The organism is Cesiribacter andamanensis AMV16 (assembly GCF_000348925.1).
Taxonomy (GTDB): Bacteria; Bacteroidota; Bacteroidia; order Cytophagales; family Cyclobacteriaceae; genus Cesiribacter; species Cesiribacter andamanensis.
In genome coordinates this window covers 1-57,671 of the sequence record NZ_AODQ01000014.1, presented here as the reverse complement: position 1 = coordinate 57,671, position 57,671 = coordinate 1, and the positions used below count along the sequence as shown (strand labels likewise).

Sequence of the window (57,671 nt, the reverse complement as noted above, 5' to 3'; positions counted from 1 at the left end):
TATGCTGGCCGGGGCCTATCCGGCCATGGTGCTATCGGGCAGCAAGGTTATCGGCATCCTGAAAAAGGGCTTTACCTTTACCGGCCAGGCCGGGCTGCGCAAGGGGCTGATCGTTTTTCAGTTTGTGATCTCCATTTTCCTGCTCATAGCTACCGCTATTATCCTTCAGCAGCTTTCCTTTATCCAGAATAAAGCCCTTGGTTATAGCAAGGAGCATGTGCTGGAGCTGCCCATAGATGCAAAGATGTCCGAAAATTACGATGCGCTGCGGGATGCGCTGGAGAACCTGCCCGGCGTGCGCTCAGTGGCGGGGGCCTACGAAGCGCCCACCCACATTGGCTGGAGCGATGGCCTGACGGCGCTGGAAAGCGGCAAGCGCATTTCCATCAATGCCATGCCGGCTGATGAACACCTGGTTAAGACCCTGAACCTGTCCCTGCTGGCCGGGGAGGACTTTACCCAGCGTGATATACAACTGGCCGATCCGGCCCTGCAGGGCGACAACATCCAGTACACCTACATGCTGAACGAAGCCGCCGTGCGGGCGCTTGGCTGGACCCCGCAGCAAGCCATTGGCAAGCGGGTGGCCAAGGGCCGGGAGGGCATTGTACGGGCGGTGGTGCAGGATTTTCACTTCCGCTCCCTGCACGAGCCCATAGGCCCCCTGGCCATTTTTATGGACAAGCGCCTGGCAGGTTCCTTTTTTGTGAAGATTGATGGCCGTGATGTGCCTGCCACCCTTGCCCGCCTGCAGGGGGTGTGGGGAGCCCGCGTAGCCCACCGCCCCTTTGACTACAAGTTTCTGGACGATTCTTACACCGCCCTCTACAAAGCCGAGCAAAGCATCGCCGGCGTGTTTACCACCTTTGCCACGGTGGCCATTTTGCTGGCCTGCCTGGGCTTGTTTGCCCTTACAGCCTATGCCATGGTGCAGCGCACCAAAGAGATTGGCATCCGCAAGGTACTGGGCGCTACGGTAGCCGACATTCTGGCGCTGGTGTCCCTGGACTTTATCAAGCTGGTGTTGCTGGCCATTGCCATTGCCATACCCCTTGCCTATGGGGCCACCAGCAAATGGCTGGAAGGCTTTAGCTATAAGATTGGCCTTGCCTGGTGGGTGTTTGGGCTGGCGGGCCTTGTTACCCTGCTGATTGCTGTGCTCACCGTTTGTCTGCAGGCCCTAAAAACGGCCCGCGCTAATCCTGTTAAAAACCTAAGAAGCGAATAATGATTGCGTTACGGAACATTTACAAATGGTACCAGACCGGTATCAACCGCACCTTTATCCTCAAAGACATAGACCTGGATATAGCAGAGGGGGATTTTGTTTCCCTGATGGGTCCCTCGGGCTCGGGCAAATCTACCCTGCTCAACATCATTGGCATGCTGGATGAACCCTCGGAAGGGGAGTACCACTTCCTGGGGCAGCCGGTTTACCAGCTGAAGGAGCGGCAGCGCAAGGAACTTTACAAGCAGCACATTGGCATTGTGTTTCAGCAGTACCACCTCATTGATGAGCTTACCGTCTATGAAAACATTGAAGCGCCCCTGCTGTACCAGGGGGTAAAGGGCTCGGAGCGCAAATCCATGGTGGCCGATATGCTGGACCGCTTCAACATTGTAGGCAAGAAAGACCTTTTTCCCAACCAGCTTTCCGGCGGGCAGCAGCAGCTGGTAGGGGTGGTGCGGGCCCTCATTGCCAAGCCCAAACTGATTCTGGCCGACGAGCCCACCGGTAACCTCAATTCCGCCCAGGGGGAGGAGATCATGCAGCTCTTCAAACAGCTCAATAAGGAGGAGGGGGTCACCATTCTGCAGGCAACCCACTCCGAAAAAAATGCCGCCTGGGGCGATCGCACCCTGCACCTGCTGGACGGACAATTACGCGCTTAACCTTTTTCAGTCATGAAGTGCTCCCTTATTTTTCTCTATTTTTTTGGCCTTCTCCCCCTCTCCCTTTTTGCCCAGGAGGGTACCGGCAGCCTTAGCCTGGAGCAGGCCCTGCAAACTGCGCTAACCAACAACCTGCAGGTACGCCAGCGCCAGCTGAGTCTGCAGGGCAGCCAGGTAGACTATCGGCAGGCAAAGAGCAACCTGCTCCCTACCATTAATGCCAGCATAAGCCATGGCATTAACCAGGGACGCAGCATTGACCCCTTTACCAATACCTATGTGAACCAGGAGTTAAAGTATGGTAGTTATGGGGTAGGAGGAAGCCTGTTGCTGTTTGGAGGCCTTAGCCAGCAGAACGCCATACGCCAGACCAGTCTGGCAAGGGATGCTGCCGGGCAGGAGCTGCAGCAGGCCCGGGATAACCTGAGCCTGGAGGTAATGCTGGCCTACCTGCAGGTGCTTAGCAACGAAGATCTGGTAGAAGTTGCCGGCAATCAGGTGGCAGTAACCCAACAGCAGGTAGACCGCCTGCAGGTGTTGCTTAAACAAGGTGCCATTGGCCCGCCCCAGCTAGCCGAGATGTCGGGCCAGCTGAAAACCGAAGAGCTGGCCCTGCTCAATGCCCGCCAGACATTGGAGGTAAGCAAACTGGCCCTGGCCCAGCTTATGAATGTTCCCTATACCCCCTCCCTGCAGCTGGAGCGCATAGAAGTGAGCGAGCTGGTGATGCGGGAGTCTGCCGCTACCACGGCCGATGCTGTTTACGAAGCCTCCATGGGCCAGCTGGCCCTGGTAAAGGCTGCCCGGCTTCGGAGCCGAAGCGCCCAGGCCGGAGTGCGCAGCCTGTGGGGGAATTTCTCTCCGAGCCTGTTTCTCTTTGGTAACCTAAATACCAACTATTCCAGTGCTGCCACCATTAATGGGGAGCAGATCTATTATGATGCACAGCTGCGCAACAACCTGTTCTCTAATGTAGGCCTTTTGCTGCGCATACCCATTCTCAATGGCTTTGATTCGCACAACCAGCTGCGGCGGGCCAAACTGGAGCTGCAGGATGTGAACCTGCAGGAAGAAGGCGTACTGGTGCAGCTCCGGCAGGATGTGGAGCAGGCCCAACTCAATAGGGATAATGCCAGGGAGCGCTATCAGCTGCTGGAAGAGCAGCAGAGCGCCTTTGCGGAAGCCTTCCGGGCTGCAGAGATCCGTTTTAATGCCGGCGCCGGTACGCCCGTGGATTACCTGATTGCCAAGAACAATGCCGATCGTAGCCGCATCAACCTGCTGATGGCCAAATATGATTATGTGCTGCGGCAAAAGGTACTGGATTTTTATAGGGGTAAATAAGCCCTTAGGCAGGTGAGCCGGATGGTGCAGTGGCAGAGACCTGTGGTCCTTAAACGTATTGGTTGTTGTTGATAGAAAGAAGCCCGCTCAAACGGGCTTTTTTTTATGCTGGCTGATAGGGGTTTATGAGATAGGTAAACTCAGATAGTTCTTATTTATTCTCCGAAAGTTTCAAGCATACACGAATTGTACCTATATTTGGGGACCCTTTTGCCACTGCGCCCATTCCCTGTTGTCGGTATTTTGAGTGAGAAACGTGCAGGTGTCAGGAGCAGCCTCAGGCTCCGTAGCCGCATTGCTTGATAGCTCGGTGCAGCTGGTAAAAGGGATAAATGTACTCGTTATTTGCTGGGGCAGCCCGGCAGCTCACTTCCTCTGAACAATGAAAACAGCCTTAATTACCGGAATAACCGGACAGGACGGCGCCTATCTGGCCGAGTTTCTGCTTGGAAAGGGATACATGGTGCATGGCATCAAGCGCCGTACCTCCCTGTTCAATACCGATCGCATCGATCACCTCTACCAGGACCCCCACGAGCAGCAGGTGCGCCTGAAGCTTCACTATGGCGACCTGACCGATAGCACAAACCTGATCCGCATCATACAGGAAGTGCAGCCTGATGAGATCTATAACCTGGCCGCCATGAGCCATGTACAGGTTAGCTTTGAAACCCCGGAGTACACTGCCAATGCCGATGGCCTGGGCACCCTTCGGATTCTGGAAGCTGTGCGCATTCTGGGCCTCACCGGAAAGACCCGCATCTATCAGGCCTCTACCTCAGAGCTGTATGGCCTGGTGCAGGCTGTTCCGCAGTCGGAAAGTACCCCCTTCTATCCCCGTTCTCCCTATGCCGTAGCCAAACTCTATGCCTACTGGATCACGGTGAACTACCGGGAGGCTTACGGGATGTATGCCTGCAACGGCATTCTCTTTAACCATGAGTCGCCGCTGCGGGGCGAGACCTTTGTGACCCGCAAGATTACCCGCGCGGCCGCCCGCATTGCTCTGGGCATACAAGACAAGCTTTACCTGGGCAATCTGGATGCGCAGCGGGACTGGGGCCATGCCAAAGACTATGTAGAGGCCATGTACCTGATCCTGCAGCAGGAGAAGCCCGAAGATTTTGTGATTGCCACCGGCATTACCACCAGTGTACGGGATTTTGTGCGCATGGCCTTTGCCGAAGCGGGCATCCAGCTGGAGTTCAGAGGTGAGGGGGTAGCCGAAAAGGGCTACGTAAAAAGCTGCTCGGGTGCTTATCACGTGCCCGAGGGGCAGGAGGTGGTAAGTGTAGACCCGCGCTATTTCCGCCCCACCGAGGTAGATCTGCTCATTGGCGACCCCACCAAATCCAAAGAAGTCTTGGGCTGGGAGCCCAAGTACGACCTGCCTGCCCTGGTACAGGACATGATGCAGGCCGACCTTGTCCTCATGAAAAAGGATAAATACCTGGCCGCCTCGGGCTACAATACCTTGAACTATTACGAGTAAGCCTGCCCTAGCAACTTGAAAATATTAGAGAAGCAGCCGTTTGCCGATGAGGGTAGTCGGCTGCTTTCTTGTTAAGGGAGACCTTATTCAAGATAGCTTCTTGTAGATGCCCCGTTAGTGGGTTGTCGTATGGCCTTAGTCGGATAAGTAGGGTGCAGTCCAGCCCGTAGGCTGCTTCCAAGGCAGTTTTAAAATGTTTATTTGAGTATAGGCTGTTGTTGGTTAACTATTTTATGCCTAATTTTATCTCAGATAAGTTTTATTTGCAGTAGATCAATCCCTTTCCTGATGGGGTAAGTAGGCATAGGCTGGTTGATAAAGGAAAGATCGTCTGCACACCTTGTTGCCTCTGAGCCCCACACTTCATGCTCTTTCTGAAGTATATTGTAAAATCTGCTGTAACTGCACGATGCATCCTATTCAGGATAGCATTGGTAGTGGGCTGTGCCTTGACTCCAACGCTGGTTTCTGCACAGTTTGTTACCAGAGGCGATGCTGTGAAAGTATCTGAACGTTGCTTCAAAGTAACCGAAGATAAAGAAGGTAGATTTGGAGCAGTTTGGTGGGAAAGGCAGATTGATCTAAGAGAGCCAGTTGAGCTTGACTTTGTTATATATTTAGGAACTAGGGATGAGGATGGAGCAGATGGTATTGCATTTGTACTTCACAATGATGTAAGGGGGCTTAATGCAAAGGGAACTCCAGGAGGGGGACTTGGTTTTGCTTATCATCCTACCTACACAGATGATCAAACTTTAGTTAGAGTAATAAAACCATCGGTAGCCATTGAATTTGATACTTACTATAATCGGTCATTTGTTAACGAATTAGAAGCTGATCATACTACAATAGTATATGATGGTGATTTAGATCATATTATCCTACCTGCTCTACCCATTAATCCAGACAATCCTAATGTTGAAGACGGAGGATGTAACGATTACAAAATAAAGTGGAATCCGGCTAATTTTGAGTTAGAATTATATTTTAATGGAAAACTCCGCTTTAGAAATAGGGATGATATCGTTACAAAAGTTTTTGGAGGTAATCCTATAGTTTATTATGGGTTTACTGGATCAACAGGCGGATCTAAAAATGAGCAAACCATTTGCATCTTTGAAGCGGAAAGCAAGCCTGTTGCTATAGCAGATGTTGTCTCAACGGAGCATCAGGTACCGGTAACCATTGACGTTCTGGCCAATGATAGCCACACCACGGGTGATGCCCTCGGAATAGGAGCCATCATCAAACAGCCGCTACATGGCAGTGTACAGATAGTGAACAACAGCCTGGTATACACTCCGGCCTTTGGCTTTGTAGGCACAGATGTTTTTACGTATGAAGCCTGTGAAACAGGCTCGGATCTATGCTATTCCAAATGTGCCAGTGCCCAGGTAAGGGTAGAGGTTGTCTGCAGCCAGGTTCTCCCTACACCACAAGTAGCGGATGCATTCCGCTGTGGGCCTGGCGAGGTGCAGTTCACTGCACAGGCAGTAGAAGCTCCGGGCGGCACTTATCGATGGTATGCAAGTGCTAGCCATACTGTGCCTATATATGAAGCCGAAGGCACTTTGTTTATCACCCCGCTTTTACAGCGTACTACCACCTTCTGGGTTTCCTTTTTTGATGGCGCCTGCGAGGGTGATCGCACGTCCGTTACCGCAATAGTTCAACCATTGCCCGAGGTATATGCGGGAGAGGATACACGCCTTTACATAGGCGAAGAACTGCAGTTACAGGGGTATGGAGAAGGACAAATAAGTTGGTCGCCTTCAGAGGGTTTAAGTGACATGGGGATACTTACTCCAATCGCTAATCCACAAGCAACCACCACCTATACACTTACCATAACCGATGCCAGCGGGTGCATTGCTACGGATGAGATCACCATTACCGTTGTAGATGGCATCTTTGTTCCTAATGCCTTTTCTCCCAACGGAGACGGGTTAAATGACTACTGGGAAATTTTAAAGATCGCTAAATACCCTGCCTGTACCGTTTCGGTTTTTGACCGCTGGGGAGTAGTTGTATTTGAGTCTAAGGGGTATGCTGTGCCCTGGGACGGGATGTATAAGGGAAAGAAGTTGCCCCTTGGATCGTATGCCTATGTGATTGATCTGGGTGAGGGAGGAAAGCCCCAGAAGGGGATTGTTTCGCTGGTGCACTAGCCCCAGTCTGGGCTAGCTTCTGCTTTGTAGCTGCTTATATATTTGCCTGTTCTTAGCTGTTTTCTCAGCAATACTGCAAGATGCAGATGCCTGTACCCTTTCCGGAATAGGTCATTGTCTGCCGATGGAGCAGATACAATAACAGTTTAGTCAGAGATTCCCCTAGTCAGCATTCTACTCTTCCATGGAGGTGGCCTTTGCCAGTCAGCGGTTGACATTGAATGGGGAAAGTTCTCGAAAGGGAGAGGAAGCAGAGGATTGCTCTCAGTGATTGTCGGAACGCTCCCTCTACCTATTCCATCACCAGGGGCCTGGAGGCGGTGATCACATTTCCGGCAGTGTCGGTCGCATGCACATACACCCGGTAGCTTGATTTGGCAGCCGGGATCTTAAGCTCAACGTGTTTTAGGTCGTAGATGTCGTTTTGGATACTACCAACACTTTTCCAGCTGGCCTCATCCTGAATATCCCACTCAAAGGTTAAAGGACCGGCATAGCCATTGGTAACCGCTGCGGTGAGCCATACGGATCCACCGGGTTTTAAGGCATTCCAGGGCCCCACAATGGTGAGATCAGCAAAATCAGCCCTGCCCGCTTCCGTAACTGGCTTCTCTGCTGCTCCATACGCCTGCTGCAGGTAGTAGTAGGCCGGCTTGAGCCTTCCCTTATAATCGGTAATGCCAAACCAGGTGGAAGTGCCCTCATAGCGATCCCGCCAGCTAAAGGCAAAACCGCCCAGGTTGTGCCCCTTGTGGGGTTGGATGTAGGTCTGCCATTGGGTTTGGTACCAGCGGGCTTTGCTCAGGCTGGATACTTCTATAAGGTGATAGCCATCCCGAAAATCACCAAACTCATGGCTCCAGTAGCCTTTAGGACCAAATTCAGTGACAGCATAGGGGCGGCTGCCATCAAACTTCAGAAAGGTTTCCTGCAGGCGTTCAATGTTTGCTTTGTAGTAGGCATTAATGCCAATGATATCGACAGACGGCAGATGGGTGTACAGTTCATACACCGTACTGGGCAGCTGATAATGTTCCTGTTCTTCTGAGGCAAAGATGGGGCGATCCGGGTCAATCTCCCGAATCTTTTGGGCAAGCCCTTCCAGAAACTCCAGGTACGCCCGGCGGGTAAGGGTAAGGTATGGCCTGGCAAAATGCTTCTTCTGCAGCCCCCAGCTTTCATTACCGATGTTCCAGGCAATAATGGCGTTCCGATCTTTATATTTCTTCACATGCTTCAGCACTTTGGCCTCATAGGCGGCTTTGGCAGCGGTATTGGTATAATAATCAATGGCAGGGTCAAACCAGAACCCGTACACAATGGCCAGGTCCTGCTCTTCTGCTACATTGAACATGTTAATGTCATAGGGGCCGGGCTCATAGCGCCTGATCGTGTTGGCTCCCATAGCCTTTATTTTACTGAAATCCTGCTCCAGCTGCTTGCGGGTAAGGGGCAGAAATCCATCCCGCCAATCGTGTGCCGGGTTATAGCAGACCCCCTTAATGTAAAAGGGGGAGCCCTTTACCAGTAAGGAGTAATTGCCGCTATCGCCGGCTACCCGGGGCTTGGGTCGGGTAGCTGCACCCTCTTTTTTCTCAAAGGGAATAAGGGCAAGGGTTGAAAAGGAGTTAAGGGTGCTGCTTATCGTATTCAGAGGATAGGTCCAGTTAATACCCCCCTCTCCGGTAGCCGGTCGCCAGTCGGCCACCCAGTTCTGGTCCTGATCGCTGTAGAAGAGCACAGTAGCCCTGATCTCAGGATATGCCGTGCGAATCTTTCTAAGGGCATCCGCCACCCAGCTACCGGCCGCACCACCATAGCTGGTTGAGCCAAATTCAGCCAGCATTACCGGAAGTTCTATGCCATAGTGCTTTAATTTTTGCTGAAAGGGGGTGTACAGCTCTTCAAAGCGGTACCAGCGGCCATCCTGGTTGGCAGTGCCGTAGTTCAGGCAGGTAATGCCGATCCAGTCCACATACATATTTTCAGGATAGCGGGCCCCATTCGGAAAGTAGGCCTCGAAGGCAGAGGGCTTCAGCGGGTTCCAGACCCAGGTTACGTTTTGTACCCCCAGCGATTGAAAGCGGCCATGCACATACCGCCAGGCGGCAATAAACTCAGCAGGGGTATTGTCACCGGTGGCCGACCAGGGGTACATGGGATTGTCCATCTCATGGGCAAAGCGCAAAAAAACAGGATAGCCCAGCGAGCGGATGGCAATAGCGACCGAATCGATATACCCATCGAAATAACCTTCAGCTATGTAGTGAAACACTTTCTTGTTCTGGCCCAGCTCCGGATGGGTAGCATAGTGGGGAAACAGGTTGGTCCAGGGCTCCCAGCTGATCATGGGGATGGTGCCCTTCTCTGCCAGTGCCTGCCATTCCGCAACCGGCAGGGGATCGGCGCCCCAGGCCAGATAGGTAGAGGCTACAGAGAACTGGTGATTGGTTTCATTTTCTACCGCCGCCAGCTGCTGCAGCAAGCCCCTGTTGGAAGGGGGCAGGTAAATGCCGGTATAAAATCCGCCGATCTCGGTTTGTGTCTGCGGACCATGATCACTGTCCATGCTGATCTCCTGTTGCTTCTGGGATAAGAACCAGGGAATTGCCAGAAAGGGGATGGAGATGGGGCAAATCAGCAAAATATTTAGGCTGGCCTTGCCAAAGGGTCGAAAAGGAACTTCCATCTGAAGGAGAAGCGGGGTATACGGATAAGCCGGTCCAGGCTATGCACAACCGCAAACCACTGCGACTGGCCAATGGCAAAGGCCAGGAACAGGATAAGGGCATTGAAAAGCGCAAAACCCGCCATTAAAAAGCTGTAGGGCTGCCAGTCCCGCTCCAGCCCCCATATAACTGCAACTACGCACAGCAGAGCCAGCAGCAGGTTGGGCAGGGCCAGCAAGACCTCGTTCTTGGTGTCATGCTCCTTGGGGGTAGGAATGTAAGGAACCTTAATGTTCAGCAGGGTGTATACAAAGCCGGTGATGTAGATCCACCAGGTACCCACACGTAAAATTCCGCCTATGAGGTGAAGGCCCCGTTCATGCGGCTCATTGAGCCAGCGCTGGGCATACTGCCGGATAAGTAAGCCGCACAGGAGCAGGGGGGAATAATAGGCAAAGAACACCAGCGGGTCCATGTGCCAGGGATAATCGCCTGAAAAGAGGGCGTAGACCGGCACCGCCACATCGATGAGGGTGATCAGGCCAAACAGAAAATAGAGCGGAAGCAGGCCATGGTGCAGCTTCTGTCGCCAGTTCAGCTGCCTAAAGATGAGGGGGTACACCCTGAACCAAAGGTCAAAGGTGCCGCGGGACCATTTGAGTTGTTGTTTATAGTAAGCCGACAGGCTGCTGGGCACTAACCCTCTGGATACAATTTCAGGAACGTACACCGATTTCCAGCCCTTTGCGTGCAGCAGCATGGAGGTATGCATGTCTTCGGTTAAGCCGGGTGCATGGCCGCCAATAGAGTCCAGGGCTTCCCGTCGGAAGGTACAATTGGCGCCAATAGCCTGCGCTGTGCCATACTGGCCCATGGCATTCATATATGGGCCGTAGAAGTTGTAGGTTTGCTCGGCCGCACCCCGTGCTACCAGGGATTCTGATTGATTCTTATACGCCTGAACTACCTGTACATAGCCTGTTTGGGGATCATCAAAATGGGGTAGCACCTTTTGCAGAAAATCAGGCGACGGCACATGGTCGGGATCCAGGATAACGCAAAGCTCGCCAGTGGCCTGTTGGAGTGCATTATTGATGTTGCCTGCCTTGGCATGAGTGCGGCTGGAGCGGGTAACATGAACAGCACCCAGTTCCTGGCACAGGGCTTTTAAATAAGGGTCATTGCCCTCGTCGCACAGATAGGTGGTATGGGGGTAGTCTACCGCAACCATGGCCCGGAGTGTTTCCTCAATCATCTCCTGAGGCTCGCCCGGGCAGGCGGTAGTGAGCATATCTACCCTGTAGGCTTTTGCGGCAGGGGTAAGGGGGACTTTAGGTGTGCGGATGCCCGTATAATGGTACCATTCAAACAGCAGGCGTACCAGTTTAAAGAGGAGACTTAGCGTAAGCAGGGCATACAGAACGGGATGGCCAATAGCTACTACTGTACTAAATCCCCAGAGAAAAAGTGCCAGTAACCCTATTCCAACAAAAATCAGTAGCGTAAGCAGCAGTACAGATTTGGACTTATGCATCTGTAGGAGGAGTTAGAAAACAATAATCATGGATAGGCTGGGTAAGCGGGTAGGTGCCAGATCAGCCATAACGTTCAGTATATATGGAGCAATGAATGGAAAAACTTTGTCTGCGGGCCACTGGCAGGCAAAACGGTGCGCTCAGGTGATTTTGGGCATAGGCAAGCTAGGGGGGATTTCGGTTTACGGCCAATTACCTGGTAGTAAACTACTTGAAGGAACAGGGCCTATACGACATGGTATTATAGAAGCATTATCTTTTGTAAAGGTAAGATAAAATTATAATAGTTATAAATTTAACTAAAATAATTTTATATTTGTGCATCAATTACACTTGTTAGAGCACTCACCTCTGAATTTCTCTGCAGCAGGATGGCATACATGGGTCGGTTTTGTTTAGTGTTACTTACACTTCTTTTTCTTGCCAGTTGTCAGGGAGAGCCGCTGGCGACCAATCCTGCGGTTGAAGTCCGGAAAGAGGGTGATCGCTATGTTCTCTACCGGCATGGCAGCCCTTACTTTATAAAAGGAGCAGCAGGTGATGCCTATCTGGACAAAATTGCCCAATACGGGGGTAATTCCATCCGCACCTGGAACACCCGGGAGGCCGGTCGGATCCTGGATGAGGCTGCTCAGTATGGCCTCACCGTTACCCTGGGCCTGGAGGTTGGAAATGAGTGGTGGGGAGATGACTTTAGCTACTGGGATGGCGATGCCGTTGATGAAAAGATCGAGGAACTGCGGAAGGTGGTTGAGCAGTACAAAGATCACCCCGCCTTGCTGATGTGGGGGGTGGGCAATGAGGTGCACCTCTTTGGCGGCAACCAGATCATGGTGTTGCGCACCATCGACCGCATTGCCAAAATGATCAAAGAAACCGATCCCAATCATCCGGTGATGACGGCCGTGCCCCTTGGGCCTAATTTTAAAAGAAGGGGGCTGATGCGGCTGCTTTGCCCGAATGTGGATGTGCTGGGGGTGAATGGCTTTAAGCGCCTGCCTTTGCTGCAAGAGGAGATCAGGGATACATTTGGCTGGAATAAGGCCTATTTGCTCAGTGAATGGGGTCCGGTAGGCCCGTGGGAGTCGCCGACTACCGATTGGGGGGCGCCTATTGAGGAAAGTAGCTCCCGTAAAGCACAGCTGATGTCCTATTACTGGGATGTAACCACCCGCGATACCACCCATTTTGTAGGGGGGTATGCGTTTTATTGGGGCAATAAATATGAGCGTACCTATTCATTTTACAGCTTGTTTTCGCCAGAAGGATATGAAACAGAATCTGTTCAAGTTCTTCAGCAAATATGGTTGGGAATTGAGCATCAAAACTATAATCAGCACCTTCGGGTTGATTCACTTCACATCAATTCTACCATTGCTAACAGCAATCTTTATTTAAGATCCAAGTCAGTGAATATAGCCTATATCTTTATCCATGCTCCGGTTGATCATCACCTTGAGTATTGTTGGGAAATCAGGCCTGAGGGACTGGATAACTTTAAACCGGGTGAATTTAACACCGTGTTAGATTACTTAGTGGAGGAACAGAATGGTCCTTCTGTCCGCTTTGTTGCACCAGAACGGGAAGGGGGATATCGGCTGATAGTCTGGGTTTTTGATGGCCTGCAATATGTAGCTACACATAATGTGCCCTTTTATGTGATCGTACCTTAATGATATGGGCTAAAAATCTGTATAAATACATCTCATTAAGGGATAAAACTTCTATTATTTAACAAAGTAAGATTACTATTTTATTAGTTAGGTAAATCTTGCTTTCGGTTTATTAATTGATTAAAGATATTTAATACTACTCCCCTATGTTTGTAAGTTCTAATTACGCCGGGCGCCTATGCCTGTTGCTGTGTGTGGTAACGCTATTATGCTCATGCGTGCCTAGTAAAAAGATGATATATTTCCCAGATACCAATTTCAATACGGAGGAGCTTACCACAATACATAACAAGGCAGGAAGCTACAAGCTTCAGCCTCAAGATATTGTCTCCGTTAGAATTAAAACACTGGATACAGAATCATCTGAATACTTCAACTTGCAGCCTAACAATAGCATGCTGAATGTTAATCAGCTTAGTGTTTATCTAAACAGTTATTCTATTGATAGCGAAGGGCTTATTATGTTGCCTGAAATAGGGGCAGTAAAGGTCGGGGGGTTTACCGTAGCTGAAGCGCAGGATAAAATACAGGAGGCAGTAGGGGTATATCTCAATAAAGCCAATATAGTGGTCAAGCTTGTAAGCTTCAAAATTACCGTTTTAGGCGAAGTCAAGCATCCAGGGCACTTTTATATCTACAACAATCAGGCAAACGTACTAGAAGGCTTGGGGATGGCAGGGGATTTGACCGATTTTGGCAATCGGGGGAATATTACACTGCTACGCCAAACCGAGCAAGGAGTAGGAGCTGTTCTGATTGATCTAAAAGACCCCAAATTACTTTCATCTGAATTCTTCTACCTGCAGCCAAATGATGTTCTGTACGTGCAGCCTCTTAGAGCAAAGGCTCGTCGGGGCAACGTTGGAACATTTAGCACCTTAAGCGTCTTATTCGGCGCTGTCTCTACTACGATTCTGATCTTAAACTATCTTAAGTAACAGTACGGTCATGGAAGAAATTGATCTGGAGGTATTTGTAGCGAAACTGCTGAAAAAGTGGTATTGGTTTGTTCTATCCCTGACAGTATGCCTGGGAGCGGCTGGCTTTTATCTGGCCACAACAGAAAAGGAATACCCGGTAGGCACGACCATTCAACTTAAGGACCAGAGCCTAACTGAAAAAGGGAGTAGCCAGGCAAAATTGCTTAGCGGCTTTGAGCTTCTAAGTTCGGGATCAGAATTGGAAGATGAGATTGGAATTCTCACCTCATTTTCTACTATCTCTCAGAGTCTTATAGGGCTAGATATGGAAGTCTCGTATTACCATTATCCGAGTGTGTTGGGTAAATCAGGGAAAGTAGTGGCAAAAGAGATGTACCCTGCCCCCTTTGAGGTGAAAATTGATACAGGCGCCTGGCAGTTGATCTATACTCCCATTTTTCTGGAATTTATTAGTGCCGAACAGTTTCGGGTTAGAGTTAGTACCAAGCCTGAAGCTAGCTATCTATATCATCCTTATACGCGCCAAGTAGTTTCTAAAGAAATAATCTATGAGCTGGATACAATACTTTCAATAAACCAGCCCTTGATAACCCCTTATTTTAAATTCTCTGTCAGCAATGTGTCGCCTACGGTGGCTCAAGTGGGGAGTAGCTATTATATTTCGTTGTCAAGCCTTAACGATATTGCCAATTATTACCGCAAATCGCTTCAGTACGAACAGATCTCTGAAAACTCCAACATTGTAAAGCTGAGTCTAAAAAGCAGGGTGCCTCAAAAAGACATCCGTTTTCTGGCCTCTCTAGGGGCAACCTATATCAACAATGATCTAAAAAAGAAGAACCGTCTGGGAGAGAGAACCATTTCTTTTATTGATACCCAGTTGCAGGGAGTAAGTGATTCGCTACGCCGAGCCGAGAGCTCCCTGGAAAGCTTTCGCTCCAGGAGTAATATAGTGGATATTCAGCGTACCTCTAATACACTTGCCGATCAGTTATTTTCTCTGGAAGAAAAGCAGGCCCAGTTACAGGTACAGAACAAGTATTACCTCTATATGTCAGACTATCTGGCCCGTAATGATGATGTAAGTGATATTATGGCTCCTTCGTCTGTTGGTATCCAGGACCATCTGCTCAATAACCTGCTCATGCAGCTATCGGCACTAAATGAGGAGAAGATATCCAAAGACTTTAGTTCAAGTAAGCAGAATCCAGTGCTGCAGGTACTGGAAAAAAAGATTCGCTCAACCAAACAAGCCCTTATTGATAATATTGATAATCTGATTGGCTCCAACAAAATAGCCCTTCAGGAAAGCAACCGGCGTATCGGAGAGCTTAAAGGAATGATAAGCCGTCTTCCGGAAAATGAGCGCAATCTTACAGACATTAACAGGCGCTTCAAGTTCAATGACAATATCTATAATTACCTGCTGCAAAAAAGGGCTGAGGCAGGAATCGCCATTGCTTCGAACGTACCTGATAAAAGTATAATTGATTTTCCGCGTTTGCTTGATAAGCAGCCAATAAGTCCGAACACCATTTTGATTCTACTTATAGCTTTGTTCAGTGGCTTCATGATTCCTATAGGAATTGGTTTGGTGAGTGAATTCTTTCAAACAAGTTTGGAGAGTTATTCACAGCTGGAAAATTGGACAAAAATTCCTTTGGTAGAGAGAATAGCGAAATTGAATGGAAAGGAGCTGAAGAATGCCTATTCTAGAGAGAGTTACTTGGCTCATGCGTTTCGTTATATACGGCACCATATTGATTTTATAGGAAGAAATAATTCATTGAAAATTATAGGTGTAAGTTCTGCTAAAAGCGGAGAGGGTAAAACATTCTGTGCCCTGAACTTAGCAATAACTTTTGCTCACTCAGGAAACAAAACTCTATTGATCGATGCAGATTTACATCGACCGGCACTGTCAAGTAGATTGGATATAGATATTACAACTGGTTTAGGAGAATATTTAGTTGATGGAAGCAAACCCCAATTACATAAAACAGCCTATGAGAATTTAGATTTCATTGGTGCGGGCAGAATTGAGCAAGGGTCTTCTGATTTATTAAGTCATAACCGTCTGGCACAATTACTAATCGCCTTAAAAGATCAATATTCTTTAATTATTCTCGATACTCCACCAGTTGGAGTAATTGCCGATTATTTACAATTGGCTATTCATGTTGACTACACTTTATTAGTAGTACGACAGGATTATACAAAGAAAGATGAAGTACAAAGACTCTCTCGCTTGGTTGAAAGGCATTCACTAAAATGCGGTATTATATATAATGGGGCAGATCAGGCAGAAGAATATAAAGGCTATTATAAGTTAAAGTATACTAGATAAATATACTATTTGCAAAAAGGGCACTCGCTATCTTGTCTATGACTCATGTAAAGTTTAGTTGATAGTAAAAGGATACAAGACTGCTGAAGAATTGATTGAATATGTTCAGAACCTTCACTATAACTTTGCTAAGCAAGATAATCTGCTTTAAATATAAAGTATGGGTATAGTCTAAAATGGTTTTTCTACTAATAGCTCTTAAATAACTTGAAAATGGAGTTGTAGCTTCAAGCGGTATTCTTCATGATACAAGTACATTTCCTGAAGTGCAAACCATAGGCTTAAAGAAGTCCTTAGGTGTAAATCATTATAAATTTTGACACCCGAAAAAAACAGGTTATTAGCAAAAAACACCTTGATGCTTTATATAAGGATGGTCCTCATGATGGGAGTATCTTTATATACGGTTAGGATTGTTTTGAGTACTTTAGGCGTAGAAGATTATGGAATCTTCAATGTAGTAAGCAGTGTGGTTACATCGTTCTCATTCATTACGCTTGCAATGACTTCTGCTTCTCAGCGCTTTTTATCTTTTGAGCTGGGGAATGATGACCAAAATCGACTGAATAAAGTATTCAATACAAATGTGACTGTCTTCTGCTTTTTAGCAGGATTCATTCTAGTCTTAGCAGAAACGGTGGGATTGGGTATTATGAATACCTACTTGACACTACCTAGTGAACGTTTGATAGCAGCAAATTATGTATATCACTTCACAGTTCTCACATTTATAATAAACATCATTGCCGTTCCTTATCAGTCGATATTGATCGCCCATGAAAGAATGTCTGTTTTTGCTTATCTGAGTTTATTAGAGTCAGTATTAAGATTAAGCGTAGTATTTCTACTGATAGCGCTTCCTGGAGATAAGTTAATTTTATATGGCGTTTTATCCCTTTTATTGAATGCAATTGTTACAATAGCTTATTATATATACTGTAGAAGAAAATTTGTAGAATGTACCTATACGTATTCTTTTGATAAGAAGATAGTCTCGCAATTTCTGAGCTTTTCAGGTTGGAATCTTTTTGGTTCTTTAACTACAATATCATTCGATCAAGGAATAAATTTTCTACTCAATCTATATTTTGGTCCCATCGTTAATGCAGCAAGGGGTATTGCTCTTCAGGTTAATAATGCTATAAACGGTGTGTCATCAAATTTTTATACAGCGGTCAGACCACAAGTCATAAAGCTATACGCAATGCACTATCATGAACATATGATAAGGCTGGTATTCAAAAGTTCTCGTATAGGTTTTTACTTTCTTCTGCTGATCTCTATGCCGATTCTTTTAGAGACCGATTTTATATTGAATTTATGGTTGAAGGAAGTGCCTCCTTCAACCAGCATCTTTGTAAAACTGACGGTTCTTTATAGTCTATTAAATTCTTTGCAGATACCTTTATCTACTGCAGTACAAGCGACTGGAAATATCCGAAGATATCAATTTATCATTGGAGTCATAATGTTACTATGCCTTCCTATTAGTTATATAGCATTATCAAACGGGCTAGCTCCTGAATCAACTTATTTTATTATGATTATTCTGCTGGCCATTGCCCATTTTTTCCGTTTAGGGATCCTAAATACGCAAATTAAGTTGTGTTATGTATCATATATTAGACAAGTAGCATTACGGGTTTTGCTGGTGAGTGCCACTTCATATTTATTGTTACTAAGTATATCTATAAGATTTGAATATGGATTATTAAGATTTATTATAGTGTCGCTGGCCTCATTTATAATATGTTCATCGTTAATATATGTAATAGGGCTATTGCCAGAAGATAAAATAGTAGCAAAAGATCTGCTAAATAAATACTTGAGAAAACCCAAGCTTAAAAAAGTGATAGCTTGATTAAAGTGCTATATATCAGCATAAAATGATATCTCATAGCCGTAGTCTGTGTTAAGTTAACTTTTCCAGTTGTATTGCTACTATTAACCTCTCTTCATATAAAAAAATGGGAAACGTTATTGCCAAAACGATTGTAGCTACAGATGAAAAGTTACTAGTAAACTCTATAATAAAGATCTTTTTAGCTGTAGCTCTGCTTCTGGATTTTTCATTTATATGCTTACATATTATTCACACATTCTTATTATCGGGTAGTATTAACTTTATGATTGATCACGAGGGAGGGTATGCAGAATATTTTCAATATCTCAAGGAAGCCAGTATTGTAATAACCTTGGTTTATATTTTATGCAGATATAATGAGACGTCTTTTCTAATATTGACAATGCTGTTTAGTTATGTTCTACTTGATGATTATTTTGAGATTCATGAAAGGATGGGAGCTTTCCTTGTGAATATTTTCTCTTTATCCGCATTTTTTCTGTTAAAGGCTCAAGATATAGGTGAAATATTAGTAAGCTTTATTATTGGTGGGACTTTTATTTTAAGTATATCTTATTCATTTATGAGAAGTAAGAAGGTTTATAGATATATACTTGTATACTATATATTAATGTTTGGCTTTTTATGTTTTTTTGGCATTGGAATCGACATGCTGCACAGTATGGTTGGCAGTTATTTTAAAACTTCTTCTGAAATAAGTGGCTTGGGGGTTGATTTTATAGGCGCATCATTAGGGTATCATAAACTTAGTCCCGAACCATTCAATTTTTATACTGGTTTTAAAGCTTTTGGAATAATAATTGAAGAAGGGGGAGAAATGGTAGTAATGACACTTATACTACTTTATACTATTCGCCTTTCGCTGTTGCATTCCTTAAGTAATTATTCCAGTTTAATATCTCAAGGAATATTAATGCGCAGCTTGCAAAAGATGAAGTTGATCGATGCAATAGACGAGCAGCAGAGATGTGGGGATAAAGGAGAATAAGTTTCTATGCTTTATACCTCTATTGTCTGAATTTAATTTATCAAGATGAGTATGGCCATACGATTACAGGTCGTTTATATTACACTGTTCTTAATATGTCTACAGTTAAGAACTTATTTTACAAATGAAGTTTGGAAAGTACTGCCAATACTATTGCTAATAGTAGCAATCATACAGTTCTCGATGTTTAAAAAGAAAACTATTTATGTAGGGCGGATTAAGGTATGGAGTACTTTTTTGATACTTTTTTTCTTTTATTTCTCACTTCTTTGTCTATCGCAAGAAACCATCATACCCACTATTCAACAGTTGCTATTTTTAATGATATATTCTCCTTGGTACTTTTTTGTTTATTCCTATATATTAGTTATTCGTATGTCTTTCTTAAATGTGAAAACTTCGAAAAAGCTGGTAAATTAGTTCTTCGTAATACAATAGTTGCGCTATCACTTTTTTCTACTTTCTTTTTTATTTTTTATTTTCTGTCGGAACCGACGAACAGCGAGGGTGTGTTGTTAGGTATGATTGGAATTTCATTTAAAAAGAGAGCTATTCCCTTTGTAGATATACATCCTAATTTGATTGGTATCCTAACCGGAGGAACATTCGTGTTGCAAATATTATATCTTTACTTTATAGAGAATACAAAATTTGTAAAATATTGTATATCCTTAATGTCTGTTATATGTTTTATCTTCATACTATTCACTGATTCAAGAGGTACTTTTTTTAATAGCATACTAACTGTTACAATAATTATTTTACTTCACAAGATGGCCTTTTTAGGTAGTCTGAGAATTATTCCCTTTGTTTTTCCTGTACTCTCATTTCTATTCTTAGCTCTTCTTCCTTTATTAGCTCAGTCTGATATTGGCGATGCTCTAAGTAGAGATAAGAAAGATCTTGCTACTGGCAACTCGCGTGCGATTGTATGGAGACATTGCATAGAAGAACTTTCAAACTTTAAGCCAAACCATTTTTTTGGCTATGGAGAAAATGGACATTACGCTGCAGGAGTTTCAAAAAAATATTGGAGACTTTTCGGACTTGATCCCATGAAGAAATTTACAGTAACACATAATAACTTCTTACAAATATTGTTTGATATGGGCTATTTGGGTGCGCTATGTTTAATTCTCTTACTTACTATAGTATTAAAACAGTTGTACTATATATATAGCCAGCATTTTAGATTTGCAGTTGTTCCGATGGGATATGTCTTATATTATGTACTATCAGGCACAACGGAATCTATATATGGCACTTATAATCGCGTTTACCTATTTATTTTTTTGGGGGTATTAATTTTATCCACTATTCTTTACAATGAATATCTAAAGCATGCTGAGACCGAGCAACTGTTAGGAAAGTTTGAGAAGGTATCGTGTGATAAAAAAGAAATGATTGTGTAGGTGTGATTTAGGGTTAAGTATAGAATAGCTGAACTGCATACACATCTTACTGCCAGTGGACGGTGGGAGTTGCAACACTAGCAGAAACAACTTATATGGAGGCTATTGCTGTGGTGTTCTGTATAACTTTTTCACCCAGGCTGTAGCTGAAAAATATTCAATTGGCCAGTCCAATTTTGGATTTATTTCTGGATAACGCGGAAGCAGCGAGGGAAGGGTCCTACAGAAAATCTTTATCAGTAAGCTAACTGACAGTAGACAGGAGTTAAAATTCTTGCGGATAAAATAAAAGTGAATATTTTATTTAAGCATATATATATATATGAAAAAGAATAACATTCAGTTATTTATAAGTATTCTTCTGATTGTATATAGTATTTTATTGTTAGTAACACATACGCTTACCTCTGAAAAGTATGTGAGGCCTTTCTATACAGATATCACAGGTGAAGTTTATGGATATGGAGTTAATACTTCTTTAAGTGCTTTCTTTCTGGGTTCTACCGCTGTTGTTTTTCTATTATGTTTAGCTTTTATAAAAAATGAGTCCCAAAAAGACGAAAAAATATTTTACTATTCTCAAATCATCCTCTTTATATATCTTGCGATAGATGAGAGATTTCAAGTTCATGATGTTGATCCTATCATCAGATACCATGGCGACATGATTTTGCCGATGTTGGGGCTTTTACAAATTTATCTTCTTTTCAGGTATGGGCATATGCTTTCTAAACCAAAGAAGGTTCAACTCCCATTAATTATTGCTTCTGCTCTCTTTGTTGTGATGGTATTTGTAGATATAGTGGGACCTAAGATTAGTTTACCCCTTAGACTATCTATAGAAGACTTATCAAAGACTTGGGCGAATGCCTTTTTCTTTCTTTTCTCCTACAATGTTTATATTGAAAAGGTACGATCAATAATGAAGAAGCAAGATTCTAATAAACTTTTAGTACATGCTTAATTGTCCAGTTCCATAAAATATAATATATGCAAAATTTTTCCTATTGCAACTGAGTAACTTGTCCTTGCCATTTATCATAAATTCCCCAATTTTCTCCATTTATACGATATTCATTTATTATTCTTTATGTTGTTTTAATAAGACAGCAGCTTTGTACTTCTTTTAATACCGAATTTATTTTCGAGGAGTATGAATCAAGAGTAAAGTGTTCTCTTACTGTGTTGATAGCATTTAAACTTAGGGAGGAATAAAATGGGCAGCTAATAATTCGCTGCATATACGAAGCAAGCTCTTCTGGGCTCCCCTTATATAAATAGCCATTAGATTCATGCTTAACTATCTCTGGTGTAGCTCCACCCTTAAAGCCAATAACAGGTAGTCCCTTAGCCATTGCCTCAATGGTAACCCTGCCCAAGCCTTCGTTCCTAGAACACATCAGAAGACAATCACTTGCCTGATAAATGGTTGCCATGTCTTTAATATATCCTGTAAAGGTGACCTTATTGCTAATACCTAAGCTTGTGGAGAGATCTTTTAATAAGTTTTCATAATTATCTCCTCCCTGTCCTTTTCCGGCTATGAGTAAGTGCACATTGGCATTTCTTTTGCATAGTATTGCCATTGCTTTGATTGCATCTTCATATCCTTTACCTGCTACTAAAAGTCCAGCCATACAAAAGGTGAATGGTGAATAGGTGGGATTTTTACTAATACTGCTTAATTCAGATTCGGCAATTATTCCATTGTAAATTTGATGTTTAAGCTTTGGGTTTACCAGCTTTAAAAGTCTTGCTTCAATAGCTTTTGAAATAGCTATAACAGCACTGGAGTTGTTTAGCATGTGATTGAAAAGGGGTTGTCCGCCAATTCTCTTAAACCCGTAATCCTCTAAGCCAAATTCGCGTATGTGCCAGATGTGAGGTCTTTTTATTACAGAAGCCAGTGCTTTCCCGATCCAAATTACCGAACTATTGCTGTAAACAATATCGGGATCAAATCTCTTTACCTTTTTTGTGAGTTTCTTTAGTGTTATGAGGGATAGCAGGAAGCGATAAGGAACTTTAATTAAGTCAGTGGTGGATTTATAGTCCAAGCCTGTAAAATAGTACCCACTTATCTGATCTATTTGTTTCTCTCTTAAAACTGCACTGAATTCGCCCTCTCTGGGGCATATCACTAGGCATTGATGATGTTTAGCTTGAAGCACTACTATTGTATTTAACAGCGATTTATTGGCTCCATACAAGTCCTGATAATGAGTAATGAAAACAATGCGCATTTCCTTGAAGAATGGAGTCAGATGATTTTAGCTAAAGCCGGTGTAGTAATATGCAAACTTTCTATCAGCTTGGGTATCTGTTCCCTATATTCATGCTTCATATAGAGATAAGCGTTTTTGCTATGCTGCATTTTGAGGGTACTGTTTTGGCTATAGGTATAGATAGCCTCTGCGAGTAAATGGGTAGTTTCGCTAGGCGCTGTTACAGCTACTTTTATACAAACGTTGTTCTGCAAAAGCGCTCTTGCGCCAAAATGGTCTAATGTTACAATAGGTAAACCGAATGACATGGCTTCAAATAGTTGAGCGCCAGAAGATTCTCGTAAGCTGGTAAATAAAAAAGGTCATTCGTTTGATAATGTTTTTTGACTTCTTCCCACGGCAATTGTCCTACCCAATTAACTCTTTCTTTAAGCTCTAGTTTCTGCAGCCATCCTGGTAAGTGCTTGCTAACCGGACCATCTCCTATGATCGTTAGTTTAAAGTTTAGTTTCGGTTTTATCAGCTTTAGCGCTTCTAAGGCTAAAAGCAACCCTTTTCTATGGAAAAGACGCCCTACCCATAAGATTTTGAATTCGTTTTCCTGGTCTGATTTCTCTTCCATGTGGAAGCTTCGATCTGGAAAATCAGCATCCATAAGGAGTTTGGTGTTGGTAGCACCGAATTTCCTGGCTAAGGCTTCTGTTTCATAATTTTCTGTTAGTACAAGCCTGGCAGCCCTCAGCGCATTGCTTACATTGGGGTTGAACCGCATTAAAAGGTTGCTTATCCCTTTTCTGAGTATTTCGGTTCTCCAACCTTCCTGAAAGTAAGGTTTGAATGCCTTTGGAGCAAACTGACCGCCCCCCAGCGGACCTATGATCAGGGGAATGCCAAGCTTCCACATGCCGGTTCCCAGTTGTAAGCTGCCATAGCTGGTATGGTGGACCAGATCAAAAGGCTGTAAATGGTGCAACTGTTTGGCTTTTTTAACAGCCAACTGTTGCCATGCCAGATAATGGATATAGACACCAGCCGTATTTACATAAATGCGCTCCAGCCAACCAGGCACAGGTACGTATTCAAAGTGGCAGGCCGCTGGCTTTTCTGACCAGTTTTCCAGCACTTTCCGATCCTTTTGGTTGGTTAGGCACACTACCTCAAAGCCTTGCTCCACGTAGTGCCGAATCCAGACACAACTTCGGTAAAACTCACCCCCTTTGGTAGGATCACAATGATAGGCCGATATCAGAACGCGCATAGTTTACGTTTTTAACTGATGTGCTGAAAGAAGAAAGCTTAATGAGTTGCTGTTGAAAGGTCCTGAGTGTTCAGGGAATGTAGGCATTCCTGGAGCTTTAAGCGTTGTGCATTTGTTTGCTTTTCGATGCTTAGCCTGGCAAAGGCAATACGGCTGGCATACTGCTCCCGATGTTCCAGCAAAGCACCAATGTGCTGTACCAGGGAATCGGCCGTATTACGGGTAAACATTACCCAATCTTTGTAGATTTTCCGGGTAGTGAGCAGGTCTGTTACCAGCAGTGGAATGCCAAGGGCAATGGCTTCAGAGGCACCACTGGGTTGCGTGCCCTCCCGCGTAGATAAGACAATGGCTGCATGAGCATGGGCATACAGTGCATTAAAGGCATCTTCAGCCAGAAAGCCGGTATAGTGTACATTTGCTGGAGCCTGCGGCCTTAGGTAGGCAGGTATTTTTTCGATATATCCGGTAAGTACAAACCGTATATGAGACAACTGACGAGCAGCAGCAAAGAAAGCCTCTGCAGGCTCATCGTCTGCGGCCATGTTGCAGGGCAGCAAAATGTAGCGATCTGTTTTCAGATTGATGCCTGCCACCTGCTGAATGGATCTATCAGGCACGATCGCTGGCGGAGGGTCCATATAAATAATAGACATAATACCCAGTTTGTCAGCAACGGCTTTTACCTCTTCGTTATGCACCAGCACCAGGCTGGAGCGCTTCAGCAGTTTTTTAGCCAGGGGCCAGTGCAGCCAGTGGCCATCATAAAGCATGGTGTTGTGGCAATCCGAGATATACTGCACCCCTGTAAAGAAAGCATACAAGGCCACCGCATATAAGGCAGGAGTAGGGGCCAGCTGCACAAATACTACATGGGGCTTTTTTCTTATCAGAAACCATAGGGTAGCGACAAACTTGCACAGATAGGACAGGGCTTTTAGCGCTTTATGCTTCTCTTCCCAGCTATAATGAAAATACGCTAGCTGCAGGTTAAGATCCTGTGCCAATGTTTCTGATCTTCTCTGAAATGCCAGCCAGGAAATAAAAACGCCTGTTGAAGTAGGGGTATGTGACATAAAATCCACTTTGAAACAATTATGGGGATGCAGTCAAAGAAGCTTTCTGTAGAGATGTAGGATAGGTCTACCGCAGCCTCTGCAGATGCTTGCTCAACAATCTATTTCTTTCCGGGCAATAAAGAGGTGGCAAGTATTCTGGCATAGGGGCTAAGCCAAAAGAAGATCCAGAAAAAGCCCCCAAATTGCCTGGTGTAGCGCTTCCAGTCTCTTTTGTGAAGCCCCTTTATTGTGTTTACTGCCTTAAGGCGTGCGGCAACCGGCAAGCTTCTGTTTTCCCAAATATTGCTTTGGGGATTGAAACTGCAGGCGCCCACATAGCCTGGTGCCACCAGGAGCGAACAGCCTATGCGCCTGGCCCGCAGGCCATAATCTACATCGCCCCACCGATGGTGGTAGTCGGGGTTGATAATGCCTATTTTGGCTACCACTTCCCGGGGTATCAGCACACAGTTACCACACATTGTATCACAAGGGAGAGGGTTGGAAGGGGAAGGCTCCAGTAAGTGATAGCGAAAGGGGTGCCAGCGACTACTACGCCGGTATCCGCCATAGGTAAGTTCTCCGCTCGTCGCATCCTGGGTGCTGCCTACCAGGATAGTTTCTTTTTTGGTTAGCCCCTGATGGGTGGCTAAAAGATCTTGCAGAGCCGTTGGGTAGAGGTAGGTATCATCATTCAGCCACAGGTAGTAGTCATAGCCGGTGCTGGCGGCCGTGGCAAACGCCAGGTGCATGCCCCTGTTCCAGTAAAGGGCACCCGATCCCTGTAGCAGCTTTACCTTTGGAAAAGCTGTAGCCACGGCCTGGGCTGTACCGTCAGTAGAACCGTCGTCTACCAGATAAACCGCCATACGGCTCAGGTCGGCGGTTTGTGCATAGAGCTTTTCCAGGCAGGCCAGGGTATGGGCCTTACGGTTAAAGCAGGTCAGCAGGACAGCAAAAGAAGGAGTAATCGTCATGGTCATCATCACACACAAAAATCAATCTCTCATTTCAAATTTTTTTGTAGCACCAGACTTCTCCCCGCCAGCCATAAAAACTTGCTATTCCCCACCAGATACCGCTTCCAAAGCCTCCCAGGTTCCAGATAAAGCCTGTAGGCCCACTCCAGGGATAGGTCTCTGGCCCATTTGGGCAGGCGCTTCTCCAGGCCGGCATAGGTGAGAAAGGCCTGGCCCAGGCCCAGCATGCAGCCATGGATCACCCCTTTGTGCTCATACATCCATTTCTCCTGCTTGGGGCAACCCAGGGATACGAATACCAGGTGGGCACCTGACCCATTGATCATCTTTACTACCTGTTTGTCTTCTTCGGCGGTGAGCCGGCGAAAGGGAGGAGAATAACTGCCGGCGATGCGAAGGCCGGCAAATTCTGCTTTTGCTTTTTGGGTAATGGCAGCCAGTACCTCATTGGTAGAGCCGTAAAAGAAGACTGATAGCCCCCTTTTGCCTGCGTCCCTGAGTATGTCAGGAAATAGGTCCATGCCACAGGCCCGTTCCTGCTTTAGCTTGTACTGCAGGTTCATCAGGATGGAGAGGGGCCGGCCATCCGGAGTGACAATGTCGGCCCGGTTGACCACCTGCTTGAAGGCAGGTTTCTGGTAGGCTTCCATCAGCATGTGCACATTGGCGCAGCATACGTAGGAGGATTTTCTGGCCGCTGCCAGCTCCAGGATTTCACTGATATAGTCCTTGTAGGGGGCTGTGGTGACCCAGGTATCTACTACTTTTACTTTTGTCAGCATCTTAGAGAGGAGTTTGAGAAAGGGAAGGGAGGTAGCCTAGTAGGCTTCCTTTTCGCCCTTTACCATGTTTACAACCGTTTTGCCAATAATCTTCATGTCCAGGCCCAGGCTCCAGTTCTCAATGTACTGCAGGTCGTGGTCCACACGCTTCTGCATCAGAATGGTTTCCCGGGTTTCCCCTCGGTAACCGCTTACCTGGGCAAAGCCGGTAATGCCGGGGGTTACCCAGTGTCGGAGTGAATATTCTTTGATCTCTTTAGGATATTCCTGCAGGTGCACCACCAGGTTGGGGCGTGGGCCCACCACCGACATTTCACCTTTCAGTACATTATAAAATTGTGGAAGTTCGTCCAGGCTGGTCTTGCGCAGGAAGGCGCCTATCCGGGTGATGCGGCTGTCGTTCTTTGTGGCCTGCTTCTGGTCCTCATTGTTCACCCGCATGGTCCGGAACTTGTAGCACCAGAAAAGCTTATTGTTGCGGCCCGGACGAAGCTGCTTAAAGAAGATGGGACCGGGGGAGCTCAATTTGATGGCCAGGGCAATGAAGGGGAACAGCGTAAGGGATAGGATCAGCAGTACTATGGCGGAAAAGACCACATCAAAGGCCCGCTTCATTTCCTGGTTTTGCTCCAGCCGAAGGGGTACCCTGCGTGAGGCAATTACCGGAATGCGGCTGTCATTGTAAAGCATGGTGTCTACCCGGCGGCTGAAATCCATGCCGTCCATGTCTGGCACAATGCCCAGAAAGATAAAATGCTGGTCGGCAAAGTCCATCAGCTCTTTAAAGTACTGCCGCTGCTGGTCCAGCGCATAATAGATCTCCTTTACATCCTTCTCCAGGCAATATTCTTTTACATCTTTCAGCGCGCCCAAATAGAAGGGTATATCCTCTTCATGGGTAGCGGGAGTATTGCTGAAATAGCCCAGGTACTGGATGGGCAGGGAGGTGGTCATGAGAAAGTGACGGCTCAGCTCCTTCCCCCTGGGGGTGCGGCCAATGATGATGGCATTTTTACGGCTTGGATAGAGCTGGCTCAGGACCCGAATCAGCCGGTGTAAAAAGACCTTAAGGAGCACAAGGGGAAGAAAGGTAGCAAAAAAGATCAGCAGCGATTCACCGGCGGGGACCATAGCTCCGGTACGCAGGCCAATCATCAGGAAGATCAGCCCATAGTAGAGGATGGCAGACAGCATGGACCGGATAATGATCTTATGGATGCGGTCCAGGTTATCGATCTGGTAGGAGCCTGTCAGCAGTCCGGCCACCACCCAGGAAAGGGCAATGCTGATAGCCAGAAGTTCGTTGGCCGGATCCGCCAGCAGCAGGTCTGGAACTAAAGAACCAAGCCAGTCCAGAATCAGCAGAAGTATCCCTAAGTCTTTGCCAATCAATACCAGCGGTATGAAGGGAGCATACGGATAACGTCTAAATCTCTGTGTAATAGGAGATGGCATGCAATCGGCAGATTAAAGAGTAGTTTATCTGTGAATCAGATCTTAACCCCTATACACTGGTGTAGTAGCACTGGGGAGAACGTGCCGGGTTCACCCCAGAGGAAAATCTGATTCGAGGGTAAATTTATAAATAAAAGTGAAAAAAACTGTAAAAACATAAGATTAATGTGCGTCTGATGGTACTCTATAGCCTATTCGGAAACCTTTTACTGCATACTTCCTAAAAGTATCAGCATCCAACTTTTGTATTATTTAACATTATAAAATTATAATTAACTCAGCAACAGTGGGATAAAGAAGGTGGCTGTTGGATTAAAAACAAGAGGGGTTGAGTATGCCATACAACTGCCAGCAACTTAAATTTTTTTACTAACGGCGCATCTACATAAACTGGTGCGGACTCTGTGCTGGCGGGGTTGTAGACTGATGTTCATAGAGAGAAGGGCTCTAGTTGGAACTGCGCCGGCCATACCCCGCACCAGCCGGATGCGGCCGTGCCATTTGGTGAACAGGATATCGCCCTTTGACAGAAAGGCCAAACCACCAGGGAGGCATCTCCATGCCGGATACGGCTGTTTGGGTGCGGATGTGAACCTGCTTGGCCGGACCATGCCCCTTGCCGATCAGCCGGGAGCAGGCGGTGTAACAGGGGCAGGGGAAGACCGGATCAGCCCGCACTGTTTTCGTCCAGTCCCCAGATCTCTTTGAGCGCCTGTTTGGCAGCATGGTAGCCACACATGCCATGCACACCCCCTCCGGGAGGGGTGGAGGAGGAGCAGAGGTAAATGCCCCTGGCAGCAGTGGTATAGGGCGACAGCCGCAGGGCCGGGCGGGTAAAAAGCTGGGTAATGTCCATGGCCCCCCCGTTGATGTCGCCGCCGATGTAGTTGGGATTGTAGGCTTCCATCTCCAGGGCATTGAAGCTGTGGCGGGCCAGAATTAGGTCCCTAAATCCCGGGGCAAAGCGTTCCACCTGCCGTTCGATACGTTCGGTCATGTCTACCGTTGAGCCGTTGGGTACATGGCAGTAGGCCCAGGCGGTGTGCTTTCTCTTGGGCGCCCGGCTGCCATCAAACAGGCTTTGCTGGGCCAGCAGCACATAGGGGCGCCGGGGGTGCCGGCCTTTCCAGATTTGAGCCTCACCGGCAGCAATTTCTTCCAGCGAATTGCCCAGGTGTACGGTGCCGGCCTGCCGGCATTCGGGCGCGCTAAAGGGAATGGGTCCATCCAGCGCCCAGTCCAGCTTAAACACCCCCATGCCGTAGCGGTAGCGGGCCAGCTGTTTTTGGTAAAGGGGGGTAAAGCGGGGGCCGGCAATCTGCAGCAGCTGGCGGGGACTTACATCCAGCAGCAGGGCATGGGCAGAGGGCAGCTGATCCAGGGAGCGCACCCATACCCCTGTTTCAATTTTGCCGCCCAGCGATACAAAGTAGTCCGCCAGCGCTGTGGCAATCTGCTGCGCACCCCCCCTGGGCATGGGCCAGTTGGCCACATGCCCCAGCGCCAGCAGCACCAGCGCAATGGCCGAGGTGGTGGCATTGCTCAGGGGCTGTATGGAATGGGCGGCCATGCCGGCCCACAGTCCCCGCCCCTCTGGGGTGCGAAAGAGCCTGCCCAGCCAGCTGGCCGGCCATAGGGCTTTCAGGCCAAAACGGGCCATGCCCAGGGGATGCTCCGGAAAGCGCAGCGGTCCCAGCAGGGCAGACCCCAGCGCCTCCCAGTTCTTCGCCAGGGGAGCTACCAGTCGACGGTACAGGGGGCCATCCTTGCCCAGGCGGTCTACGGTTTCTTCCAGGGAGGGGTGCAGCACGGCCGCCCTGCCGCCCTCCAGGGGGTGCGCCGCTGCCAGGGGAGGATACACAAACTCCAGCCCATGCGCCTGCAGCGGCCACTGACTAAACAGGGGAGAGGCTGCCGCCAGGGGGTGAATGGCCGAGCAGATGTCATGTACAAAGCCCGGAAGGGTAAGGGCTGCCGAGCGCATGCCGCCCCCCAGGGTCTCCTTTCCTTCCAGCAAGAGCACCTGCAGCCCCCGGCGCTGCAGGCAAATGGCAGCCGCCAGCCCATTGGGGCCCGAACCTACGACTACGGCATCATACTCTTTTTTTAACACAGCAAAAGGCTTGGTTGGTGGCCGGGTAGTTCTTACTACCCCTAGGCATCTAACCAAAAAGGCTTGCAGGGGTTGGCCGAAACCAAAAAAAGAGGCCCCATGCATGTAGGAGATTGCCCTCCTTTGCGCTGCAACACTCTTTCTGCAGGTAGCCAACTACAACTGCCCGTACGATTTGTCTGCTGCAGGAAGCAGCCTAGCGGCTAGAGCCTACTTTAGGCGCAAAAGAGCTAACAAATCACCTCATGTACTATTCGGGCTCATTTTGAAAACAACAGTTATACCACAAACCGGTACTTTTACTCCCACTGGAAGCGCTATACCCCTTTTGTGCCTTTTGCTGCGGCAGATAAGGCCGGAAAGAGCGCCACTTTTACCTGTTCAACCCTATAGAAACCATCCATTGATGAAGCGATTTAGCCTGCTTTGCCTGGGTATCCTGGCCTTCTACAGCACCGATAGCCGGGCCGCCCTGTTCCAGTCCGATACACTCCCCCTGATCCGCTCCGGCGAGGTGATCCTGAGCGGAAAAAGCCTGCGCACAGAGGAGAAGTACGACCTGGCCATTGAGAAACTCCTGAGCATCCCCGCCAGTGATACCAATTATGTGCAGACGCAGTCTGAACTGCTCATCACCTACCTGGAGGCCAAGCAGTGGGACAAGGCCATTGCCGTAGGCGAGAAGGGCATTAAAGAGCCCTCTGCCCACAAGGCCCTGTTTTACGTAGGCCTGGGCAATGCCTATAGCGGCGCCGATCAGACCGAAAAAGCGGTAGCCACCCATAAAGAAGGGCTTAAACAGTATCCGTATGATTACCTGCTGCACTACAACCTGGGCGTGGTACTAGCCAAGCGGGAAGAGTATGCTGCGGCCATCGGCGAACTGCAGGAGGCCATTCGCCTCAATCCCTTCTATGGCAACGCCCACCTGTTTCTGGGCAATATCATGATCATGCAGGGAAAAAAAGCAAAGGCCACCCTGGCGCTGAGCACCTACCTGGCCCTGCAGCCCACTAACAATGCCGTACTGGTGCTGCTCAACAACCTGATGAAAAATGCGGTAACCTATGAGAACAGCCAGCCGGCCAATGAAACGCTGGCAGCCTTCAAGGAGCTGGACCTGCTCATTAAGTCCAATGCCGCGCTGGATAAAAAATTCAAATCCTCCGTTGCCTTTAAGGCCCCGGTAGCCCAGCAGCTGGAGCTGGTGCTGGAGTCCCTGCCTGCCGCAGAGAAAGGGGATGATTTCTGGCTGCAGTTCTATGTACCTCTTTTTGCCAAAATCAACCAGCAGGGGCTCAAAGAAGCCTTTATCTACCATATTCTTTCATCGGTAGACGATAAGGGGGTTAAGAAATGGAACAAGTCTAACCAGAAAAGCCTGGATAAATTCTTTGCCCTGGCCAACCAGGAGCTGCGGGATTTTCGCTTTAAGCGTACAGCCACCATTGGGGGCCAAAAGGCTGAGTACACCTTCTGGTATTATGAAACCCACCGCCTCAATGCCATTGGCAACCAGATCGACGATGATACCTACATCGGCCCCTGGGTGTTCTATTACCCCAATGGCGAACGAAAAGCCGAAGGCAACTTTACCCAGACCGGCACCAAAACCGGCAAGTGGCGCTACTACTATGACGATGGCGCCCTGAAAAAAGAAGAGGACTACGACAGCAAGGGCGAGGTTACCGGCCTTGTAAAGAACTATTACCAGAGCGGGCCCCTCTGGAATGAGATTCCCTACAAAGACGGGCTCATGCAGGGCCGGGTAGCCATCTATTACCCCTGCGGACAGTTAAAGGAAGAACTGCTCTACAAAGATGATAAGCGCAACGGCAGCGGCACTACCTACTACCTGACCGGCCAGGTGAGCGCCCGCTATACCTATAAGGACAATGAGGCCGAAGGACCCTTTACGTATTTCTATAAGAATGGAAATAAAAAAGAAGTGTACACCTACACAGCGGGCAAACTGACCGGCCCCTATGAGTACTATCACGCCAACGGCAAGCTCTCCCAGCAGGGCCACTACCTGGAGGGCGAAAAAACCGGTGAGTGGCTTGGCTTCTATGCTACCGGCAGCAAGCGCTTTGCCGGCAGCTATGCCAGCGATCTCAAAACCGGTCCCTGGGTGCAGTTTAATGAAGATGGAAGCCTGCAGTCCGAAGAGGTCTTTGACCAGAAGGGCAAGCTGCATGGCACCGCCCGCTACTACACCCGCACCGGCCAGCTCTACTATGACTATGAGCATAAGAATGGCCTGTTTACGGGCTATACCTATTACGACAAAGACAAAAAGATCCTGAGCCAGGGCGGCGATGGCAAGGGTACCTTTAAGATAAAGGCCTACCATCCCGGTGGCACACTGCGCTACGAGGGTGATATCAAGAAGGGCAAGGCCACCGGCCTGTTTACCTACTACCACCCTACCGGCAACAAGAGCAGCCTCATCAACTTTAAGGATGATCAGTACCATGGCCTCTTTCAGAGCTTCCATGAGTCGGGCCAGAAGGATGTGGTGTGCACCTATGTCAATGGCGCGATGCATGGCTACTACCGCCAGTTCCATAAAAACGGCCGCATCAAAACCGAGGGCTGGGTGCTCAATGACGAGATGGAACAAACCTGGAACACCTACTTTACCAATGGTACCCTCTCCCATAGCCAGTATTATCTCTTTGGCGATAGCCATGGTGAGTACCAGCAGTTTGATAAGAACGGACGCCCCTTCTTCCGCAACACCTATAACCATGGGGTGCTTACGGCCCGGGCCCAGCTGGATACCCTGGGCGGCGTGCTGAAAAGCGAAACCCTGGCCGAAGGCAATGGTAAGAATATCCTCTACTTTGCCAATAAAAAGACCCGCTTTCAGACCCAGATGCAGTGCGGCGAGTATGCCTCTGATCTGCTCTCCTACTATGCCAACGGCAAACTGCAGTCCTCAACCCCCCTTAAAAATGGCGAGTACAACGGCCGCTACAAGGCCTACTATGCCAGCCAGAAGCTGCGGGTGGAGGGCGACTATGTAGATGGCGAGCAAAACGGCCTCTGGACCTGGTACTTTGAGTCGGGCAAGGTAGATGCCAAAATCCCCATCCGCAATGGCAAGTACCATGGCGAACGCATTGACTATTGGGAGAATGGACAGATCCGGGTAAAAGGTACGGTTGTAGAGGGCGATCGCATCGGCAGCAGCTTCTATTACGCTCCCGATGGCACCCTGATGATCGAGCGGATGTATGACGAAAACGGGCTGGTGCGCTACCGCTACCTGGATAAGGACAAGCAGCTTACCCCCTACATTGAGCTGCCCAACTATACCGGTACCGTAAAGGCCTATTACCCCAACGGTACCCTATCGGTAGAGAACCACTACAAAAACAGCTTTATGGAGGGCAAGCAGCAGACCTATTACCCCTCTGGCAAGCTTATGGAGGTGCGTACCATCCTGGCAGGGCAGGAGCAGGGCGTACGGGAAGAGTACTATCCCGATGGCAGCCTGCGCAAAAAATCGCCCTATGTAGATGATGAACTGCACGGGCAGGAAGTAGAGTACCATGCCAACGGAAAAGTAAAACGCACATCTACCTACCTCTTTGGCGAAAAAGAGGGATGGGAACTAACCTACGATCAGAATGGAAAAGTACTGTTCAAAGAATACTACCGGGATGGCACCCTCTACTAACACTCCCCGCAGCCACAGGCAGCTGCCGGCGCTGCTGCTGGTGCTGCTGCTGGCCGCCGGGCCCGTCCTGGCGCAGGACTTTGGGGCTACCTACACCGCCCTGAAGCAGCAGTATCCCGAAGAGCAGGCCGTATACTGGAAGTACTACGAGGATATCGACATCTCGGTACAGGCCGATTCACTGCTGGTACGGACCAAAAACTACAAGGAAATGGTGCACCTGGGCGACATGTCGCAGGTGTTTGCCAAGGATGTGGTCTATGCCTCGTATTTTCATCAGGTAAGCAACATCCAGGCCGCTACCCTGCTGCCCAACAAAAAGAAGCACCGTACCCTAAAGGTGACCGACTTTAAGGAAACCTTTGACCGGAACTCGCAGGTCTTCTACGACGATACCAAGCTCATTACCTTTATGTATCCGGCCATTGAGCCCGGGGCCCATACCGTGCTGCAGTACGATGAGCTGCTGCGGGATGCCCGCTTTATCGGCTCCTTTTTCTTTAGCAGCAATGCCCCCCTGGCGCACGGCCGCTTTACCCTTACGCTGGACCCGGGTATTGAAGTAGACCTGAAGCTGCGCCACGATGTGGAGAATAAGGTGAAGGTGACCAAAGAAAAGGTAGGCGCCCGCACCCGCTATGTCTACGAGATCCGCAATAGCGAAAAATACAAGAGTGAAAGCAGCGCCCCCACCATCAAATACTATACGCCTCACCTCAACATTGTGGTGCAGTCCTTTACCACCTCTAAAGGGGTAAAGAAAAATGTGCTGTCCTCGGCAGATGATCTCTACACCTGGTACAAGACCTTTATCAAGGGACTGGAGCAGCACCAGGATGAGACCCTGAAGGGCATTGTTGCCGAGCTGGTGGAGGGCGCCAAAACCGAAGAGGAAAAGGTGCGGCGCATCTTCTACTGGGTGCAGGAGAACATCAAGTACATTGCCTTTGAAGATGGCATGCGCGGCCTGATCCCCCATAATGGCGGCTATGTGTGCGAGAAGCGCTTTGGCGACTGCAAAGACATGGCCAGCATATTAGTGAATATGATGCAGCATGCCGGCATCAAGGGTCATTTTACCTGGATCGGCACCCGGGATATTCCCTATGATTATTCCGAGCTGCCTTCGCCCCTGGTAGATAACCACATGATTGCCACCTACATGAGCGGGGGGCGGCCCTACTTCCTGGATGCTACCGCCCAGTATTCACCCTTTGAACTGCCCTCTTCCATGATCCAGGGCAAGGAAGCCCTTATTGCCCTCAGCGAGGGGGAGTACAAGATCGTGCGGGTGCCGGAGGTGCCCAAAGAGCAGAACCGGGATACTGATACCTCTTACTTCCGGCTGGAGAAGGGGGTGATCAAGGGCCGGGGCCATGTAACCCTTAGCGGCTACAATAAAGTATTCAACACCTACCGCATCAGCAAAACCAGCGAGCAGGAGGTAAAAGAATACCTTACCCGTCGCCTGGGCCGGGGCAGCAACAAGTTTTACCTGGAGCAGTACCAGGTAAGCGATGTGCAGAACCTGGACAAGCCCACCCGCATTGGCTACGAGTTCAGCATCGCCGATTATTACCGGGAAATAGGGGAGGAGATCTACCTGAACATGAACCTGGACAAGGCCTACTTCAAGGACTTTATTGATAAGGACCGCAAGCTGGCCATTGAAAACGAGTACAAATACACCAAGCAAACCGTATCGGTGCTGGAGCTGCCGGCCAACTACACCCTGGCCCACCTGCCCGCCGACGATGCCTTCTCCAATGCCTATTTTGGCTACTCGATCAAGTACCGCCAGGAAAAAGGCCGCATTGTGCTGCACAAGGAGCTGTATGTGAACTACCTCCTGCTGCAGCCCGAAGGCTTTGCCCAGTGGAACGAGGCCATCAAAAAGCTGAGCGAGGCCTATAGCGAAACCCTGATCCTGAAACGCAAACGGGTTTAAATACCCCTTACTCTCTATCAATCTACCGCCTGCGGTGGCTAGCCGCAGGCCCACTTTATCCGATATGCAACAAACCCGATACATTCTTCCCCTCCTGGCGGGCCTGCTACTGGCCCTGCCTCTGGCGGCCCTGGCCCAGGGCTATGAAGCCTACAGCTGGGACAAAAGCCCCAAGCTTGCCAAGCTACCCCCGGCCGAGATCAAAGCCCACCAGGAGATCACCCTGCTGCGCCATGTGCAGTATGAATTTGTGTACGAGTCCAACAATAGCCCCACCATGTACTACACCCGCCATGAAACCACCCGGGTGAACAATGATAAGGCGGTGGCAGCCAATAACCGCATTTACATCCCCATGTACCGGGTGCAGGAGCTGGTGGATGTGCGGGCCAGAACCATTCAGCCCGATGGCCGCGTGGTGGAGATCAACAAGGCCGACATCAAGGAGGTGGAAGATAAAGAAGCCGGCGCCGGCTATAAGATCTTTGCCATTGATGGCGCCGTGGTGGGCAGCGAGATCGAATTTTACTACACCTGCAAAATGACGCCCAAATTCTACGGGCGGGAGTATTTTCAGGGAGACAGCCCCCTGAGGAAAAGCAGCTTTAAGCTGATTGCCCCGGCCAACCTGCAGTTTGAGTTCAAGAGCTACAACGGCTATGCCGAGGTGGTGGAGCAGGAGGGTGATGAAAAACGAAATATCTACACCGCCAGTGCCGAGGGGGTAGCCCCGCTTAAATCCGAAGCCTTTGCCTCCTATAACGACAACCGCAAGCGCATCGAGTTCAAGCTTACCTACAACAGCGTAAATGGCAATGTAAAGCTTTTTACCTGGGAGAATGCCGGCAAAAACCTTTATGAGAATATCCACGGCCTGGATAAGCAGGAAGATAAAGAAGTGGCCAAGCTGCTGAAGGCCATGAAGGTCGATCAGTACAGCACTCCCTACCTGAAGGCCGCCGCCATTGAAGACTGGGTAAAGACCAAGTTCTACATCAATACCAATTCAGACGCCTCCGATCACATTGGCGCCATTGCCCGCAACAAGTTTGGCAGCAAGTTTGGCATTACCCGCCTTACGGTAGCCCTGCTGGAGAAAGCCGGTATTCCGCTGGAACTGGTGCTGACCAGCGACCGCGGCGATGTTAAGCTGGATGGCAGCTTTGAGTCCTACAACTACCTTGAGGATTACCTTATTTACCTGCCCGGTGAGGAGAAATACATAGCCCCCTACATGCCGCAGTACCGCCTGGGCATGACTCCGGCAGAGTTTACGGCCAACTGGGGCCTGTTTGTGCGCACCAAAATGATCCGGGATTATGCCCACCCTATCTCCGAAATCAAGTACATAGCCGCTCCCAAAGCAGATGATAACCACGATAATATGGTGGTAGCCGTAGACTTCAGCGAAGACCTGAGCGCCAATACCATTAAACTGGACCGCAGCTTTAAGGGCTACCAGGCCTCCTACATCAAGTCGGCCCTGCCCATGCTGGAAGAAAGCCGTCGCCAGGAGCTGCTCAAGGAACTGGTGAAATTCATGGCCCAGGATTCGGATATCGAGGAGATGAAGTTTGCCTCTACCGATGTTAGCTTCAAAAACTTTCAGGACCCCCTGGTGGTAAACAGCCGCTTTAAAAGCGCTGCCTTTATTGACCGCGCAGGCGGTACGGTGCTCTTTAAAGTAGGTGAGCTGATCGGGCCTCAGTCCGAGCTCTACCAGGAAGAGAAGCGCCTGATGCCGGTAGAAAATGAGTACAACCGCAGCTACCTGCGCACCATTACCGTTACCATTCCTAAAGGCTATGAGATCCAGAACCTGAAGGATCTGGCCATAAAAGCCAGCGCCAAAGACGATAAGCAGGAAGTGGTGTATAAATTCGACTCCAGCTACAAACTGGAGGGCAACACGCTGACTGTAGAGGTAAGTGAGTTTTACGAGTCCATTTACTTCCCGCTGGAACGGTTCGAGGATTTCCGCAAAGTGATCAACGCCGCCGCCGACTTTAACAAGATTGTGCTGGTGATGAAGAAGGGAAAACAGGGGTAAGGGCTCCTGCTGTTCCTTTAGCCTTGCCCCCATAGCCTTGCCCTCATAGCCTTGCCCTCACAGGCAAGGCTTTTTTTTATGTCGCCCCGTTGGGGCTTTGGGCTGCTGGTGGTTGATGTGTTTGGCTCTTGCCCTTACAGGCAAGGCTTTTTTATATCGCCCCGTTGGGGCTTGGGGCTGCTGCTTGTAGATGTGTTTGGCTCATATTCTACTGTAATGTTTTATGATACATCCCCTATGTAGTATCATCCGGACAAGCCCCAAGGGGGCGACATGCATAGAGCTTAGCCTGTAAGGGCTATGCGTGCATATCTATGCCCCTAACAATTCGATGTTACCCCCTATCACTCCAACAAATCATAATTTTGTGTTGTTACAGAGCCAAATTCTCTTCCAATGCCCCAGTCGCTTGTCAGATGCTATGTTCACATTGTTTTCAGCACCAAGCACCGGCAGCCATGCCTGTTCTCACCAGTAAAAGAACAACTTTGGGCCTATTTGGGAGAACTTTGTCGCCAGCAAGGCTCCTCACCGATCTGCATCGGTGGCTATACCGATCATGTTCATCTCCTTTGCGAGCTTTCCAAAAAGAGTACCCTTGTAAAGCTGGTGGATGTACTAAAGGCAAATTCGTCCAGGTGGATGAAAACAAAAGGGCACGAATACGAAGGATTCTACTGGCAGGCAGGCTATGGTGCGTTTTCCGTTAGCCAGAGCCAGCTGGAGGTAGTGCGAAGCTACATCCTGCGCCAGGAGGAGCATCACCAGCAAAAGGAATTTCAGGCAGAATTCCGCCACCTGCTCAAAAAACACGAACTGGATTGGGACGAACGCTATGTCTGGGATTGATTGGGGATATGCCCATACAATCGATCCCATTATTTCAACCCCCGCATTCCGGCACCGGATCCTCGGGAACCCCATCACCCCATCACAACCCCCCCCCAGCCCTGACAGGCTGGGCTGAGATATGTCGCCCCGTTGGGGCTCAAATTACAGTAAAGCCCCAACGGGGCGACAGAATTCTAGCCCAGCCTGTCAGGGCTGGGGGTATGGGGGGATGGGAGGATGGGTCATAATGCTCTCAGGCTTGTCACCCGCACCCCCCAATCCACCCCAAACGCCCCCAAAACCCCCACCGCATACCGCAGCAGGTCAAGGGGCAAAAAGCCCCTGCCGAGTACCAGGGCCCCCGGTGTGGTGTGTCGCAGGGCCACAATCCAGTCGGCCTGGTACAATTGGCTGAGCTCGATGGCAAAGCTGAACAGCAGGCTTGCTACAGCCGCAAAAAGAAGGGGTCTGGCTGGCAGCAGCAGGCGGATGCCCACATATACCATGGCTGCCCAGAGCGCATCCCCGGCATGCTCCGCCAGGAAGGGGGGAAGCGCCTGGGCATATTTTCGACTGGCCAGGCCCAGGGCTATGATCAGCAGCAGGGCGGTGGCATACAAAATTCGTGTTTTGTAGGGGCGGGCGTTGTGGAAATCAGCGGGCTGGTGCATCTGTAAAGAAAGGGCTCTGGAGGGAACAGATTTTCGGTCGAAAATAAACTACTTCCTGTCAAAACCCAAACGCCTTTTAATTGAACGGTGCGCCCATAAGAAATTAGGGCAACACATTCTGCTTTCGGAAGTGCATATTGTTTCATTCCTTTTATCTTTGGCCTATGCGGTATTTTCTACTCCTCTTCTCCCTGCTTTTCTTTACCTCTGCAAGCCAGGCTCAGGACCTGCTCACCGGCCTCCGGAACAGCCCCTATACCTACATTTATGCCCTTACCAATCCACAGGCCCGCAAGGCCTACAAAGATGAGCTTAAGAACGTAGATCCGACCTATTTTCAGCAGCTGGTCGATTCCTTCGCCACCGGTAGCCTGTACCCAAAGAAGCTGGCGCCCGGCAATTACCTGTTTGTACATGCAAAACAGGAGCAGCTGGTTTTGGAGCTGGAAGGGGTACACAATGTAAGCCTTCAGCTTATCCCCGATCCCAAAAGACTGGTAGCGGCTTTTTATAGCCCGCAAGGGGAGCTGATCGAAGGCGCCTTTGTTACGGTTAATGGCAGGCGCATGGCCTACCAGACCGATACCCGCCTGTACCAGCGCCGCTACCGCCAACGGTGGAAACTGCTGGAGGTAGAGCATCAGGGGGTCAGCAACTTTTTTGCCCTGCAGCCCCAGGGCTGGGGCTATGGCAGAAGCCGTACGCTGGTTCGCAAAGTGATTTATTTTAAGCCTGTTCGCCTGTTGTGGAAGCCGGTGCAGGACGTGGTGCACTCCATTCGCTGGGGAGAAACACAGGGCTGGCTGCGGCTGTTTGATCGCTCGCTGGAGCCGCACGAGCGCTGGGGCCGGGAAAGACGCCTCAGGGGGTACCTGGCCATGAACCAGCCCGTATACCGGACGGGCGATACGGTCTTTTACAAAGCCTTTGCCCTTAAAAAGCACCGCCCCTTTAAAAAGCCGCTGGAGCTGGAGCTCCGGGGAAGGACCCGCAGCGGCTACCGCACCTTCTCCCTGGGCACCCTAACCCCCTACCGGCCCGGCGCCTACGAGGGGTATCTGCTGCTGCACGACAGCCTGGGCCTGCAGCTGGACACCTATCCCGAGCTCATGCTCAGCCACAGGCGATTTTCGCTGGAGCAACAGTTTAAGCTGGAAGATTATGAACTGCGGGGCAATACGTTTACCATGAGCGCCAGCAGCGACTCCTGGGTACAGGGGGCGCAGCCGGTGCTGATCCTGCGGGCGGCTGATGTAAACGGACTGCCCCTGATGGGCGCCGAGCTGGAGCTGCAGCTAGTCACCGAGCGTGTAGGGCAGCTGGCTGGCCCTTCTACCCTCAGCATACCCGATACGCTCTGGCGCCATAAGCTTCAGCTGGAGCCCGTATCCGAAACCCAGCTGAAGCTGCCCGACAGCATCTTCTACCCTGCCGCTATCCGCTATACCCTGCTGGCTACCCTCAAAACCCCGCAGCAGGAGTTTCTTCGGGAGAAGCTGAGCGGACATTACTCTCCCCAGCGCCTGCTGGACCTACAGCTGCAGGGCGATAGCCTGCACCTTCGCTGGCTGGAGCAGGGGGTATCGGTAGCCCGTAGGGTGTCCGTTAGCATAACCGCTGCCGGTCAGCCGGAGCAGCAGCTTGAGCTACAGCTGCCTCAGCGCCTCAAGATTGACCCTCTCTGGCAGGAGGTGGCCGTACAACGAGGACCCATGCGGGAAGTGCTCCAGCTAGGGAACAAACCCTCCCTGGTAGCGCATGAGGCCCTGCGCACCCCTGATTCCCTGCTGATCCGTTTCAGCAGTGGCCGCGGCATCCCCTACTGGTACTCAATCTACCGGGGCAAGCGCAGCAAGCGGCGCATTGCTGGTGGCTACAGCAGTGGCGACCCCCTGCTCTGGAAACAAAAGGTTTCCAGGGGGGAGGCCTATTATGTGCAGCTCAACTATCTGTGGGGAGGCCAGATCCACAAGGAGCAGGAGCAGATACCCCTGCTGAAGAAAATGCTGCAGCTGGAGCTGCAGGCGGTAGGGCAGCAGGATGGCGAAGCTGAAAGCCCTGCTACAGTCACTCCCGGGCAGAAGGTAGCGCTGGGTGTGCAGGTGCGGGATTACAAAGGCAGGCCGGTGAAGGGGGTGGATGTAACGGCCCTGGCCTACAACAAGCAGCTGCCCGGCAGCCTGCAGCCAGGCGTGCCCTACCTGGGCAGGGAAAAGCAGTACCCCTTCTTTATCCGTCAGCCCCGCCAGCTAGTCCTGCAGGTGCAGCAGCAAAAAGAGCTGAACTGGCCCCTATGGCGGCAACGCCTGGGGCTGGATAGCATTGCCTTTTATCAGTTTCTGTACCCGGGCCAGGAGGTTTATACCCATACACTGCCCACGCCGGATTCCAGCACCCAGCTGGCCCCCTTTGTTGTGGAAAAGGGGGTGCCGCAGCAGGTGCATGTGCTTTACCTCAACGATGTTCCCGTATACTACAGTGAGGTGGCCACCCAGCGCCCCTATTCCTTTCTGGTAGATTCCAACCGCTCCTATAAGGTAAGCATGCGCACAGCCAGGCACCTCATTACCCTGGACAGCATGCGCTTTGCCGCCGGCCAGAAAACCATCCTGAGCCTCGGCAAGGAAGTGGAGGGAACCCGCATTCGGGTAGAAGAAATGCTACCGCAGCTTACACCCCTGGAGATCAACCGCCTCAACAACTACCTGATCGTAGTCAATCACAGCTACAACCAGCACTATACCTACCTGGAGCAGGAGGGGCAGCTGCAGCTGGTTAATGTGCCTTCTGCCTCCCAGCATACCCGTCAGGTGCTGGCAGGACCCTTTACTACCAGTTCGCTGCGCTACGAGGTGATCGACAAGTTTAAAACCAGCTTTCAGGCAGAGCCGGGCTATCAGTACCGCATTACGCCCGGCATGATCTTCGCCAAAGAAACCAAGCCGGTTCGGGATCCCAGCTTTCTCCGTCCGCGCCTGGTACGGCCCCGCTTTGAGGAGCTGGCGCTTACCGAGCCTCAGGTACAGCAGCTATGGCAGCAGTACCTGGCGCTGCAGAACAAGAAGGAGGTATTTTACAACTACCCCCGCCAGACAGCTCCCGGTGCCGGCAAAATAGGGCTTCGCTACAGCTGGGACAGCCTAAGGCGCCAGCAGCCCCCTCAGCTGCAGCAGGTGCTGGTACTGGGGCTCAGCGATGCGGAATTTGTGCAGGTGTACCCGATAAATATGCCCCTTACCCTTACGGATGCGCTGCTCCACAACCTGCCGCCCGGCCGCTACAAGCTACTGGGCCTGCTGAGCGACAGCACCTACCTGCAGCTCGATTCCCTGCCTGTTTTGGCCCATGCCACCACCTTTGCAGATCTCCGGGAAGTGCCCCTGCGGCCGGCCGACCAGAGCATCGAGCACATCCGAACCATTATGCTAAACAATGCCTCCAGCTGGTCTCCGGGAGAAGCTCGCTCAGAAAAGCGCATCCAGCAGGAGCTGAGCTATTTTGGTCAGCTGGGCCGGATGCAGTCCTCGGGCAGCGGTTCTCAGCTGATTCAGGGACGGGTTACCGACGCCTCTGCCGGCGATGGGCTGCCTGGCGTGGCCGTTACGGTGAAGGGGAGCAATATTGGCACTGTAACCGATATGGACGGTAACTACAGCCTCTACCTCAACCCCGGCGATGTGCTGATCTTCAGCTTTGTAGGCTTTGCCAGCCGGGAAGAAGCCGCCGGCGGCAAAAGCCGGTTGGATATTGAGCTGGCCGAAGATATTGAGCAACTTCAGGAAGTGGTGGTTACCGGCTATGGAGCCATAGCGAAAAAAGAAATGACCTATGCCCTGCAGGGAGCCGTTGCGGGTGTGCAGATACGGGGTGCAGCTTCAAATGATTGGAATTGGCCAAGCGATACTGGAGGGGAAGGTAGCCCCCTGATTATCATTGATGGGGTACCCTTTACGGGAGATGTTAGTACGCTTGATCCGGCCCTGATGTCGGCGGCCATTCTCATGAAGGGGGAGGAGGCTGCCGCGCTTTATGGCAGCCGGGCAGCGGGCGGGGCCATTCTCATTACCACAGGTACGCACACCCGTGGCAAAGGAAAAGAGGGGGCTGCGCCGGCCCTGCTGGGGGTTGGCAGCCAGCAGAACAGCCTGCGCAGCAACTTCCGGGACTGGGCCTTCTGGCAGCCGCGCCTCCTGACCGATGCGCAGGGCCGGGCCAGTTTTACCGCCCGCTTTCCGGACGATGTTACCGCCTGGGAAACCCAGCTGCTGGCCATTGGCAATAAGCGCTACAGCGGCTATTCCAGCCAGACTATCCGGGCCGTAAAAGCGCTCTGGGCCGCCCTGGCAATGCCTCGCTTTCTGCTCAGCGGCGATTCTGCCCAGCTGATGGGCCAGGTCAACAACTATACGCCCGACAGCCTGCCGGTGCGTACGCTCTTTACCATAGAAGGTCGCCCGCAGGGGGGACGAAATGCGCAGCTGATCACCAGCCTGCAGGATTCTGCCTGGATCTCCCCTCAAACGACCGACTCCCTCACCCTTACCTATGAGGTAATGGGGCAGCAGGGAGGGCTGCTGGATGGCGAGCGGCGGAAGCTGCCTGTTTACCGGAGGGGGGTGCGCGAGGCCAGGGGAGAATTCCTGATCCTGCGGCCAGATTCGGCCCATCGCCTGCAGCTGGCACCTAGCGAAAACCCCTGGCAGCTGCAGGCCTATGCCAACAAGCAGGAGCCGCTGCTGCAGGAAGTGCATGCCCTGCTGGACTTTGCCTATTACTGCAATGAGCAGGCCGCCTCCAAGCTCTATGCCCTGCTGCTCATGAACAGGGCACAGCTGGAGCAGGATAAGCAGCCCCGCCGCCAGGCACTCATCAAGCGGCTCATCCGCCAGCTGGAAGAAACCCAGCGCCCGCAGGATGGCCTCTGGGGCTGGTGGCAGACCCATACAGGCGAGTTATGGATCACCCGCCACATAGTGGGCGCGCTGCAGTTGGCCAAGGAAGAAGGGTACCCGGTGAAGTATGATCCCGCGGCCCTGCAGAAAACCCTGCGCTGGCAGTTGCAGGGCAGCCGCTACCCCAGGGAGCAACTGCAGCTGCTTGAGGTGCTCAGCCAGCTAAAAGGCCGGGGGCGTACCCTATCAGGAGCTGATTCCCGTACTGGAAGACAGCCTGCAGCAGGATGCGCTGGCCCGCCTGCGGCTGCTGCGCCTGCGGGCTACCGCCAATATGCCCTATACGGCCGCCGATGTGCTGGCCCTGAAGCGGGAGACCATGCTGGGCGCCTACTATTGGGGGGAGGAAAATAGCTGGCACCCGGAGCATACCAGCCCCATAGCCACGGCCTGGGCCTATGGCCTGCTGCAGGAGCTGGGCGCCACCGAAGCAGCCGATAAGGCCGAGCTGTACCTCTGGGACAAGCGCCCGGGGGGTTACTGGCGCAATACCTATGAGTCGGCCCAGGTGCTGATGCAGCTGATGCCCCGCCTGAACCTAACCGAAAAAATGGAGCCAGTGCTGGAGCTACAGGTGTTTGGCCAGACCCACCTCTATACCGAGCTGCCCATACGCAAGCCGGTAGGCCTGCCGCAGGCCGAGGTGGCCCTGAAGAATGTGGGGAATACCCCTCTCTATCTCTCAGCTTCAACCGAGCGCTGGCTGGACGCCCCGGAGGCAGCCGGTACCGATTTTACCATTCGTACCCGCTTTGCCGGTGATAAGCAGGTGCTTAAAAGGGGAGAGGCCATCCAGCTGATCGCCCATGTGGAGGTGAAAAAAGCTGCCGAGTATGTGATGGTCGAGATCCCCATTCCGGCCGGCTGTACCTATGAGGATAAGAACCGGCACTGGACTGAAATGCACCGGGAGTATTACCGGGACCGGGTGGTGATCTTTTGCCGCCGGCTGCCCGAGGGGGAGCACCAGTTTACCCTCAACCTGCAGCCCCGCTTTGCCGGTACCTATACCCTAAATCCGGCCCAGGTATCGCTCATGTATTTCCCCACCTTCTTCGGCCGCAGCGGCATGCGGCAGGTAGAGATCCGCTAAGGGGGGAGGGGGTGGCGCACTGTGCTGGCTACTACCTGATGCCAGATCGCTCAGGTTCCTTCCAGGGCAGTGGTACGTGTACTGTATCTGCCAACTCGTGCTTCGAATCACTCGTGGCACGAGTATGTCCCAATTGCCTCTCCAGATGAGGTAGCTATACCCAAAGAGGTGCCAGGAATAGCAGATTTCGCTGGTTCGAACCCAATGTCATTAAGTTAAGGTTCCGATTTATGTGGGAGTTCGGAGAACTCCAAAATAAATGTCACAGGTTCAGGGCGGCCCACGTTGGGAATCTGCGACAGTTAGATCGACAAATTAACCTGCTATCGCAGGTTCCCAACGTGGGCCGCCCCGAACCTGTGATTTAAATACGGTGTGTTCTCTGAACCTACCTTTGCTTAACTTAATGACATTGACCAGCGCTGAAGCAGAAGGGGCGTGCAGCTTATTTTACGCCAGCCTGCCGGTTTTCCAGCTCCTTCTCCAGCTTGCCGATATCCAGCGCACAGCTACTGCAGCCGCGGGCGCAGCCTCCCCTGGCCGGGCGGAAGCTGGTGTAAAGCAGCCTGCCAATGTAGGTGAGGGCCAGCAAAAACAGGATGCAAACGAGGATTTCCTGAACCATGGCGTTAGGATAAAAGCTGGTATACTAGCAAGGCAGAAACATAGGCCAGGCCGGTCATGTAGGCCGTCTGGATGAGCGGCCATTTCCAGCCACCGGTCTCCCGGTATACAACGGCCACCGTGCTGGTGCACTGCATGGCAAAGGCGTAGAAGACAAGCAGCGAAAAGGCCACCGCCAGCGTAAAGCGGGGCCCGCCGGTGTCCGGATTGGTCTCGGCCTGCAGGCGGCTTTTGATGGTGCTTTCATCATCGGCTGCGCTGCCCACACTGTACAGGGTGGCCATGGTGCCTACAAACACCTCCCGGGCCGCAAAGGAGGTGAAGAGGGCAATGCCGATCTTCCAGTCGTAGCCCAGGGGGGCAATGGCCGGCTCTATGGTTTTGCCCAGCAGGCCGGCATAGGAATGCTCCAGGCGCAGGGAGGCCAGTTCGTCTTCCAGCTCCGGAGTATCGGCATGGGCAGTGCGGTAGGCTTCTTCAGCCCTGGCCATGCGGTCGCCGGGGCCGTAAGAAGCCAGCACCCATAGAATAATGGAGACGGCCAGGATGATCTTGCCAGCCTCAAATACAAACACCTTTGATTTTTCCAGCACCATGTAGAGCACATTGCCCCAGCGGGGCCAGCGGTAAGCGGGCAGTTCCATGATGAGGAACCCCCCTTTTTTGGCCCGGATAATAAATTTCATGAGCAGGGCAGAGCCTATGGCCGCCACAAAGCCCAGCAGGTACATGCCCATCAGGGCAATGCCCTGCAGGTTGATAAACCCCCAGATCCGCTCATCGGGCACTACCAGGGCTATCAGAATGGTATAGACCGGCAGGCGGGCCGAGCAGCTCATGAAAGGGGTCACAAAGATGGTGATCAGGCGGTCCTTCCAGTGATCGATGCCGCGGGTAGCCATAATGGCGGGTACGGCGCAGGCCAGGCCTGAAATAAGGGGTACCACGCTGCGGCCATTAAGGCCCACCTTGCGCATCAGCTTATCCATCAGAAACACCACCCGGGCCATATAGCCGCTCTCTTCCAGCAGGGCTATCAGCATAAACAGCAGGGCAATCTGCGGTACAAAGATCACAATGCCCCCAATGCCCGGCAGCACCCCCTCTATGAGCAGGCGGCTGAGCACCCCCTCGGGCAGCAGGCCCTCCAGCAGGCTGCCCAGGCGGGCAAACAGGCTGTCGATCAGGTCCATGGGTACGGTGGCCCAGGCAAAAATGGCCTGGAACATCAGAAAAAGCACCCCAAAAAACAGCAGGTAGCCCCCAATCTTGTGCGTCACCACCGCATCAATGCGGGCGCTTACCGACTGGCGGCTGCTGGTATCGGGCAGCTGCACTACGGTGCTTAGCACTTCCTGAATGCGGGCATAGCGGGCTTTGGTTTCGGTGATCTGCAGGGCAGGGCGGTCCAGTTTGCTCAGCTTGCCCAGGGCCTCCAGCTGGTCCCGCTCCAGGGGGGACATGGTGTGCAGGTTTTCGGCATGCTGCAGCAGCAGGTAGGCCTCATAATAGGTTTTGCAGCCAAAGTACTGCCGGGCTTCGGCTATGGCCTCAGGAGCCAGCGGCAGCACCTGATAAAAGGGGGTAGCGGCAGGCTGCAGCTCCCGGCTCAGTACCTGCTTCAGCTCCTGCAGGCCCTGTCCGTTGCGGGCATTCATCACCACTACGGGAATGCCGCCCAGCTGCCGGCTGAGCTGCTCTGTATCTACTGTAATGCCGCGCTTTTTGGCCATATCGGCCATGTTCAGCACCAGCACCAGGGGCAGGCCCAGATCCAGGATCTGGCTTACCAGCAGCAGGCTGCGCTCCAGGTTGCTCATGTCGGCTACGGCCACCACCACATCGGGATAGTCGGCCGAGCTGCGGTTCAGCAGCACATCCAGCACCACCTGCTCATCGTTGGAGCGGGGGTAGATGCTGTAGGTGCCGGGCAGGTCCAGCAGCCGGGCCGAGGCCTCTCCCTCCAGAAGCAAGCGGCCGCTTTTGCGGTCTACCGTAACGCCTGGGTAATTGCCAACCTTCTGGTTAAGGCCGGTTAGCAGGTTAAAGAGGGTGGTTTTTCCGGAATTGGGATTGCCCGCCAGGGCTATGGAGTAGGTGGCCGAAGGGATGCTGGCTACAGGGGCAGGCGCCACAGCAGTTTTTGGGCTCATGCTACCTCAATTAAACGGGCCTCATCGATGCGCAGTGACAGGCTGTAGCCCGAGATCTGTACCGAGATCGGACAGCCCAGCGGCGCTTTAAAGTTGAACTGAACAGCCTTTCCGGGCAGCAGCCCCATCTCCAATAATTTTATGGTCAGATCCGAAGATCTCAGATTGGTAATGGTGCGTGTATCGCCGGGGCGTAACTGATCGAGCGTTGTCATAAGCGTGCGTTCCCTTCAGATCGGTTCGGTTTTTTCTTCTCCTGCAAGTTAAACAGTATTTAGAAAGATTCTAAATTATAAGGACGCTAAAGCAGCGGAATGTACAAGAAAAATAGCCCGCTGCACCCCTGGCATTTCCGGCAGAGACCAGCAGCGTCTGTAATTCCCGCAGGAGGGAATAGGGCGCCACTGGCAGGGGCAAAGGGGGGGGCGGTCTGCCAAAAGGGGTGGCCTGCAAAAATTTTTTTCACAAAAAAAAGGCCATTCTGAGCTCTCTGCACCCCTTTTTCTTTAGCAGGAATCACTGGTCCAGGCGTTTTTTTTGGCCCTGGCAAGGGGCGCAAACGTTTACGGAAAGCCTGTGTATATCCTTCAGTAGCAGGTAGTTAGCTTGGGTAACCTTGGGTGGGGCTATTCCGATTAATAGGGGTACTCCTAAACTAGATTTGATCATGCCTTATATACATCTTCAACTACAGCTCTCAAGAGCGTGTTATTGTCTTGGTGGGGGAGGGCCGCTCAAAGACCGGCTGGTGTTTGCGGCGCTGTCGTTAAACGAGCTGGACCTTCACAACCTGCCGGCTACCAGCCTTACCTCCCGCTACAATCTTTTGCTCAAAGAACTGGGCGCTGGCGGCGAAAATCCCAGTGAGCAGGCCATAGAAGGAGCCATCAGCCGGCTTAGCGAAGAGCAGCAGCAGGCCCTCTGCCTGGCCCTGCAGGAATTATACCAGGAGGCGCAGCAGGGGGAGGTCTTCACCTAAGTTCTGGCCTTGATTCCCTATTCCCTAACTTAGGTGCTTCCGTATGCGTATACCCCGAAAAGCTGACCACCACCTGGCAGGCAGCTGAAACCCCATTGAACCCTATTGTACTAGCATGACCCCGCACAATCGGCATACCGGCCCACAACCATCCGGTCCTGCGGCCTCCAGGGCGGGGGCCGCACCGGCTAGTACGCGCATGCTGGAAACGGTGTGCCGCCACATTCTCGATGATCTGGGCGTGCTGCATGAACAGGAGCTACCCCTGGAGCGGCTCTATGCCCTGGCTACAGCCTGTTTGCAGCTTTCAGGAGCTCACCCGCCCCATCAGCCCACACTCCGGCTGCTGCAGCCAGCTTTCGTATCGTTCGCATCAGGGCAACAGGGTGGGCTGATAGCTGCAGGGCAGGCCCATGCTGCATATAAGGGCTGGGATCAGGGTTTGGTGCTGCAGGCGCCTATGGACCAGGAGGCCGGGCGGCTGGCCGATTATCTGCTCCGAAAACACCTCGAAAATAAAGGCGCCCTCAGCCTGCAATAAACCTGCTGCTTCAGGTAGCTGATTGCTCCTGTCAGGGCCTTCCATCAGCAGCCACCAGGCCATGGCCAGCGCCAATCCCCCATTTGCTGAACCATACGGGCCTGGGGCAGTTACCTCTATGGGAACTTACCCCAGAGGCCTGCACCTACCGCTACTGCACTGCCTATACCCCGGCTCGGGCCTTTGCTTGCTGTATAAATGGCCGCATCCGGCCCTATTGGTTTTGTATGCTTGTAAATAAAAGGATCCCGTTCCGATACCTGTTCAATAAAATAAAGCTGGATCTGCTTCGGGTGCTGTTGTTTTCGGTGGTCTTTCACCTGCTGAAGAATTTTGCCGGGGAGTATCTTCCCCATATTCCCTTTCAGCTGCCTACGGTACTGGGTACGGCCATCTCCCTGATTCTGGCCTTTAACATTAACCAGTCCTACGATCGCTGGTGGGAGGCGCGCAAAGTATGGGGGGCTATTGTAAATGATTCCCGTACGCTGATTCTGCAGCTGCAGCAGTTTACCGAGCCAGTGCAGGAGCAGGCCGCCCGCCTGCAGCAGATGGCCAACCGCCAGATTGTGTGGTGCTATAGCCTGGGGCAGTCCCTTCGGGGCCAGCCGCCGCTTACGGCTGAGCAGGAGGCGCTGCTTAGCCCCGATGATCTGGCCTTTGCCGGCGGCCAGAGCAATACACCCTATGCCCTGCTGATGCTGCATGCCCGGGACCTGAAGGCGCTCTACCGGGACAAGGCCCTGAATTCCTTTCAGCAAATACAGCTCGATGGTACCCTAACCCGCCTGTGCGATGCCATGGGCAAGGCCGAGCGCATCAACAATACCGTTTTTCCGGTTACCTACCGGATCTTTATCCATTTTTTCATTTACCTTTTTCTGGTAATTTTATCGCTGGCGCTGGTAGAAACGGTGGGCATCTTAGAGATCCTGATCCTGCCCCTGATCGCTTCTACCTTTTTTCTGATTGAAAAAACAGCCCGGCACATGCAGGATCCCTTCCGCAATAAGCCAACGGATACGTCGGTAACGGCCATAGCCCGTACCATTGAGATCAACATCCGCCAGGTGCTGCAGGAGCCCCATGTGCCCAGGCCGCTGGCGCCGGAAAAGTTCTACCTGATGTAACCTTAAATCCTCACTACCCATGAGAACACTCACCAAAGAAGCCCAGGCCAACCTTAGCCCCGACAGGGCCCTGGAGATCCTCAAAGAAGGCAACGAGCGCTTTGTAAACAACCTCAAGGCCAACCGCAACCTGTTGCAGCAGGTCAATGAAACCTCTACCGGCCAGTTTCCCTTTGCCGCTATCCTGAGCTGCATTGACAGCCGCACCTCGGCCGAGCTGATCTTTGACCAGGGCCTGGGCGATATCTTCTCTATCCGCATTGCGGGCAACATTCTCAACGACGATATTCTGGGCAGCATGGAGTTTGCCTGCAAGGTAGCCGGCTCCAAACTGGTGCTGGTGCTGGGCCATACGCGCTGCGGCGCCATTATCGGGGCCTGCAACCATGTGGAGATGGGTAAGCTTACCGGCTTGCTCAGCAAGGTGAAGCCTGCCCTGGAGGTTGATGCCTCCCTGCCACAGGAACAGCGCACCGGCAACAATCCCGATTATGTGCAGGCCGTTGCCGAAAATAATGTGCACCTGACCATGAAGCGCATTCGGCAGGAGAGCAGCATTCTGGCCGAAATGGAGCGTAACGGGCAGATCCGCATTGTGGGCGGCATGTACGAGGTAGAGACCGGACAGGTGAATTTTTACGACTACGAATAAGCCGGTGGGTTGCCTGGGCAGGGGTGTGAGGCAGGGTACTGAAAAGACCTGCCATGCCCAAAGCTTCTTTTTCCTGAGGCATTTGGCAGGCTGCGGTTTGGAGAGCGCACAGATTTGGGCTACTTTAGGCAATGAGCTGGCCGCAAGGCAGCCAGCCGTTACTCTGTAGCCCTAATTCCTTTTACGCGTCATGACACCTTTTTACAAAGGACTATGCCTATTTGCTGTGCTGGCCCTGGGCCACACCTCCTGTACCCAACCCCCTACTACCGCCGGCCAGGTGCCCCAGTCCCAGACAGAAGGGGGCCGGGCCAAAGCCAACGGGACGCCCAAGCCCTACAGCCAGGTTATCAGCCGGGAGGCAGTATCCGATTCGGGCCTGTTTGTGGTGCATAAAGTGGCCGACAAGTACTACTACGAAATTCCGGATTCGCTCCTGCAGCGCGATTTTCTCTGGATAAGCCGCATTGCCAACCTGCCCTCCGGCCTGGGCGGGGGCTATGTAAATGCCGGCACCGCTACCAACGAGCAGGTAGTGGTCTGGGAGCGCTTCGAGAACAAGCTGCTGCTAAAGACCAAATCCTACAACGCCTATGCCGCCGACAGCCTGCCTATTTACCTCTCGGTGCAGGCCAATAACTACCAGCCTACGCTCTATGCCTTTGATATTGCGGCTTTTTCCCGCGATTCGGCCGGCTATGTGATTGAGGTGAGCAAATTCTTCCAGAGCGATATCAAAGCCATCAGCGGCCTGGATGCCCGCATGCGGCGCGACTATAAAGTGAGCAAGCTGGACCCCGACCGTAGCTTTGTGCGCAGCATCCGCAGCTTTCCGCTCAACATAGAGGTGAAGCAGGAGTTTACCTACGAGGCGGCCGAGCCCCCTTCCAATTCCGAAACGGGCACCATCAGCCTGGTCATGAACCAGTCCATGGTGCTGCTGCCCAAGGTGCCCATGAAGCCTCGCCTCAACGATTACCGGGTAGGCTATTTTACCGTACGCCAGATCGACTATGGGTCCGAAGCACTGAAGTCGGACGAGAAGACCTACATACGCCGCTGGCGCCTGGAGCCCAAAGACCTGGAGGCCTACAAGAGGGGAGAGCTGGTAGAGCCCAAAAAGCCCATTGTGTACTACCTGGACCCGGCCACCCCGGCAAAGCTGCGGCCCTACATCAAGGCCGGGGTTGAGCAGTGGCAAAAGGTATTTGAAACAGCCGGCTTTAAAAACGCCATTCTGGCCAAAGACCCCCCTACACCCGAGGAAGATCCGGATTTCAGCCCCGAAGACGTGCGCTACTCGGTGATCCGCTATGTGGCCAGCACCACCCGTAACGCCATGGGCCCCAGCGTATCGGACCCCCGCTCCGGCGAGATCATCGAAAGCGACATCGTCTGGTACCACAACCACCTGCGCTCCTACCGCAACCGCTACCTGCTGGAGACCGGTGCTGCCAACCCCTCGGCCCGCAGCCTGGCTACGCCCGATGAAGAAATTGGCGAGATGATGCTGGAGGTGATCAGCCATGAGGTAGGCCATGCCCTGGGCCTGCCGCACAACATGAAGGCAAGCCATGCCTATGCCACCGATTCGCTTCGCTCAGGCGCCTTTACCCAGCAATGGGGCATTGCCGCCAGCATTATGGACTATGCCCGCTACAATTATGTAGCCCAGGAGGGCGATAAAGGGGTGCGCTTTGTGCGCCAGATGGGCCCCTATGATCATTATTCCATCAACTGGGGCTACCGGCTCATCCCCGAGGCCCGCACGCCGCAGGAAGAAGTGCCCGTGCTCTCCCGCTGGATCGAAGAACGGGCCGGCGATCCCCGCTACCAGTTTGGCAGCGGCGCCGGCGGCTATGACCCCGCCAGCCAGACCGAGGGCATCGGCGATGATGCGCTCAAAGCCAGCACCTACGGCCTTACCAATCTGAAAAAAGTGGCCCCGCAGCTCATGGCTTGGACGGCCGCCCAGACCAATGAGTACGACGATCTTGAAGAACTGTACGGAGAATTGATGGGGGTCTGGAGCCGCTACATCGGCCATGTGCTTACCAATGTGGGCGGGGTGCATGAGAACCGCCTGCGTCCGCAGCAGGAGGGCTACATTTATACCCCTGTGGAGGCAAAGCTGCAGCGCCAGTCGCTGGAGTGGCTGCTAAGCAATGTGTTTTCCTCGCCCGACTGGCTCAACCAGGCCCAGATTGTGCGCAACATTCACCATGCCAGCCACCTGGAAAACATGCGCAGCCTGCAGGTGCGCCACCTCAATAACCTGCTCTCCTTCGACAGGTTGGCTCGCCTAATGGAAAATGAGGTGAAGGGGGTGGATTATACAGCCCTGGGCATGGTAAAGCAGCTGCAGCAGGGCATCTGGAGTGAAGTAAGCAAGGGGCAGAAGATCGACATCTACCGCCGCAACCTGCAAAAGGCCTACCTGGACCGCATGGACTATCTGCTCAACGATGCGGAGGCCCAGCAGGCCGCCGCCCGCTCGGTGAGGGGCTACAGCACGGCCGTAACGGTGAGCCAGTCCGATATCAAATCCATCGTGCGGGGTGAGCTAAGCCGCCTGGAAAGCCAGCTGCGCTCCGCCCGAGGCCGCTATAGCGATGAACTCTCCCGCTACCATATCGACGACAGCCTGGTGCGCATCCGCGCCATTCTGGAGCGGGAAAGGCTGAAAGGGTAACGCCCTGCAGGCAGAAAATACCTGGATTCCTGTACATGCTGCTATGAGCAAAAACAGTCGGATGCGCCCAGCTTCCGACTGTTTTTTGGTTGGGGCACCCTCCTGTACTACCTTTGTGTCTTGGCCATTTAAGCGGAACCGCAGGGATTTGTGAATGGAAGCCCAAGCAAGGCATCTTCATCCCTTACTGCGGGTCTAAGGCCAGTGAGCTGTAGTGACTGGTCTTTCCTCTCCTGTGGGGAAAAAAAGCGTACCACGGCTTGCTGGCAGGGGGTAGTCTACTGTTGCGCTTTAAGCGTAAAACCAGTGGTGGCAGCTAGTTATTTTGACTTCTTTTGGTGAAAATCCGGTCAAAAGAGAGAATTACCGGCGAGTGGTGTTAGCTAGAGCAGGAGCTGGCTATTTTTCCGGAGGTTGTGCAACAGCTACTGTTGTTGGTCTTAGTGTTATTTTAATTTGTTCGGGCTCTGTCTATTGTCAAAGATGGTATAGACTCTTATTAATCCCTTCCCTTCATCAATCTTGTATATTACAGAATTGTGCTTTGTAATGACCGCTCTTCTGAATTCAGGCTTTTTATTTGAATCAGCATATAGCTCCGGAAACAAGCAAACTACTTTCTCAAATTCTTTTAGCTTGTCCACAAACTTAATCACTTCCTTTTCAGTCCATTCCGCCCTGAGATAGTTAACGATCTGGTTAAACTGCCGCTTCGACTCCTTTGACCAGATTACCTCATACTTTGTCTCCATATCCTGTCCAGAACTCCTTACTTGTCAGTACATCACCTTTATCATGTTCCGATATGCCTCGGTTCAGAGATTCTTTCTCCTCCTGGCTTAAATTATCAAACCAGTCAGTAGTTGCAGCATTAGAGTCCTTTATTGATTTTAAGGTCTTAAGAAGGGAGTTATCATTGGTTCTGGTGATCCATTCAATGATCTCGTACTTTAAAGCTTGAATATTCATACTCCTTATTTGTTCGTCCAATCTAAATATACGAATCCGTTTCCAAACTGGCGGTAGATGTATGGTACGATTTTGCATTCTGAACAACGTTATTAAAATGTGCGAAATTTGGCTTTAAAGGCACTTTTTCATCACCCTTCCCCTGGCCAATCGTCAACGTTGTCTTCCGAAATTATTCTGAACAACGTTATTAAAATGTGCGAAATTTGGCTTTAAAGGCACTTTTTCATCACCCTTCCCCTGGCCAATCGTCAACGTTGTCTTCCGAAATTATTTGATCCCGTCGAAATGGGGAATTAAGACCAACGTCAGGCTGTGCAAAACTCTTTTCTCGCTAAAAAACAGGCCTTAGCATTCGCCTGGGCCCATTTTCAGTCCTTCTCAGCCTGCCTTTAGAAGTTGCCTATTTTTCATCTCAAAAATGAAAAGTTGCTTACAAAGTCTTAGGTAAATTCCTGTAAGTGAGCACAAAGCAGCCTTTAGCCACTTTTCATTGGTTTTCAGTAGGCTGAGCAATCTAAGTAGTTCTTTTACCCCTAAAATGGACATAGCTCTCCTAAGGTTGTAGCAGGTAAAGATCAGGGCCAGCTCCCCGTTTACCTTTTCCAGCCCTTTCATCAGGGTAAAGGTGTAGCCCCAGGCTCTTTTGATTGTTCCGAAAGGATGCTCTACAATGGCTTGCCTTTGACGGTAGGCTTCTTTTCTAAGGTCGACTCTGCGGTTGTTGGCCTCAATGGCTGAGGCATGCTCGGAGCGCACAATGAGCCTGCCGGCTTTGCTGGCAGTACACAGGGCTTTCACAGGACAGCTTAGGCAGGCTTTGGTCTTATAGTGCTTGGCCAGGTTGGGGGTGGCATTCTTTCGGTAGCTAGCGGGCTTGTTCACCTCATAGCAGGAGCCATTGGTGGTGAGGATCTGGCCCTGGGGGCAGGTGTAGTGGTCTTTTCGGGCATTGTAGCGGAATTTCTCCAGGTAGTAGGCTTCTGTGGGGATGGGGTCGTGGCGCAGTTCCCTATAGGCCACCAGGGTAATGATGCCCGCCTGGCGGCACTGGCCCAGCTGCTCCCCATTATGGTATGCTTTGTCCGCTAAAACTGTAATGCGTTTCTTTTCCAGCACCTGTTTGGCAGACAGAGAGATAGAGAACAGCGCTTTGGCATCGTTGCAGGAAGTGGCCTCAAAGTCAAGCAACAGGCTGTGCTGGCTATCCACCGCTGTCTGGCAGTTGTAGCCTACCTCTACTACATTATGGTGCAGCAGCAGGCCCCGGCTATCCCCATCAGAGGTAGACACCTGTCCGTCACAGCTTAGGTCTACCTGCTCTTCGAGCTGTTCATACCAACGCTTTCGTTTTTGTAGCTGCTCCAGCCCTTTTTCGATCTCAGCTCTGGAGCTAGAGCTGAGACCGGCTGCTTCCTTTTGGTCTTCTTCTTCCAGCAGCTCCAGATAGGCATCTGTCTTTTGCTGAATGTAGCCCAGCTGGCGGTCGATCTTCTTTTGGTTGAAGTTGTTCTTTCTGGAGTTCTGTGCCCGCAGCTTGGTGGAGTCTATGGCCACATACCTGCCCTTGAGCAGCCGGGCTTTTTTCAAGAAAGCCACAAAGGCCCGAAAGACCTGCTTGAGTTGCTTAGGATGCGCTTTTCTGAAATCCGCTATGGTGTGATAGGCAGGGCTGAGGCCGCCCAGCAGCCAGCGTATTTCCAGGTTGCGTCTACACTCCTGCTCCAGCATTCTGGAGGATCTAATGCGGTTGGCATAGCCATAGAGATACAGCTTTAAAAGGTGAGCTGGGTCAAAGGAAGGCCTGCCCGTTGCCTTGGGAAGAACACCATTGAATCCCATCTCCAAAAGTGGCAGGGCATCTACAAAAGCATCAATAACCCTAACTGGATTATCTGCTCCAATGGATGCCTCCAGACTCGTTGAAAAAGTCTGACTCCGGTCTTGGCCTGTCAGGTGGTGCATGCTTTTAATTTACAAAACCCTGTTGGTAAAGTGAAGAGAATTCAACAGCTTTAACTAAGCGTCTTTCCGCACAGACTGACGTCCATTGAATAAAGCAGGCGACCATTCACCGGCCTTTACTTTGCCCACGCAAAGGTAGACAATAGCATTGTCAATGGCTGAATGCGCTGTGGGAGCTTGCTTTATTCTGTTGTTACCTGGCGTTTTATTTATTTTTATTCTGCCACAATCGCTAATATATCTACATCAGTCCATACCCCGAACTCTACTCTCGGTTCATGCTTCGATGAATTGATAACCATTCCATATTCATTAGATCCATTATCGAGTCTGTCCAAATGTGAAGCTGTCTGGTCAAATGCAACGATTTTGATAATTCGCTGAGTTGCAAATGATACTTTAGTTTTAGACCCTTCAAGTCTTTTTGCTACCTCACTTGAATAATGGGTAAAATCTGAGTCAACTTCATAGAGTCCCGATTCCTCGCCATGAACATTAATTAAAGAGTCAAACTCTGCTTGTGTAGGCTTGAAGAAAAC

39 protein-coding genes and 1 pseudogene (1 of these 40 running past the window's edge) are annotated in these 57,671 nt (G+C 50.8%); 23 read left to right on the top strand and 17 right to left on the bottom strand.

Going from position 1 to position 57,671, the window contains the following annotated elements; translation table 11 throughout:
- From ADICEAN_RS04435 to ADICEAN_RS04415, 5 genes are all read left to right on the top strand, one after another.
- Positions 1-1,228, top strand: the 3' portion of a protein-coding gene (locus ADICEAN_RS04435) for an ABC transporter permease (protein WP_009194331.1). Its footprint begins 1,160 nt before the window's first position; 1,228 of the gene's 2,388 nt are visible here — the last part of the coding sequence; its start codon lies beyond the left edge, outside the window; the stop codon is at positions 1,226-1,228.
- Entirely contained in the window at positions 1,228-1,893 is a 666-nt protein-coding gene (locus ADICEAN_RS04430) for an ABC transporter ATP-binding protein (RefSeq protein WP_009194330.1), read from the top strand. Before ADICEAN_RS04435 ends, ADICEAN_RS04430 begins: the two co-directional genes overlap by 1 nt.
- A 12-nt stretch (positions 1,894-1,905) precedes the next feature.
- Positions 1,906-3,237, top strand: coding sequence for a TolC family protein (locus ADICEAN_RS04425; protein ID WP_009194329.1), 1,332 nt, complete (start codon positions 1,906-1,908; stop codon positions 3,235-3,237).
- Between the two features lie 382 nt (positions 3,238-3,619).
- Positions 3,620-4,729 carry a GDP-mannose 4,6-dehydratase gene (gene gmd, locus ADICEAN_RS04420; protein WP_009194328.1) on the top strand — a complete coding sequence of 370 codons (1,110 nt, stop codon included), beginning with the start codon at positions 3,620-3,622 and terminating at the stop codon, positions 4,727-4,729.
- 365 nt (positions 4,730-5,094) lie between these two features.
- On the top strand, positions 5,095-6,897 hold the full coding sequence (locus ADICEAN_RS04415; protein ID WP_009194327.1) for a lectin-like domain-containing protein: 1,803 nt from the start codon (positions 5,095-5,097) through the stop codon (positions 6,895-6,897).
- A 292-nt stretch (positions 6,898-7,189) separates the two neighbouring features.
- Here ADICEAN_RS04415 and ADICEAN_RS21700 read toward each other — a convergent pair whose 3' ends face one another.
- Positions 7,190-9,586: a glycosyl hydrolase gene (locus tag ADICEAN_RS21700; RefSeq protein ID WP_009194326.1), complete on the bottom strand. Its 2,397-nt coding sequence runs from the start codon at positions 9,584-9,586 to the stop codon at positions 7,190-7,192.
- On the bottom strand, positions 9,547-11,100 hold the full coding sequence (locus ADICEAN_RS21695; protein ID WP_009194325.1) for a glycosyltransferase family 2 protein: 1,554 nt from the start codon (positions 11,098-11,100) through the stop codon (positions 9,547-9,549). The genes ADICEAN_RS21700 and ADICEAN_RS21695 overlap by 40 nt, the downstream gene beginning before the upstream one ends.
- 399 nt (positions 11,101-11,499) lie before the next feature.
- Between ADICEAN_RS21695 and ADICEAN_RS04400 the strand changes: the two genes are divergently transcribed.
- The 7 genes from ADICEAN_RS04400 to ADICEAN_RS04370 all read left to right on the top strand — a co-directional run bounded on the left by ADICEAN_RS04400 (position 11,500) and on the right by ADICEAN_RS04370 (position 21,290).
- Complete coding sequence (locus ADICEAN_RS04400; protein WP_051068787.1) at positions 11,500-12,774, top strand: glycoside hydrolase family 2 TIM barrel-domain containing protein; 1,275 nt, start codon at positions 11,500-11,502, stop codon at positions 12,772-12,774.
- Between the two features lie 146 nt (positions 12,775-12,920).
- Positions 12,921-13,712, top strand: coding sequence for a polysaccharide biosynthesis/export family protein (locus ADICEAN_RS04395; RefSeq protein WP_009194323.1), 792 nt, complete (start codon positions 12,921-12,923; stop codon positions 13,710-13,712).
- Between the two features lie 10 nt (positions 13,713-13,722).
- Positions 13,723-16,062 (top strand): GumC family protein, encoded by a 2,340-nt coding sequence (locus ADICEAN_RS04390; RefSeq protein ID WP_009194322.1) that lies wholly within the window; start codon positions 13,723-13,725, stop codon positions 16,060-16,062.
- Between the two features lie 316 nt (positions 16,063-16,378).
- Complete coding sequence (locus tag ADICEAN_RS04385; protein WP_152426314.1) at positions 16,379-17,923, top strand: oligosaccharide flippase family protein; 1,545 nt, start codon at positions 16,379-16,381, stop codon at positions 17,921-17,923.
- A gap of 106 nt (positions 17,924-18,029) precedes the next feature.
- Positions 18,030-18,914, top strand: a complete 885-nt coding sequence (locus ADICEAN_RS04380) for a hypothetical protein (RefSeq protein ID WP_009194320.1) — start codon at positions 18,030-18,032, stop codon at positions 18,912-18,914.
- A 224-nt stretch (positions 18,915-19,138) separates the two neighbouring features.
- Entirely contained in the window at positions 19,139-20,326 is a 1,188-nt protein-coding gene (locus ADICEAN_RS04375) for an O-antigen ligase family protein (protein WP_009194319.1), read from the top strand.
- A gap of 322 nt (positions 20,327-20,648) precedes the next feature.
- Positions 20,649-21,290: a hypothetical protein gene (locus ADICEAN_RS04370; protein ID WP_009194318.1), complete on the top strand. Its 642-nt coding sequence runs from the start codon at positions 20,649-20,651 to the stop codon at positions 21,288-21,290.
- Positions 21,291-21,414: 124 nt separating this feature from the next.
- Here the strand turns inward: ADICEAN_RS04370 and ADICEAN_RS20915 are convergent, their stop codons facing one another.
- The 7 genes and pseudogenes from ADICEAN_RS20915 to ADICEAN_RS04335 all read right to left on the bottom strand — a co-directional run bounded on the left by ADICEAN_RS20915 (position 21,415) and on the right by ADICEAN_RS04335 (position 30,197).
- Positions 21,415-22,569, bottom strand: coding sequence for a glycosyltransferase family 4 protein (locus tag ADICEAN_RS20915; protein ID WP_009194317.1), 1,155 nt, complete (start codon positions 22,567-22,569; stop codon positions 21,415-21,417).
- Positions 22,570-22,586: 17 nt separating this feature from the next.
- Positions 22,587-23,173 (bottom strand): annotated as a pseudogene (locus ADICEAN_RS23830) (glycosyltransferase).
- Between the two features lie 674 nt (positions 23,174-23,847).
- On the bottom strand, positions 23,848-24,816 hold the full coding sequence (locus ADICEAN_RS04355) for a glycosyltransferase (RefSeq protein WP_040396205.1): 969 nt from the start codon (positions 24,814-24,816) through the stop codon (positions 23,848-23,850).
- A gap of 170 nt (positions 24,817-24,986) precedes the next feature.
- On the bottom strand, positions 24,987-25,844 hold the full coding sequence (locus tag ADICEAN_RS04350) for a glycosyltransferase family 2 protein (protein WP_051068788.1): 858 nt from the start codon (positions 25,842-25,844) through the stop codon (positions 24,987-24,989).
- Between the two features lie 29 nt (positions 25,845-25,873).
- A complete protein-coding gene (locus ADICEAN_RS04345; RefSeq protein WP_009194313.1) occupies positions 25,874-26,629 on the bottom strand; it encodes a WecB/TagA/CpsF family glycosyltransferase in 756 nt (251 codons plus the stop codon).
- 36 nt (positions 26,630-26,665) lie between these two features.
- Entirely contained in the window at positions 26,666-28,021 is a 1,356-nt protein-coding gene (locus ADICEAN_RS04340) for an exopolysaccharide biosynthesis polyprenyl glycosylphosphotransferase (RefSeq protein ID WP_051068785.1), read from the bottom strand.
- A gap of 730 nt (positions 28,022-28,751) precedes the next feature.
- Positions 28,752-30,197, bottom strand: coding sequence for a phytoene desaturase family protein (locus ADICEAN_RS04335; protein ID WP_009194311.1), 1,446 nt, complete (start codon positions 30,195-30,197; stop codon positions 28,752-28,754).
- A 406-nt stretch (positions 30,198-30,603) separates the two neighbouring features.
- Here ADICEAN_RS04335 and ADICEAN_RS04330 point away from each other — a divergent pair, with 406 nt between their 5' ends.
- The 4 genes from ADICEAN_RS04330 to tnpA all read left to right on the top strand — a co-directional run bounded on the left by ADICEAN_RS04330 (position 30,604) and on the right by tnpA (position 38,729).
- The gene (locus ADICEAN_RS04330) at positions 30,604-33,882 is read left to right on the top strand and encodes a toxin-antitoxin system YwqK family antitoxin (RefSeq protein ID WP_009194310.1); all 3,279 of its coding nucleotides are present in this window, start codon (positions 30,604-30,606) and stop codon (positions 33,880-33,882) included.
- On the top strand, positions 33,866-35,830 hold the full coding sequence (locus tag ADICEAN_RS04325) for a DUF3857 domain-containing protein (RefSeq protein WP_009194309.1): 1,965 nt from the start codon (positions 33,866-33,868) through the stop codon (positions 35,828-35,830). Before ADICEAN_RS04330 ends, ADICEAN_RS04325 begins: the two co-directional genes overlap by 17 nt.
- A 64-nt stretch (positions 35,831-35,894) precedes the next feature.
- On the top strand, positions 35,895-37,880 hold the full coding sequence (locus tag ADICEAN_RS04320; protein WP_009194308.1) for a DUF3857 domain-containing protein: 1,986 nt from the start codon (positions 35,895-35,897) through the stop codon (positions 37,878-37,880).
- A gap of 396 nt (positions 37,881-38,276) precedes the next feature.
- The gene (tnpA, locus tag ADICEAN_RS04315) at positions 38,277-38,729 is read left to right on the top strand and encodes an IS200/IS605 family transposase (protein WP_009194306.1); all 453 of its coding nucleotides are present in this window, start codon (positions 38,277-38,279) and stop codon (positions 38,727-38,729) included.
- A gap of 224 nt (positions 38,730-38,953) precedes the next feature.
- Here tnpA and ADICEAN_RS04310 read toward each other — a convergent pair whose 3' ends face one another.
- Positions 38,954-39,382, bottom strand: a complete 429-nt coding sequence (locus ADICEAN_RS04310) for a ribosomal maturation YjgA family protein (protein WP_009194305.1) — start codon at positions 39,380-39,382, stop codon at positions 38,954-38,956.
- A 164-nt stretch (positions 39,383-39,546) separates the two neighbouring features.
- On the opposite strand from ADICEAN_RS04310, the gene ADICEAN_RS04305 reads away from it, so the two are divergent.
- Both ADICEAN_RS04305 and ADICEAN_RS04300 read left to right on the top strand, forming a co-directional pair.
- A complete protein-coding gene (locus ADICEAN_RS04305) occupies positions 39,547-44,688 on the top strand; it encodes a carboxypeptidase-like regulatory domain-containing protein (RefSeq protein WP_009194304.1) in 5,142 nt (1,713 codons plus the stop codon).
- Positions 44,609-45,427: an alpha-2-macroglobulin family protein gene (locus tag ADICEAN_RS04300; RefSeq protein WP_040396204.1), complete on the top strand. Its 819-nt coding sequence runs from the start codon at positions 44,609-44,611 to the stop codon at positions 45,425-45,427. Before ADICEAN_RS04305 ends, ADICEAN_RS04300 begins: the two co-directional genes overlap by 80 nt.
- A gap of 445 nt (positions 45,428-45,872) precedes the next feature.
- Here the strand turns inward: ADICEAN_RS04300 and ADICEAN_RS22930 are convergent, their stop codons facing one another.
- From ADICEAN_RS22930 to ADICEAN_RS04285, 3 genes are read right to left on the bottom strand one after another with little or no spacing between them, the layout of a single operon-like run.
- Entirely contained in the window at positions 45,873-46,052 is a 180-nt protein-coding gene (locus ADICEAN_RS22930) for a hypothetical protein (protein ID WP_009194302.1), read from the bottom strand.
- A 4-nt stretch (positions 46,053-46,056) separates the two neighbouring features.
- Positions 46,057-48,204, bottom strand: a complete 2,148-nt coding sequence (gene feoB / locus ADICEAN_RS04290; RefSeq protein ID WP_009194301.1) for a ferrous iron transport protein B — start codon at positions 48,202-48,204, stop codon at positions 46,057-46,059.
- On the bottom strand, positions 48,201-48,419 hold the full coding sequence (locus ADICEAN_RS04285; RefSeq protein WP_009194300.1) for a FeoA family protein: 219 nt from the start codon (positions 48,417-48,419) through the stop codon (positions 48,201-48,203). The genes feoB and ADICEAN_RS04285 overlap by 4 nt, the downstream gene beginning before the upstream one ends.
- 452 nt (positions 48,420-48,871) lie before the next feature.
- Here ADICEAN_RS04285 and ADICEAN_RS04275 point away from each other — a divergent pair, with 452 nt between their 5' ends.
- The 5 genes from ADICEAN_RS04275 to ADICEAN_RS04255 all read left to right on the top strand — a co-directional run bounded on the left by ADICEAN_RS04275 (position 48,872) and on the right by ADICEAN_RS04255 (position 54,198).
- Complete coding sequence (locus ADICEAN_RS04275) at positions 48,872-49,183, top strand: hypothetical protein (RefSeq protein WP_009194299.1); 312 nt, start codon at positions 48,872-48,874, stop codon at positions 49,181-49,183.
- 115 nt (positions 49,184-49,298) lie between these two features.
- The gene (locus ADICEAN_RS04270; protein WP_152426312.1) at positions 49,299-49,724 is read left to right on the top strand and encodes a hypothetical protein; all 426 of its coding nucleotides are present in this window, start codon (positions 49,299-49,301) and stop codon (positions 49,722-49,724) included.
- 227 nt (positions 49,725-49,951) lie between these two features.
- Positions 49,952-50,854, top strand: a complete 903-nt coding sequence (locus ADICEAN_RS04265; RefSeq protein ID WP_009194297.1) for a bestrophin family protein — start codon at positions 49,952-49,954, stop codon at positions 50,852-50,854.
- A 19-nt stretch (positions 50,855-50,873) separates the two neighbouring features.
- Positions 50,874-51,506: a carbonic anhydrase family protein gene (locus ADICEAN_RS04260; RefSeq protein ID WP_009194296.1), complete on the top strand. Its 633-nt coding sequence runs from the start codon at positions 50,874-50,876 to the stop codon at positions 51,504-51,506.
- A 190-nt stretch (positions 51,507-51,696) separates the two neighbouring features.
- A complete protein-coding gene (locus ADICEAN_RS04255) occupies positions 51,697-54,198 on the top strand; it encodes a zinc-dependent metalloprotease (RefSeq protein ID WP_009194295.1) in 2,502 nt (833 codons plus the stop codon).
- 446 nt (positions 54,199-54,644) lie between these two features.
- Here the strand turns inward: ADICEAN_RS04255 and ADICEAN_RS23825 are convergent, their stop codons facing one another.
- From ADICEAN_RS23825 to ADICEAN_RS22540, 4 genes are all read right to left on the bottom strand, one after another.
- Positions 54,645-54,950: a type II toxin-antitoxin system RelE/ParE family toxin gene (locus ADICEAN_RS23825; protein ID WP_009194294.1), complete on the bottom strand. Its 306-nt coding sequence runs from the start codon at positions 54,948-54,950 to the stop codon at positions 54,645-54,647.
- Complete coding sequence (locus ADICEAN_RS04245; RefSeq protein WP_009194293.1) at positions 54,934-55,167, bottom strand: hypothetical protein; 234 nt, start codon at positions 55,165-55,167, stop codon at positions 54,934-54,936. The genes ADICEAN_RS23825 and ADICEAN_RS04245 overlap by 17 nt, the downstream gene beginning before the upstream one ends.
- Positions 55,168-55,548: 381 nt before the next feature.
- Positions 55,549-57,132: an IS1182 family transposase gene (locus tag ADICEAN_RS04240; RefSeq protein ID WP_009194292.1), complete on the bottom strand. Its 1,584-nt coding sequence runs from the start codon at positions 57,130-57,132 to the stop codon at positions 55,549-55,551.
- Positions 57,133-57,347: 215 nt separating this feature from the next.
- Positions 57,348-57,671: hypothetical protein (locus ADICEAN_RS22540; RefSeq protein ID WP_040396196.1), on the bottom strand; the 324-nt coding region annotated here is incomplete at its 5' end.

Bases quoted from the DNA above. Each gene is read 5' to 3' on its own strand.
- ADICEAN_RS04390 (WP_009194322.1), top strand. From the start codon at position 13,723: ATGGAAGAAATTGATCTGGAGGTATTTGTAGCGAAACTGCTGAAAAAG.
- ADICEAN_RS22930 (WP_009194302.1), bottom strand. From the start codon at position 46,052: ATGGTTCAGGAAATCCTCGTTTGCATCCTGTTTTTGCTGGCCCTCACC.
- ADICEAN_RS04380 (WP_009194320.1), top strand. From the start codon at position 18,030: ATGGGAAACGTTATTGCCAAAACGATTGTAGCTACAGATGAAAAGTTA.
- ADICEAN_RS04430 (WP_009194330.1), top strand. From the start codon at position 1,228: ATGATTGCGTTACGGAACATTTACAAATGGTACCAGACCGGTATCAAC.
- ADICEAN_RS04310 (WP_009194305.1), bottom strand. From the start codon at position 39,382: ATGCACCAGCCCGCTGATTTCCACAACGCCCGCCCCTACAAAACACGA.
- ADICEAN_RS04425 (WP_009194329.1), top strand. From the start codon at position 1,906: ATGAAGTGCTCCCTTATTTTTCTCTATTTTTTTGGCCTTCTCCCCCTC.
- ADICEAN_RS04330 (WP_009194310.1), top strand. From the start codon at position 30,604: ATGAAGCGATTTAGCCTGCTTTGCCTGGGTATCCTGGCCTTCTACAGC.
- ADICEAN_RS21700 (WP_009194326.1), bottom strand. From the start codon at position 9,586: ATGGAAGTTCCTTTTCGACCCTTTGGCAAGGCCAGCCTAAATATTTTG.
- ADICEAN_RS04270 (WP_152426312.1), top strand. From the start codon at position 49,299: ATGACCCCGCACAATCGGCATACCGGCCCACAACCATCCGGTCCTGCG.
- ADICEAN_RS20915 (WP_009194317.1), bottom strand. From the start codon at position 22,569: ATGCGCATTGTTTTCATTACTCATTATCAGGACTTGTATGGAGCCAAT.
- ADICEAN_RS04245 (WP_009194293.1), bottom strand. From the start codon at position 55,167: ATGAATATTCAAGCTTTAAAGTACGAGATCATTGAATGGATCACCAGA.
- ADICEAN_RS04350 (WP_051068788.1), bottom strand. From the start codon at position 25,844: ATGACGATTACTCCTTCTTTTGCTGTCCTGCTGACCTGCTTTAACCGT.
- ADICEAN_RS04300 (WP_040396204.1), top strand. From the start codon at position 44,609: ATGCCCTATACGGCCGCCGATGTGCTGGCCCTGAAGCGGGAGACCATG.
- feoB (WP_009194301.1), bottom strand. From the start codon at position 48,204: ATGAGCCCAAAAACTGCTGTGGCGCCTGCCCCTGTAGCCAGCATCCCT.
- gmd (WP_009194328.1), top strand. From the start codon at position 3,620: ATGAAAACAGCCTTAATTACCGGAATAACCGGACAGGACGGCGCCTAT.
- ADICEAN_RS04325 (WP_009194309.1), top strand. From the start codon at position 33,866: ATGGCACCCTCTACTAACACTCCCCGCAGCCACAGGCAGCTGCCGGCG.
- ADICEAN_RS04375 (WP_009194319.1), top strand. From the start codon at position 19,139: ATGGAGTACTTTTTTGATACTTTTTTTCTTTTATTTCTCACTTCTTTG.
- ADICEAN_RS04345 (WP_009194313.1), bottom strand. From the start codon at position 26,629: ATGCTGACAAAAGTAAAAGTAGTAGATACCTGGGTCACCACAGCCCCC.
- ADICEAN_RS04320 (WP_009194308.1), top strand. From the start codon at position 35,895: ATGCAACAAACCCGATACATTCTTCCCCTCCTGGCGGGCCTGCTACTG.
- ADICEAN_RS04285 (WP_009194300.1), bottom strand. From the start codon at position 48,419: ATGACAACGCTCGATCAGTTACGCCCCGGCGATACACGCACCATTACC.
- ADICEAN_RS04415 (WP_009194327.1), top strand. From the start codon at position 5,095: ATGCTCTTTCTGAAGTATATTGTAAAATCTGCTGTAACTGCACGATGC.
- ADICEAN_RS04395 (WP_009194323.1), top strand. From the start codon at position 12,921: ATGTTTGTAAGTTCTAATTACGCCGGGCGCCTATGCCTGTTGCTGTGT.
- ADICEAN_RS21695 (WP_009194325.1), bottom strand. From the start codon at position 11,100: ATGCATAAGTCCAAATCTGTACTGCTGCTTACGCTACTGATTTTTGTT.
- ADICEAN_RS04255 (WP_009194295.1), top strand. From the start codon at position 51,697: ATGACACCTTTTTACAAAGGACTATGCCTATTTGCTGTGCTGGCCCTG.
- ADICEAN_RS04275 (WP_009194299.1), top strand. From the start codon at position 48,872: ATGCCTTATATACATCTTCAACTACAGCTCTCAAGAGCGTGTTATTGT.
- ADICEAN_RS04240 (WP_009194292.1), bottom strand. From the start codon at position 57,132: ATGCACCACCTGACAGGCCAAGACCGGAGTCAGACTTTTTCAACGAGT.
- ADICEAN_RS04370 (WP_009194318.1), top strand. From the start codon at position 20,649: ATGAAAAAGAATAACATTCAGTTATTTATAAGTATTCTTCTGATTGTA.
- tnpA (WP_009194306.1), top strand. From the start codon at position 38,277: ATGCCCCAGTCGCTTGTCAGATGCTATGTTCACATTGTTTTCAGCACC.
- ADICEAN_RS04265 (WP_009194297.1), top strand. From the start codon at position 49,952: ATGCTTGTAAATAAAAGGATCCCGTTCCGATACCTGTTCAATAAAATA.
- ADICEAN_RS23825 (WP_009194294.1), bottom strand. From the start codon at position 54,950: ATGGAGACAAAGTATGAGGTAATCTGGTCAAAGGAGTCGAAGCGGCAG.
- ADICEAN_RS04260 (WP_009194296.1), top strand. From the start codon at position 50,874: ATGAGAACACTCACCAAAGAAGCCCAGGCCAACCTTAGCCCCGACAGG.
- ADICEAN_RS04305 (WP_009194304.1), top strand. From the start codon at position 39,547: ATGCGGTATTTTCTACTCCTCTTCTCCCTGCTTTTCTTTACCTCTGCA.